58 protein-coding genes (2 of these 58 cut by a window edge) are annotated in these 53681 nt (G+C 74.1%); 26 read left to right on the top strand and 32 right to left on the bottom strand.

Annotated features, from left to right (window positions below; all coding sequences use genetic code 11):
- On the bottom strand, window positions 1-235 hold the beginning of the coding sequence (locus ACSDG8_RS06580; RefSeq protein ID WP_210942908.1) for a sensor histidine kinase. Its footprint begins 509 nt before the window's first position; the window shows 235 of its 744 coding nt (coding positions 1-235); the start codon lies at window positions 233-235; its stop codon lies beyond the left edge, outside the window.
- Between the two features lie 65 nt (window positions 236-300).
- Between ACSDG8_RS06580 and ACSDG8_RS06575 the strand changes: the two genes are divergently transcribed.
- Window positions 301-951 (top strand): response regulator, encoded by a 651-nt coding sequence (locus ACSDG8_RS06575; RefSeq protein WP_210942909.1) that lies wholly within the window; start codon window positions 301-303, stop codon window positions 949-951.
- 106 nt (window positions 952-1057) lie between these two features.
- Here the strand turns inward: ACSDG8_RS06575 and ACSDG8_RS06570 are convergent, their stop codons facing one another.
- Window positions 1058-1705, bottom strand: coding sequence for a hypothetical protein (locus ACSDG8_RS06570; protein ID WP_210942910.1), 648 nt, complete (start codon window positions 1703-1705; stop codon window positions 1058-1060).
- A 130-nt stretch (window positions 1706-1835) separates the two neighbouring features.
- Here ACSDG8_RS06570 and ACSDG8_RS06565 point away from each other — a divergent pair, with 130 nt between their 5' ends.
- On the top strand, window positions 1836-2564 hold the full coding sequence (locus ACSDG8_RS06565; protein ID WP_210942911.1) for a nucleotidyltransferase domain-containing protein: 729 nt from the start codon (window positions 1836-1838) through the stop codon (window positions 2562-2564).
- Between the two features lie 17 nt (window positions 2565-2581).
- On the opposite strand, the gene ACSDG8_RS06560 is transcribed toward ACSDG8_RS06565, so the two are convergent.
- Together ACSDG8_RS06560 and trmB are read right to left on the bottom strand one after the other, a co-directional pair.
- Complete coding sequence (locus ACSDG8_RS06560; protein WP_210942912.1) at window positions 2582-5086, bottom strand: DEAD/DEAH box helicase; 2505 nt, start codon at window positions 5084-5086, stop codon at window positions 2582-2584.
- Between the two features lie 47 nt (window positions 5087-5133).
- Complete coding sequence (gene trmB / locus ACSDG8_RS06555) at window positions 5134-5820, bottom strand: tRNA (guanosine(46)-N7)-methyltransferase TrmB (RefSeq protein WP_210894917.1); 687 nt, start codon at window positions 5818-5820, stop codon at window positions 5134-5136.
- A gap of 83 nt (window positions 5821-5903) precedes the next feature.
- Here trmB and ACSDG8_RS06550 point away from each other — a divergent pair, with 83 nt between their 5' ends.
- The gene (locus ACSDG8_RS06550) at window positions 5904-6485 is read left to right on the top strand and encodes a hypothetical protein (RefSeq protein ID WP_210894916.1); all 582 of its coding nucleotides are present in this window, start codon (window positions 5904-5906) and stop codon (window positions 6483-6485) included.
- A gap of 290 nt (window positions 6486-6775) precedes the next feature.
- Window positions 6776-7483: a class F sortase gene (locus ACSDG8_RS06545; protein WP_374223531.1), complete on the top strand. Its 708-nt coding sequence runs from the start codon at window positions 6776-6778 to the stop codon at window positions 7481-7483.
- Between the two features lie 100 nt (window positions 7484-7583).
- On the opposite strand, the gene ACSDG8_RS06540 is transcribed toward ACSDG8_RS06545, so the two are convergent.
- From ACSDG8_RS06540 to ACSDG8_RS06530, 3 genes are all read right to left on the bottom strand, one after another.
- Entirely contained in the window at window positions 7584-7898 is a 315-nt protein-coding gene (locus ACSDG8_RS06540; RefSeq protein WP_043325067.1) for an antibiotic biosynthesis monooxygenase family protein, read from the bottom strand.
- Window positions 7899-7938: 40 nt separating this feature from the next.
- Window positions 7939-8736: an exodeoxyribonuclease III gene (locus ACSDG8_RS06535; RefSeq protein WP_030499821.1), complete on the bottom strand. Its 798-nt coding sequence runs from the start codon at window positions 8734-8736 to the stop codon at window positions 7939-7941.
- A 103-nt stretch (window positions 8737-8839) separates the two neighbouring features.
- Window positions 8840-9760 carry a proteasome assembly chaperone family protein gene (locus ACSDG8_RS06530; protein WP_210894915.1) on the bottom strand — a complete coding sequence of 307 codons (921 nt, stop codon included), beginning with the start codon at window positions 9758-9760 and terminating at the stop codon, window positions 8840-8842.
- 393 nt (window positions 9761-10153) lie between these two features.
- Here ACSDG8_RS06530 and ACSDG8_RS06525 point away from each other — a divergent pair, with 393 nt between their 5' ends.
- From ACSDG8_RS06525 to ACSDG8_RS06515, 3 genes are all read left to right on the top strand, one after another.
- Entirely contained in the window at window positions 10154-10999 is an 846-nt protein-coding gene (locus ACSDG8_RS06525; protein WP_210894914.1) for a peptidase M23, read from the top strand.
- Between the two features lie 93 nt (window positions 11000-11092).
- Entirely contained in the window at window positions 11093-11239 is a 147-nt protein-coding gene (locus ACSDG8_RS06520) for a hypothetical protein (RefSeq protein ID WP_166456378.1), read from the top strand.
- 39 nt (window positions 11240-11278) lie between these two features.
- Window positions 11279-12022 (top strand): EcsC family protein, encoded by a 744-nt coding sequence (locus ACSDG8_RS06515; protein WP_210894913.1) that lies wholly within the window; start codon window positions 11279-11281, stop codon window positions 12020-12022.
- Between the two features lie 44 nt (window positions 12023-12066).
- On the opposite strand, the gene ACSDG8_RS06510 is transcribed toward ACSDG8_RS06515, so the two are convergent.
- The gene (locus tag ACSDG8_RS06510) at window positions 12067-12909 is read right to left on the bottom strand and encodes a GDSL-type esterase/lipase family protein (protein WP_210894912.1); all 843 of its coding nucleotides are present in this window, start codon (window positions 12907-12909) and stop codon (window positions 12067-12069) included.
- Window positions 12910-13009: 100 nt separating this feature from the next.
- Window positions 13010-13603 (bottom strand): antibiotic biosynthesis monooxygenase, encoded by a 594-nt coding sequence (locus ACSDG8_RS06505; RefSeq protein ID WP_210894911.1) that lies wholly within the window; start codon window positions 13601-13603, stop codon window positions 13010-13012.
- 175 nt (window positions 13604-13778) lie between these two features.
- Here ACSDG8_RS06505 and ACSDG8_RS06500 point away from each other — a divergent pair, with 175 nt between their 5' ends.
- From ACSDG8_RS06500 to ACSDG8_RS06480, 5 genes are all read left to right on the top strand, one after another.
- A complete protein-coding gene (locus ACSDG8_RS06500) occupies window positions 13779-14042 on the top strand; it encodes a DUF6343 family protein (RefSeq protein ID WP_043325060.1) in 264 nt (87 codons plus the stop codon).
- 12 nt (window positions 14043-14054) lie between these two features.
- Window positions 14055-15467: an NADP-dependent succinic semialdehyde dehydrogenase gene (locus tag ACSDG8_RS06495; RefSeq protein WP_210894910.1), complete on the top strand. Its 1413-nt coding sequence runs from the start codon at window positions 14055-14057 to the stop codon at window positions 15465-15467.
- 88 nt (window positions 15468-15555) lie between these two features.
- A complete protein-coding gene (locus ACSDG8_RS06490; protein WP_210894909.1) occupies window positions 15556-16521 on the top strand; it encodes a TIGR03885 family FMN-dependent LLM class oxidoreductase in 966 nt (321 codons plus the stop codon).
- 37 nt (window positions 16522-16558) lie between these two features.
- On the top strand, window positions 16559-18139 hold the full coding sequence (locus ACSDG8_RS06485; RefSeq protein WP_210894908.1) for a Na+/H+ antiporter: 1581 nt from the start codon (window positions 16559-16561) through the stop codon (window positions 18137-18139).
- Entirely contained in the window at window positions 18136-18393 is a 258-nt protein-coding gene (locus tag ACSDG8_RS06480; RefSeq protein WP_210894907.1) for a UBP-type zinc finger domain-containing protein, read from the top strand. Before ACSDG8_RS06485 ends, ACSDG8_RS06480 begins: the two co-directional genes overlap by 4 nt.
- A gap of 1 nt (window position 18394) precedes the next feature.
- On the opposite strand, the gene ACSDG8_RS06475 is transcribed toward ACSDG8_RS06480, so the two are convergent.
- On the bottom strand, window positions 18395-18928 hold the full coding sequence (locus ACSDG8_RS06475; RefSeq protein ID WP_210894906.1) for a GNAT family N-acetyltransferase: 534 nt from the start codon (window positions 18926-18928) through the stop codon (window positions 18395-18397).
- Window positions 18929-18951: 23 nt separating this feature from the next.
- Entirely contained in the window at window positions 18952-20220 is a 1269-nt protein-coding gene (locus tag ACSDG8_RS06470) for an MFS transporter (RefSeq protein ID WP_210894905.1), read from the bottom strand.
- 160 nt (window positions 20221-20380) lie between these two features.
- Here ACSDG8_RS06470 and ACSDG8_RS06465 point away from each other — a divergent pair, with 160 nt between their 5' ends.
- Together ACSDG8_RS06465 and ACSDG8_RS06460 are read left to right on the top strand one after the other, a co-directional pair.
- On the top strand, window positions 20381-20905 hold the full coding sequence (locus ACSDG8_RS06465) for a GNAT family N-acetyltransferase (protein ID WP_374223529.1): 525 nt from the start codon (window positions 20381-20383) through the stop codon (window positions 20903-20905).
- A gap of 76 nt (window positions 20906-20981) precedes the next feature.
- On the top strand, window positions 20982-21503 hold the full coding sequence (locus tag ACSDG8_RS06460) for a DinB family protein (protein WP_210894903.1): 522 nt from the start codon (window positions 20982-20984) through the stop codon (window positions 21501-21503).
- A gap of 12 nt (window positions 21504-21515) precedes the next feature.
- Here the strand turns inward: ACSDG8_RS06460 and ACSDG8_RS06455 are convergent, their stop codons facing one another.
- Window positions 21516-21836, bottom strand: a complete 321-nt coding sequence (locus ACSDG8_RS06455) for a DMT family transporter (RefSeq protein ID WP_069089914.1) — start codon at window positions 21834-21836, stop codon at window positions 21516-21518.
- A 44-nt stretch (window positions 21837-21880) separates the two neighbouring features.
- A complete protein-coding gene (locus ACSDG8_RS06450) occupies window positions 21881-24487 on the bottom strand; it encodes a glycoside hydrolase family 9 protein (protein WP_210894902.1) in 2607 nt (868 codons plus the stop codon).
- 216 nt (window positions 24488-24703) lie between these two features.
- On the opposite strand from ACSDG8_RS06450, the gene ACSDG8_RS06445 reads away from it, so the two are divergent.
- A complete protein-coding gene (locus tag ACSDG8_RS06445; RefSeq protein WP_210894901.1) occupies window positions 24704-25429 on the top strand; it encodes a PP2C family protein-serine/threonine phosphatase in 726 nt (241 codons plus the stop codon).
- 3 nt (window positions 25430-25432) lie between these two features.
- Here ACSDG8_RS06445 and hrpB read toward each other — a convergent pair whose 3' ends face one another.
- On the bottom strand, window positions 25433-28057 hold the full coding sequence (gene hrpB, locus ACSDG8_RS06440; RefSeq protein ID WP_210894900.1) for an ATP-dependent helicase HrpB: 2625 nt from the start codon (window positions 28055-28057) through the stop codon (window positions 25433-25435).
- Between the two features lie 134 nt (window positions 28058-28191).
- Window positions 28192-29013, bottom strand: a complete 822-nt coding sequence (locus ACSDG8_RS06435; protein WP_210894899.1) for a SigB/SigF/SigG family RNA polymerase sigma factor — start codon at window positions 29011-29013, stop codon at window positions 28192-28194.
- A gap of 333 nt (window positions 29014-29346) precedes the next feature.
- Here ACSDG8_RS06435 and ACSDG8_RS06430 point away from each other — a divergent pair, with 333 nt between their 5' ends.
- Window positions 29347-30084 carry a hypothetical protein gene (locus ACSDG8_RS06430; RefSeq protein ID WP_210894898.1) on the top strand — a complete coding sequence of 246 codons (738 nt, stop codon included), beginning with the start codon at window positions 29347-29349 and terminating at the stop codon, window positions 30082-30084.
- Here ACSDG8_RS06430 and ACSDG8_RS06425 read toward each other — a convergent pair.
- The gene (locus ACSDG8_RS06425) at window positions 30033-31622 is read right to left on the bottom strand and encodes a phospholipase D family protein (protein ID WP_210894897.1); all 1590 of its coding nucleotides are present in this window, start codon (window positions 31620-31622) and stop codon (window positions 30033-30035) included. The two genes, ACSDG8_RS06430 and ACSDG8_RS06425, sit on opposite strands and share 52 nt — an antisense overlap.
- 138 nt (window positions 31623-31760) lie before the next feature.
- Here ACSDG8_RS06425 and ACSDG8_RS06420 point away from each other — a divergent pair, with 138 nt between their 5' ends.
- A complete protein-coding gene (locus ACSDG8_RS06420) occupies window positions 31761-31889 on the top strand; it encodes a hypothetical protein (RefSeq protein ID WP_256440847.1) in 129 nt (42 codons plus the stop codon).
- Between the two features lie 44 nt (window positions 31890-31933).
- Here ACSDG8_RS06420 and ACSDG8_RS06415 read toward each other — a convergent pair whose 3' ends face one another.
- Window positions 31934-32920 carry a pirin family protein gene (locus ACSDG8_RS06415; RefSeq protein ID WP_210894896.1) on the bottom strand — a complete coding sequence of 329 codons (987 nt, stop codon included), beginning with the start codon at window positions 32918-32920 and terminating at the stop codon, window positions 31934-31936.
- Between the two features lie 11 nt (window positions 32921-32931).
- Window positions 32932-33414: a MarR family winged helix-turn-helix transcriptional regulator gene (locus ACSDG8_RS06410; RefSeq protein WP_210894895.1), complete on the bottom strand. Its 483-nt coding sequence runs from the start codon at window positions 33412-33414 to the stop codon at window positions 32932-32934.
- A 101-nt stretch (window positions 33415-33515) separates the two neighbouring features.
- Here ACSDG8_RS06410 and ACSDG8_RS06405 point away from each other — a divergent pair, with 101 nt between their 5' ends.
- Window positions 33516-34100 (top strand): DUF1684 domain-containing protein, encoded by a 585-nt coding sequence (locus ACSDG8_RS06405; protein WP_210894894.1) that lies wholly within the window; start codon window positions 33516-33518, stop codon window positions 34098-34100.
- Between the two features lie 53 nt (window positions 34101-34153).
- Here ACSDG8_RS06405 and ACSDG8_RS06400 read toward each other — a convergent pair whose 3' ends face one another.
- Window positions 34154-34741, bottom strand: coding sequence for a general stress protein (locus tag ACSDG8_RS06400; RefSeq protein WP_073827797.1), 588 nt, complete (start codon window positions 34739-34741; stop codon window positions 34154-34156).
- 111 nt (window positions 34742-34852) lie between these two features.
- Here ACSDG8_RS06400 and ACSDG8_RS06395 point away from each other — a divergent pair, with 111 nt between their 5' ends.
- Together ACSDG8_RS06395 and ACSDG8_RS06390 are read left to right on the top strand one after the other, a co-directional pair.
- A complete protein-coding gene (locus ACSDG8_RS06395) occupies window positions 34853-36685 on the top strand; it encodes a glycoside hydrolase family 15 protein (RefSeq protein ID WP_210894893.1) in 1833 nt (610 codons plus the stop codon).
- Window positions 36686-36768: 83 nt separating this feature from the next.
- Complete coding sequence (locus tag ACSDG8_RS06390) at window positions 36769-37269, top strand: metallophosphoesterase family protein (RefSeq protein WP_210894892.1); 501 nt, start codon at window positions 36769-36771, stop codon at window positions 37267-37269.
- Between the two features lie 5 nt (window positions 37270-37274).
- Here ACSDG8_RS06390 and ACSDG8_RS06385 read toward each other — a convergent pair whose 3' ends face one another.
- A complete protein-coding gene (locus tag ACSDG8_RS06385; protein ID WP_210894891.1) occupies window positions 37275-37499 on the bottom strand; it encodes a DUF3072 domain-containing protein in 225 nt (74 codons plus the stop codon).
- A 53-nt stretch (window positions 37500-37552) separates the two neighbouring features.
- Between ACSDG8_RS06385 and ACSDG8_RS06380 the strand changes: the two genes are divergently transcribed.
- Window positions 37553-38539 (top strand): NAD(P)/FAD-dependent oxidoreductase, encoded by a 987-nt coding sequence (locus ACSDG8_RS06380; protein WP_210895006.1) that lies wholly within the window; start codon window positions 37553-37555, stop codon window positions 38537-38539.
- 11 nt (window positions 38540-38550) lie between these two features.
- Here ACSDG8_RS06380 and ACSDG8_RS06375 read toward each other — a convergent pair whose 3' ends face one another.
- The 3 genes from ACSDG8_RS06375 to ACSDG8_RS06365 all read right to left on the bottom strand — a co-directional run bounded on the left by ACSDG8_RS06375 (window position 38551) and on the right by ACSDG8_RS06365 (window position 42784).
- Window positions 38551-39840 carry a cation:proton antiporter domain-containing protein gene (locus ACSDG8_RS06375; protein WP_210894890.1) on the bottom strand — a complete coding sequence of 430 codons (1290 nt, stop codon included), beginning with the start codon at window positions 39838-39840 and terminating at the stop codon, window positions 38551-38553.
- Between the two features lie 100 nt (window positions 39841-39940).
- Entirely contained in the window at window positions 39941-40618 is a 678-nt protein-coding gene (locus tag ACSDG8_RS06370) for an HAD family hydrolase (RefSeq protein ID WP_210894889.1), read from the bottom strand.
- Window positions 40619-40627: 9 nt separating this feature from the next.
- Window positions 40628-42784 carry an ATP-binding SpoIIE family protein phosphatase gene (locus ACSDG8_RS06365; protein WP_210894888.1) on the bottom strand — a complete coding sequence of 719 codons (2157 nt, stop codon included), beginning with the start codon at window positions 42782-42784 and terminating at the stop codon, window positions 40628-40630.
- 200 nt (window positions 42785-42984) lie between these two features.
- Here ACSDG8_RS06365 and ACSDG8_RS06360 point away from each other — a divergent pair, with 200 nt between their 5' ends.
- On the top strand, window positions 42985-43845 hold the full coding sequence (locus ACSDG8_RS06360; RefSeq protein ID WP_210894887.1) for a mechanosensitive ion channel family protein: 861 nt from the start codon (window positions 42985-42987) through the stop codon (window positions 43843-43845).
- Window positions 43846-43924: 79 nt separating this feature from the next.
- Here the strand turns inward: ACSDG8_RS06360 and ACSDG8_RS06355 are convergent, their stop codons facing one another.
- Window positions 43925-44287 (bottom strand): DUF6401 family natural product biosynthesis protein, encoded by a 363-nt coding sequence (locus ACSDG8_RS06355; RefSeq protein ID WP_030499854.1) that lies wholly within the window; start codon window positions 44285-44287, stop codon window positions 43925-43927.
- 162 nt (window positions 44288-44449) lie between these two features.
- On the opposite strand from ACSDG8_RS06355, the gene ACSDG8_RS06350 reads away from it, so the two are divergent.
- Entirely contained in the window at window positions 44450-44896 is a 447-nt protein-coding gene (locus ACSDG8_RS06350) for a hypothetical protein (RefSeq protein WP_210894886.1), read from the top strand.
- A gap of 1 nt (window position 44897) precedes the next feature.
- Here the strand turns inward: ACSDG8_RS06350 and ACSDG8_RS06345 are convergent, their stop codons facing one another.
- The 5 genes from ACSDG8_RS06345 to ACSDG8_RS06325 form a co-directional block, all read right to left on the bottom strand.
- Window positions 44898-45110, bottom strand: a complete 213-nt coding sequence (locus ACSDG8_RS06345; protein WP_073827580.1) for a hypothetical protein — start codon at window positions 45108-45110, stop codon at window positions 44898-44900.
- A 164-nt stretch (window positions 45111-45274) separates the two neighbouring features.
- Window positions 45275-45535, bottom strand: a complete 261-nt coding sequence (locus tag ACSDG8_RS06340; RefSeq protein ID WP_174535784.1) for a hypothetical protein — start codon at window positions 45533-45535, stop codon at window positions 45275-45277.
- 103 nt (window positions 45536-45638) lie between these two features.
- Window positions 45639-46100, bottom strand: coding sequence for an SRPBCC family protein (locus ACSDG8_RS06335; protein ID WP_210894885.1), 462 nt, complete (start codon window positions 46098-46100; stop codon window positions 45639-45641).
- Window positions 46101-46156: 56 nt separating this feature from the next.
- Window positions 46157-46573: a DUF2795 domain-containing protein gene (locus ACSDG8_RS06330; RefSeq protein WP_210894884.1), complete on the bottom strand. Its 417-nt coding sequence runs from the start codon at window positions 46571-46573 to the stop codon at window positions 46157-46159.
- Between the two features lie 57 nt (window positions 46574-46630).
- Entirely contained in the window at window positions 46631-47683 is a 1053-nt protein-coding gene (locus tag ACSDG8_RS06325) for a YihY/virulence factor BrkB family protein (RefSeq protein WP_210894883.1), read from the bottom strand.
- Between the two features lie 140 nt (window positions 47684-47823).
- On the opposite strand from ACSDG8_RS06325, the gene ACSDG8_RS06320 reads away from it, so the two are divergent.
- Window positions 47824-48228: a ChaB family protein gene (locus ACSDG8_RS06320; RefSeq protein WP_439427731.1), complete on the top strand. Its 405-nt coding sequence runs from the start codon at window positions 47824-47826 to the stop codon at window positions 48226-48228.
- A 60-nt stretch (window positions 48229-48288) separates the two neighbouring features.
- On the opposite strand, the gene ACSDG8_RS06315 is transcribed toward ACSDG8_RS06320, so the two are convergent.
- Window positions 48289-49722 carry an aldehyde dehydrogenase family protein gene (locus ACSDG8_RS06315; protein WP_210894882.1) on the bottom strand — a complete coding sequence of 478 codons (1434 nt, stop codon included), beginning with the start codon at window positions 49720-49722 and terminating at the stop codon, window positions 48289-48291.
- Window positions 49723-49794: 72 nt separating this feature from the next.
- Here ACSDG8_RS06315 and ACSDG8_RS06310 point away from each other — a divergent pair, with 72 nt between their 5' ends.
- Window positions 49795-51387: a phytoene desaturase family protein gene (locus ACSDG8_RS06310; protein WP_210894881.1), complete on the top strand. Its 1593-nt coding sequence runs from the start codon at window positions 49795-49797 to the stop codon at window positions 51385-51387.
- Window positions 51388-52120: 733 nt separating this feature from the next.
- On the opposite strand, the gene ACSDG8_RS06305 is transcribed toward ACSDG8_RS06310, so the two are convergent.
- Together ACSDG8_RS06305 and ACSDG8_RS06300 are read right to left on the bottom strand one after the other, a co-directional pair.
- The gene (locus ACSDG8_RS06305) at window positions 52121-52888 is read right to left on the bottom strand and encodes a polyprenol monophosphomannose synthase (protein WP_073827799.1); all 768 of its coding nucleotides are present in this window, start codon (window positions 52886-52888) and stop codon (window positions 52121-52123) included.
- Window positions 52889-52979: 91 nt separating this feature from the next.
- Complete coding sequence (locus tag ACSDG8_RS06300; RefSeq protein WP_210894880.1) at window positions 52980-53426, bottom strand: SRPBCC family protein; 447 nt, start codon at window positions 53424-53426, stop codon at window positions 52980-52982.
- A 171-nt stretch (window positions 53427-53597) separates the two neighbouring features.
- On the opposite strand from ACSDG8_RS06300, the gene ACSDG8_RS06295 reads away from it, so the two are divergent.
- Window positions 53598-53681: the beginning of an HAD-IIIA family hydrolase gene (locus ACSDG8_RS06295; protein ID WP_374223530.1), read on the top strand. It continues 1581 nt past the right edge of the window; the window shows 84 of its 1665 coding nt (coding positions 1-84); the start codon lies at window positions 53598-53600; its stop codon lies beyond the right edge, outside the window.

The following is a 53681-nucleotide window of genomic DNA, read 5'->3' as shown; positions in this document are numbered from 1 at the left end:
CGCCGGGCTCGCCCAGGTCGTCCAGCAGCGCACCCAGGTGTACGGCGTGCTCGTGCGCCAGCGCGGCGATGGCCCGGCGGTCCGGAGTGGTCAGCGCCGTCTGCTCGGCGAGTGCCCGGGTGAGGGCCGCCAGCGCCTGTACCGGGGTCCGCAGCTCGTGGCAGAGCACCCGGATCGACAGCGACTCGTCCCGGTCGTCCAGGCGTCCCCACGGGGACACGGAGTCCACAGCCATGCCGGGTTGTTCCCGATGCTTACTCACATATGCCACTAACCTGAGCCGGGAGGAGGAAAGCAGACATGAGGGACGGCACCGTCCGGCTCGCGGTGGTGGACGACCACGCGCTGTTCGTACGAGGGCTGGAACTGCTGCTGTCCGCCACCACCGACGGCCGGACCCGGGTCGTCGGCTCGACCACCGACGCCGCCGGGGCCGCCGCGCTCGTAACCCGGTCCGCACCGGATCTCGTGCTGGTGGACCTGCACATGCCGCCACCTGGTGGCCTGCGGGCGATCGCCGCCATCCGCCGCACCAGCCCACACGTGCGCGTCCTCGCGATGTCCGGCTCGGACGACCCGGCGCCGGCGGTGGAGGCGCTGCGCTGCGGCGCCGAGGGCTACCTGCCCAAGACCAGCGAGCCGGAGGACCTGCTGCCCCCGCTGCTGGCCGTGCTGGACGGCTGGGCGGTGGTGCCCGGCGCGCTGCTGCGGCGGCTCGTCGGGCCCGTCCGGTCGCCCGGACTCAACCTCGACGACGAGGAACGCCGGCTGCTGCGGGCGATCGCGACCGGCGAGGGCGCGGTGACGATCGCCGAGCGGATGCACACCTCCGAGCGGACGGTGAAGCGGATGACCGCCGCCCTGCTGCGCAAGCTGCGGGTGACCAACCGGGTGGAGGCCGCCGCGCTGGCCGGACGGGCCGGCCTGCTGGACGAGCGCCCGGAGCGCTGAACCGGGCACGCCGCCACCGGCACGGCGAACGGCCGCCCCGGGGGAGCGGGGCGGCCGTTCGGTCGGGCGGTGCTCGGTTCGGCGTGCGGCGGGTCGTGGCGGCCGGTCAGGCGGCGGTGGACCAGATGGCCCGGAACGCGGCGGCCTCACCGGCCAGCCACTGCTCGATCTGCTGGGGCTTGACGTCGGTGGGCATCCGGTGCGCCTCGCCGCGTCGCACGTCGACCAGGACCGGCTCGGCGTGCGGCAGCACCGCGTCCATGTGCCGGGCCATCAGGTGCAGCGTGGCGAGCGTGGCCTCCTCGCTCGGCGGCGCCTCGTCGAAGTGCAGCCGGATCGCCTCGGCCCGGCCGTCGGCGTACCGGACGCCGAACTGCGGGTTGATCTTCACGGGCAGGTCACCCAGCATGGCCAGCGCGTCGCGGGTCTGCGCCAGGTCGACGCCGGCCGGCTCGCCGAGCGAGTGCAGCCAGCGGGTCGCGCCCGGCACGAGCGCCTCGTAGAGCGGTCGCCAGCGCGGTTTGACCAGGTCGGCGACCTGCGCGAGGTGGGTGCCGCCGGTATGGAACGCGACGTCGGCCTTGAGCGCCTTGACGAACTGGCCGTGCGGGTTGAAGCCGTGCCGGCTGGCCCGCTGCCGGCGCAGCCCGCCGACAAAGGTGGCCTTGGTGGGCCCGGTGCGGTCGACGTACCGGGTGAAGCCGAGGAGGGTGGCGTAGGGGGTGACAGGGGCGGCGGAGGTGGGCGCGGTCACTGGCGTCCTCCCAGGTCAACAACTGGATTAGTACATACATTCTAATCGACAGGTCTGACATCGCCCAGGGCTTCGGCGGACGTTCTCGGCATCGACGTCGACCACTGCGGACGCTCCCTATACTCGCCCCATGGCGGCAACACCGGCTGTCGTCCGGGACCTCGGCGACGAGCTGAGGAAGCTGGGATGGGTCAGCGACCTGATGGTGGCGGGGTCACTGGCCACCGGCGACTACGTGCCCGGCGTCAGCGACCTCGACCTGGTCGCACTCGTCGACGGGCCGGCCGACGCCGGTCGACGGGACGCGCTCGTCGCGATTCATCGCCGCCTCGACGGCGGCAGCGGCGCGGGACTCAAGCTCGGCTGCGTGTACGTCGACGCCGCCACCCTGCCCGACCTCGAACTGCGGCATCCGACCTGGACCCACGGCCGGCTCGTCCACCGCGTCCTCTCCCGGGTCACCAGAGCGGAGCTGGTCCGGCACGGATACGAGGTCTTCGGACGCTCACCGGGCGACGTCCTCCCCGAGGTCTCCGCCGACGACATTCGAGCGGCGGCCCGCGCCGAGCTGACCGGCTACTGGGCCTGGGCCGCTCGACGTCCATGGTTGTGGCTGGACCCCACCGTCGCCGAGCTCGGTCTCACCTCGATGGCCCGGGGCCGGCATGCGCTCCGCGAGGGCATGCTGCTCACCAAGACGCAGGCGATCAGCCAGGCGCACGCTCCCGCCTGGCTGACCGACCGACTCGTCGCCCGGCGGCGGGGCGAGGACGTCACCTCCCCGCCCCGGATCCGGACGGCCTTCGTCGCCTGGCGCGACGCCCGCCGAACGGTCGCCCACGCACGGCGCGCCCGCTGAGCGGCGGCCCGCCTCCGCTACAACTGACCCACGTCGGTCACCCGGACCACCGCCGCGCCGGTCTCGTCGGAGGCGGCGAGGTCGATCTCGGCGCTGATGCCCCAGTCGTGGTCGTCGTCCGGGTCGTCCAGGATCTGCCGTACGGTCCACGTCTCGCGGCCCTGCTCGATCATCAGCAGCGACGGCCCGCGCGCGTCCGGGCCCACCCCGATCGCGTCGTACGTCTCGAAGTACGGCTCCAGCGCGTCGGCCCAGGCGTCGGCATTCCAGCCGTTGCCGGCGTCCAGCTCGCCGAGCAGGTCCCAGCGGCGCAGCGCGGCCAGCTCGACGCGGCGGAACATCGCGTTGCGCACCAGCACCCGGAACGCCCGCGCGTTGCGGGTCACGGCCGGCGGCCGGTCGTCCAGCGAGGCGGCGACCTCGGCCACGTCCGAGGGGTTGCGCAGCCGCTCCCACTCGTCGATCAGGCTGGAGTCGACCTGGCGGACCAGCTCGCCCAGCCACTCGATGAGGTCGACCAGCTCCTCGGTCTTCGCGTCCTCGGGGACGGTCTGGCGCAGCGTCTTGTACGCGTCGGCGAGGTAGCGCAGCACCAGCCCCTCGGACCGGGACAGCCCGTAGAACTGGACGTACTCGGTGAACGTCATGGCCCGCTCGTACATGTCGCGTACCACGGACTTGGGGGAGAGCTGGTGGTCGGCGACCCACGGGTGGCCCTGCCGGTACATCTCGTACGCGGACTCCAGCAGCTCGGCCAGCGGCTTGGGCCAGGTCACCTCGTCGAGCAGTTCCAGGCGTGCCTCGTACTCGATGCCCTCGGCCTTCATCGCGGCGACCGCCTCGCCGCGGGCCTTGAACTGCTGCGCGGAGAGCACCTGGCGCGGGTCGTCCAGGATCGATTCGATCACGCTGAGCACGTCGAGCGCGTACGACGGGGACTCCCGGTCGAGCAGCTCGACGGTGGCCAGCGCCAGCGGCGACAGCGGCTGGTTGAGCGCGAAGTCGAGCTGGAGGTCGACGGTGAGGCGTACCCGGCGGCCGGTCTCGTCCGGCTCGGGCAGCTCCTCGACCACGCCGCCGGCCCGCAACGCGCGGTAGATGGCGATGGCCCGGCGGATGTGCCGGCGCTGCGCGGCCGGGTCCTCGTGGTTGTCGGTGAGCAGGTGCCGCATCGAGGCGAACGCGTCGCCGGGGCGGCCGATCACGTTCAGCAGCATCGAGTGGCTCACCTGGAAGCTGGAGGTGAGCGGCTCCGGCTCGGCCTCGACCAGGCGCTGGAACGTCGGCTCGCCCCAGCCGATCGAGCCCTCCGGCGGCTTCTTCTTCACCACCTTGCGGCGCTTCTTCGGGTCGTCACCGGCCTTCGCCAGGGCCTTCTCGTTCTCGATCACGTGCTCGGGGGCCTGCACCACGACCCGGCCCAGCGTGTCGAATCCGGCCCGCCCGGCCCGGCCGGCGATCTGGTGGAACTCGCGGGCCTTGAGCAGCCGGGTGCGGGTGCCGTCGTACTTGCTCAGGCCGGTGAACAGCACCGTACGGATCGGCACGTTGATGCCGACGCCGAGCGTGTCCGTCCCGCAGATGACCTTGAGCAGGCCGGCCTGGGCGAGCGTCTCGACCAGGCGGCGGTACTTCGGGAGCATGCCGGCGTGGTGCACGCCGATGCCGTGGCGGACCAGCCGGGACAGCGTCTTGCCGAAGCCCGAGGTGAACCGGAAGTTCCCGATCGCCTGGGCGATCATGTCCTTCTCGGCGCGGCTGCAGACGTTCACGCTCATCAGCGCCTGGGCGCGTTCCAGCGCGGCGGCCTGGGTGAAGTGCACGACGTACACCGGGGCCTGCTTGGTCTGGAGCAGCTCCTCCAGCGTCTCGTGCAGCGGCGTGGTCGCGTACGAGAAGAGGAGCGGGACCGGCCGCTCGGCCGAGCGGACGACGGCGGTCGGCCGCCCGGTACGCCGGGCCAGGTCGTCGACGAAGCGGGTGGTGTCGCCGAGCGTGGCGGACATCAGTACGAACTGGGCCTGCGGCAGCTCGATCAGCGGCACCTGCCAGGCCCAGCCCCGGTCCGGCTCGGCGTAGAAGTGGAACTCGTCCATGACCACCTGGCCGACGTCGGCGCGGGTGCCCTCGCGCAGCGCCAGGTTGGCCAGGATCTCCGCCGTGCAGCAGATGATCGGCGCGTCCGCGTTGACGCTGGCGTCGCCGGTGAGCATGCCGACGTTCTCGGCGCCGAAGACCTCGCAGAGCGCGAAGAACTTCTCCGAGACCAGCGCCTTGATCGGCGCGGTGTAGAAGGTCGTGCGGTCGTCGGCGAGCGCCGCGAAGTGCGCCGCGATCGCCACCAGGCTCTTGCCCGAGCCGGTCGGCGTATTCATGATCACGTTCGCGCCGGAGACGATCTCGATGACCGCCTCCTCCTGATGGGGATAGAGGCTCAGGCCGCGCTCGGACGCCCAGGAGGCGAACGCGTCGTAGAGGGTGTCGGGGTCGGCGGTCTTCGGCAGCGCGGCGGTGAGAGTCATGGCGGCTCCCATCGTGCCTGGATCGCACCACGCCGCGCCAACCGGGTTCAGCGCCGCCGGTGGATCAGGTCGAAGACCTCCCGGCCGGCGGTCAGCGCGCGGCGTTCGAACTTCGTCACCGGCCGGTGCTCGGGCCGGGGCGCGTAGCCGCCGTACACGTCGACCAGCTCCGGGTCGGCGGTGAGCGTCTCGCGCATCGACTCGGCGTACTCGGCCCAGTCCGTCGCGCAGTGCAACGTGCCGCCGGGCGCCAGCCGGGAGCGCAGCAGCGCCACGTGCGCCGGCGCGATGATCCGCCGCTTGTGGTGGCGGGTCTTCGGCCACGGGTCGGGGAAGTAGACGTGCACCGCGTCCAGGCAGCCCTCCGGCATGGCCCGGACCAGGTCGAGCGCGTCCCCCTCGGCCACCCGCACGTTGTCCAGACCGTGCCGTTCGACCAGGTCGAGCAGGTTGGCGATTCCCGGCGTGTGGACCTCGACCGCCAGATAGTGTCGGTCCCGGTCGGCCGCCGCCATGGCGGCGGTGGCGTCGCCCATGCCGGAGCCGATCTCCAGCACCAGCGGCGCCCGCCGTCCGAACAGCGCCGCCGGATCGCACGGCCCGTCGAGGGCGGCGATCCTGAGGCCGTACGCGGGCCAGAGCCGGTCCAGCGCGTCGCGCTGCCGGTCGCTCATCCGCCCGCGACGCGGATGGAAGGTGCGGATGCGGGCGGCGGGAAGGTCGGTGAGGGTCACAACGACCCGAGCCTACGCGACCCGGATCGGATGTGATGTGCGGCCGGGGGTGAGAGGATTCATCCCGTACGCCGGGAGGGGTCATGGGGTCGTTCAGGGTACGTGAGGCGCTGCTGGTCGCGGTCGCCGCGTGCGCCGCCCCGCTGGTCGGCGCGCTGCCCGCCCAGGCCGCGCCGCGCGCCGCCGAGCCGGTGCCGGAACAGCCCCCGCCCGACGTGATCTTCGTGGAGGTCACCCCGGGCACCGTGTCGCCCGGCTACCTGGTCGGCATCCGCGCGAGCTGCCGGAACAACACCGTGCCGGCGATCGCCACCTCGGACGCGTTCGGCAAGATCCAGGTGCAGCCGCAGCGCGGCCTGCTCACCGCCTCGCCGATGGTGCACGAGCGCACCCGGCCCGGTAACTACCGGGTCAAGCTGGAGTGCCCCGGCGGGGAGACCGCCTCCACCATGCTCCAGGTGGTCAAGCAGGGGCAGCCCACCCGGCAGCCGACCCACCCGCCCAGCCATCTGCCCAGCCGTGGCCCGGCGACCGGTTTCGGCGGCACCGCGGGTCCCGGCCTCGGTGGCCTGCTGGTGCCGGTCGGACTGGCGGTGACCATGGTCGGCGCCGGGCTCGGTGTGGCCGCGTCCCGCCGCCACGCCCGCGGCGCCGCCGGACGCTGAGGTCCGCCATGGCCGAGCACTTCGTCCCGCCGCCTGCCGGGTCCCGGCGTTCCGGCTGGCCGTTCCTGGCCCTGCCGCCGCCGGCCGCGCCGCCCACCGCAGAGGGCCGCCCGTCCCGGACCGGCCCTCCCGCCGCGCCGTCCACCGATGCGGCCCGGCTGTCCCGGGCTGATCCGGCCGCCGCTTCCCGGACCGGCTCGTCGGCCGTGCCGGTCTCCGGGTCGCGGCCGTGGTTGCCGCCGCCCGCCGCGTCGCGACCGTGGGATCCGCCCTCGGCCGACGCGCGGGCCCTGCGCCCGAGGCCCGCCGGGCCGCCGCCGGTCGAGCCGCCACCGGCGTCGCCGGGCGGGCGGGGCCGGGGACGGGGTTCCTGGACGAAGCCGCTGGCAGTGGTGCTGGTGCTGATCGGTGTGTTCGCCACCGGGGCCGGGCTCGGGCGCACGGCGGGGCCGTTCGACTTCGCCGACGCGTCGACCGAGTCGAGCGGATCGGGCGGTTCGGGCGCGGCGGCGACCACCCCGGCCAGTGCCGCCCCGGCCCGGAAACCGGCCAGCCGACCGGTACGCCTGTCGGTGCCGGCCATCAAGGTCAGCGCCCCGGTCACCCCGGTGGGCCAGGCGAAGGACGGGTCGGTGGACGTGCCGCCGCTGACCGAGCACGACCAGACCGGCTGGTACGACAGGGGAGCGGTGCCCGGCGACCCCGGCAGGGCGATCATCGTGGGTCACGTCGACACCAAGAGCGGACCGGCCGTGTTCTACCGGCTGCGCTCGCTGAAGCCGGGCGCCCGGATCACGGTGACCCGCGCCGACCGCAGCGTGGTGACGTTCAAGGTGGACAGCGTCGAGTACTTCGACAAGGACAACCTGCCCGCCGCGCGGGTCTACGGCGACTCGGGTCCGGCCGAGCTGCGGCTGATCACCTGCGGCGGCGAGTGGGTCGGCGGCCGCACCGGCTACCAGGACAACGTGATCGTCTTCGCGTCCCTGGCTCGCTGACCCCGCCCACCGCCCCCGCCTCGTTGATCATGAGGTTGGCGGCGACAAATCGGACCGCGAACGCCGTCAACTTCATGATCAACGGGGATGGGAGGGTGGGTCAGGGCTTGGCGGGGACCTGCTGGACGACCTCGAACTCCAGCAGGTTCGCGCCGGTGGCGACCGGCTTGCGCGGCTCGCCGCCCTCGGCGTGCGCGGCCCGGGACGGGCCCTGCGCCCACGCCTGGTACGCCTCCTCGCTCTCCCAGCGGGTGTAGACGAAGTAGCGGCTCTCCCCGGCGACCGGGCGCAGCAGCTCGAAGCCGAGGAAACCGGGGGAGTTCTCCACCGCGCCGGCCCGGGCCGCGAACCGCTTCTCCAGCTCCTCGCCGGCGCCGGGCGGGACGTCGATCGCGTTGATCTTCACGACTGCCATGTGTCCACCCTAGCGAGCGCCGCCGCGCGGCAGCGGGCGGTCAGAACGTCTCGACGGCCGGCGTCAGGTCGGCGTCGACCACGACCGGGGCGTGGTCGGAGGGGCCCTTGCCCTTGCGGGCCTCCCGGTCCACGTACGCGGAGCGGACCGCGCGGGCGAACGGCGCGCTCGCGTACACCAGGTCGATCCGCATGCCCTTGTTCTGGTGGAACATCCCGGCCCGGTAGTCCCAGTACGTGAACGGGTGCGGCCCCTTCATCGGCGTCGGCACCACGTCCTCCAGCCCCAGGTCACGCAGCGCGGCCAGGGCGGCCCGTTCGGCCGGGGTGACGTGGGTGGAGGTGACGAACAGCGCGGGGTCCCAGACGTCGGCGTCGGTGGGCGCGACGTTGAAGTCACCGCAGACGGCCACCGGCAGGGGCCCGGCCACCTCCGGTTCCAGAGCGTCGCGCAGCGCCGCGAACCAGGCCAGCTTGTACGCGTAGTGCGGGTCGTCCGGCGTGCGGCCGTTCGGCACGTACACCGACCAGACCCGCAGCCCGTCGCAGGTGGCCGAGATGGCGCGGGCCTCGGGCTCGGGGAAGCCGGGCTCACCCGGGAAACCGACCGCGACGTCGGCGAGCCCGACCCGGGACAGGACGGCGACGCCGTTCCACCGGCCGTCGCTGTGACTGGCCACCTCGTAGCCCAGCTCGCCGACCTCGGCGACCGGGAACGCCCCGTCCGGGCACTTGGTCTCCTGCAGGCACACGACGTCGGGCTTCGTGGTGGCCAGCCAGTCGAGCAGCCGGGGCAGGCGGGCCTTCACCGAGTTGACGTTCCAGGTCGCCAGGCGCATGTGCCCAGCCTGCCGCATCCCCGGCCGCCTTGCCCGCCCGGCCCGCCGGTCAGGTCCGCCCGGTGCCGGGCGGCGCCGCCGAGCGGGTCGAGCAGCGCCGGGCCTAGCGCTCCGGGGTGTCGCCGGGTCGGGTCTGCTCGGCCAGGAAGCGCTCCAGCTCGGCGCCGAGCTCGTCGGCGGTGGGCAGCGGCCCGGTCTCCCCGGCGAGCAGGCTCTTCTCGCCGCGGCCGCGGGCGAACGCGTCGTACTGCTCCTCCAGCGCCTGCACCAGCGTGGCCGCCTCCTCGGTCTGGGCGACCTGGCGGTCGATCTCGACCCGGACCGCTTCGGCGGCGGTGCGCAGGTCCTCGACCGGTAGCAGCAGGCCCGTGCTGCGGGACACGGCCGACAGCAGCGCCTCGGCGGCGGCCGGGTACTCGGTCTGGGCCACGTAGTGCGGCACGTGCGCGGCGAACCCGAGGGCGTCGCGGCCCTGCTCGCCGAGGCGGTACTCCAGGAGGTGACCGACGCTGGCCGGCACCTGCACCTTCTGCAGCCACGGCTCGTGGCCGGCGATCAGCTCCTTGCGGGTGGCGTGCGCGGTGACGCCGCTGGGCCGGGTGTGCGGCACCGCCATCGGGATCGAGTTGAGGCCGACGGTGAGCCGGACGTCGAGGCGGGCGCTGATCCCGGCGACGGCGGCCACGAAACGCTCCCACTGAAGGTCCGGCTCGGGACCGGTGAGCAGCAGGAACGGCGTCTCGTCGTCGTCGCGCAGGACGTGCAGCTCCAGGGCGGGGGCGTCGTAGTCGGCCCAGTGGTCCTCGACGAACGTCATCACCGGGCGACGGGAGCGGTAGTCGAAGATCTGGTCGATGTCGAAGCGGGCGATCGTTCGCGCGTCGAGCGAGGTGAGCAGCTGCTCGCGGGCGAGCCGGGTGGCGTTGCCGGCGTCGACGAAGCCGGTGAGCGCCTGGATCAGCACCGGCTGGCCGAGCTCGGGCAGCTCGTCGGTGAGTTCGTAGAGCTCGTGTGGATCGAGCACCGGTGGGGTCCTCCCTGTCGACGCGTACGGGGGAGCGCCGAACGTGCGGTCTCCCCGGTTCGGCCAACGTACCGGGGGGTGTGGTCCATTCCGTTACGGACACCTCCGATGCCCGGATGGTGATCACGATTCGGCTACGCCCCGGTCCGGCGGCGGACATCCGGATCGTCCGAACGGACGAGTTAGTCGATCATCGGGCGGGACCTGAACATCTGCGAGGTTCGTGCCGGGGGAGTTTCGGCCCATGGCGGGCGGGCGATTTGCCCGGTTCCCGAGGTCCGTGGCCGGCTGGGGTCGGCAGGCGACGAGTGTCCGGCCCGGGTTGCGCAAAGTGTGGCGAGGGCCACCTTTTGGGCATGGCTAGTCCCGGTTTGTGCTGCCTAGCCTCGTCGGATGCGTAGCGACGGCACCCTCGACGACCCGTTCGGCCCCGGCCGCCCGGCTGACCGTTCGGACGATACCCCCTCCACCAGCAGGTCGGCAGTGCTTCGGGGTCTGATCCGGCGTACCCGCTTCTGGGCGCCGATGAACCCCCGGCCCGGCCGCACGAAGCTCGCGGTCGCCACCGGCGCGGCCTGCTGCCTCGGCCTGGTCGGCGTCAGCCAGGCCGGCTTCGGCGCGCCGGAGCGCGCGGCCGCCCCGGCGCCCTCGGCGGAGGTCGCCGAGCGCGCGGAGGCCGACGTCGCCTCCCGGGCGAGCGACCGCCCGAGCGCCGCGCCCTCCACCGCCGCCCCGTCCGCGACGGCGAGCCCGAAGGCGACCGCCAAGCCCAAGCCGAAGCCCACGAAGACCGTCCGGCAGATCGTTCCGGTCGCCGGCCTGGACCGCACCCAGATGAACAACGCCAAGAAGATCGTGCAGGCCGGCAAGGAGATGGGCATGCCGCGCCGGGCCCTGGTCATCGCGGTGGCGACCGCGATGCAGGAGAGCACGCTGCTCAACTACGCCAGCGGCGTGCTGCCCGAGTCGCAGAGCTACCCGCACCAGGCCATCGGCTGGGACCACGACTCGGTAGGGCTGTTCCAGCAGCGGCCGAGCAGCGGCTGGGGCACCGTCGAGCAGCTCATGGACCCCGAGTACGCGACGAAGGCGTTCCTGTCCGCGCTGGAGGAGATCCCCGGCTGGCAGGACCTGCCGCTGTCGGTGGCCGCCCAGGCGGTGCAGATCTCGGCGTTCCCGGACGCGTACGCCCAGCACGAGTGGCGGGCCGGCGAGGTGGTGGCCGAGATCCTGGGCTGACCCGCGAGGGGTGGTTGCCGAAGCGGCGATTCGGGTATCAAGGGCTTGCCGGTCCCAGGTACACATGAAGGGGACCGCGGGACGGAGGACACCATGTCGCTGATGCAACGGATCACCGCCTTCCTGCGGTCGCCGCGAGGCCAGCAGTTGGTCGACCGCGGCCGGCGTGAGATGTCCAAGCCGGAGAACCAGGCCCGGCTGCGGCAGATCGCGACCCGGCTGCAGTCGCGCCGGCGCTGACCCGCGTCACCCCCGCCGCACGAGCCTCCGGAGCCCTTCGTGACCGACCCCGCCCCCGTCGACGGGGAGCCCGACGCCGTTCCCGCCGCCCCCGTTCCGCCGGTGGACGCGCCCGAGGCGCCACCGGCCAAGCTCTGGGACCGGATGCGGGAGGACCCGCAGTACGCGCCGGAGCACCTGGCCCTGGAGGCGGTACGCCGGCTCGGGCCGGAGGCCGCGCAGTGGGTGGCCCGGGAGCGTGCCCTGCGGCCCGACGCGCCGCCCGAGCAGCTGGCCGACCAGGCGGTCCGCAAGTTCGTCAACCACGCCCGGCTCTCCGGCGCGGTCTCCGGCGCCGCCGGGCTGCCCGGCGCGGTGATCGACGTGGGCGTGCTGGCCTGGACCCAGGCCCGGCTGGTGCTGCACGTGGCGGCTGCGTACGGCGCCGACCCGACGCACGTCGACCGGGCCACCGATCTGCTGGTGCTCCAGCGGGTGCACAAGGCCGCCCAGACCGCCCGCCTGGCGCTCGGGGTGGCCGCCGGCCGTGAGCGGGCCGGCGCGTTGTTCGGCTCCGCCGCCGACCGGGCGCTCGGCCGGGTGATGCTCCAGCTCGGCGTCCGGCTGGCCCGGATGGCCGGCGTGCGCGCCGCCAAGCGGATGTTCGCCAAGGTCGTGCCGGGCGCCGCGATCGTGCTCGGCACCTGGGCCAACTCGTCGGCCACGAAGGAGCTGGCCGACCGCACGCGCGCCCTCTACCGGACCGGTGGTCCCCGGCCGCTTCCCGGCCCGCGTCAGCCCTGACCGTCCTTCGCCCCGGGCCGCCCGTCGAGGCGGCCCGGCGTCGGTCAGCTCGCCCAGCCGGAGGCGTTCCAGGCCACCTCGGCCAGCCGGCCCTGCCCGGCCGCGTTCGGGTGGAACCAGTCCAGCGCGTTCACCTGGTCCAGCGTGAAGCGGTGGCGGTGCACCGCGCCGCCGTCCCAGCGGCAGCGTGACCCGTACGCCCGGCAGGCGGCGCGCAGTTGCCCGTCGTACGCCTCGATGCGGTCCTTGACGCGGGCCCGGCGGGCCACCGCGGCGGGCGCGCTCGACGTGGCGTCGGCCAGCAGCGCCGGGCAGACGCCACGCGACCAGGCCCGCACGGCGCGGGGCTCGGTGTGCCCGATCTGCCAGAGCCGGTGCAGGTCCGGGATGCTGACCACCAGCACCCGGGCCTTCGGCCGGCCCTCGCGCAGCACGCCCAGGGCCGCGTCGACCTGTTCCCGGAAGGTCGCGACGGCCGTCATGTCGTCGACGTCGCCCCGGCAGGCGTCGTTCGCCCCGATCAGCACCGTGACCAGGTCGGCCTTGTCGCGTACCGCCGACCGGGCCTGACCGGCCAGCCCGGCCGCGCGGGCCCCGGGAACCGCCCGGTTGTACGCCCGCAGCCCCGGCGTGTCGGCGCGCAGCCGCCGGTAGAGGCTCTCCACCCGCAGTCCGTCCCCGGTCGACCAGGAGTTGCGTTCGCAGCTCACCAGCACCAGGCAGGAGCCGTAGCCGGTGCTCACCGAGTCGCCGAGCGCGACCAGCACCCGGGGCTCGCCGGGGCGGGGCGTGCCGGACGGCCGGGGCGACGCCTCGCCGGAGCCGTCGCAGGCCAGCGCGACGAGCGCCGCCAGGCAGGCCAGCGCGGCGATCCAGCGTCGAGGCATCGGTTCCCCCGTCCGGCGGCGGCAACGGGCGCGTCGACCCTATGCCCCGGCGGGGCCCCGCAAGCGGTTCTGTCGGCTATCAGGCATCGACCACTGTCGTTCACATCGATCGTGTCGGCGCAGGTCGAGCGTGCAGCCACCGGTGCAGCAGGCGGGTGATCCGGGGCAGCACCAGGTACGTCATCAGCGGGGTGAGGACCAGCGTCATCAGCAGCGTCCGACCGGCCAGCGGCACGTCGGCGAGGAACCGGGCGGTCAGCAGCGTGGCGGCCAGGCTCAGCGGGAAGAACGCCAGCCAGATCGTGACCGCCTGCTTCCAGCGCGGCGGCGCGGCCGGCTCCGGCTCGCCGAACGTCTCGACCACGTGGTCCACCGGCGGATCGAACCAGCCCTCGATGCCGGTGCGCCGCTCCACCCGGGTGTGCTCGACGATGCCCTGCGCCGAGCTGAGCCACCAGCGCCGCTGCGGCGAGTCCTCCCAGCCGCGCAGCGTGTCCGCGTCGGCGAAGCGGTACATCACGTGCCACTCGCCGGAACCGGGGGCGCTGCGGACGAAACCGGCGCCGAGGAAGCCCGGGAAGCTCTCCGCGAGCGTCGTACCGGCCCGCATCCACGCCACCACCTCGTCGGTGCGCGCGGGGTCGGCGCGCCGGGACACGGCGACGGTCACGGGTACGGCCTGCGTCGTGGTCATGCCATCCTCTCCACCGGCCCGCGGGATCTCCGCCGGAAACCGGCCCCCGAAGTAACGCACCCGCCCGCCGGCCGCATCCGGCGACCGCCCGCCGGGTGTCCCGGATCACCGGTACGGCCCGGGCCGTCCCGGTAGCGGCCGGTTAGCCCCGCCCGTGCCGGGGTAGGCCCCAGGAATGACCCGATCACAACCCCGGCGCGCCCGTGGCACGGTCGGCCACGCGAACAGCGCCCTGAACCTGCGGCTCGTGCTGGCGACCTTCGGTCTGGTCGTGATGACCGTCTTCGCGGTGCTCGCATTCGCCGCCGGCATTGCCTGGCTGGGCGTGGTCTGCGCGCTTCTCGCCGTCGTGGCGGTGGTCGACCTGGTCGTGATCCAGCGCCGCCGCGCCGCGCGCCGCCGGGAGGAGCCGGGCGTACGGCACTCGCTGTTCGAGTGACAGGAGGACGACATGCCCATCGCCACCACCAATCCCGCCACCGGACAGGTGCTCAAGACGTACGACGCGATGTCGGACGAGCAGATCGACGCCGCCATCGAGCGGGCCGACCTGGCCTTCCGGCAGTTGCGGGACACCACCGTCGCGCAGCGGGCCCGCTGGCTCACCGCCGCCGCCGACCGGCTCGACGCCGAGCGCGACGAGACGGCCCGGCTGATGACCACCGAGATGGGCAAGACGTACGCGGCCGCGAAGGCGGAGGTCACCAAGTGCGCCACCGCCTGCCGCTTCTACGCCGACAACGCGCCACGGATGCTCGCCGACGAGCCGGCCGACGCCGCCGCGGTCAAGGCCAAGCGAGCGTACGTGCGCTACCAGCCGATCGGCCCGGTGCTCGCGGTGATGCCCTGGAACTTCCCGCTGTGGCAGGTGATGCGCTTCGCCGCGCCCGCCCTGATGGCCGGCAACACCGGCCTGCTCAAGCACGCCTCGAACGTGCCGCAGACCGCGCTGTACCTGGAGGACCTGTTCCGCCGGGCCGGGTTCCCCGAGGGCGCGTTCACCACGCTGCTGGTCGGCTCCGACGCGGTCGACCGGATCCTCAGCGACCCGCGCGTACGCGCCGCCACGCTCACCGGCAGCGAACCGGCCGGCCGGTCCATCGCGCAGATCGCCGGCCGGGAGATCAAGAAGACGGTGCTGGAGCTGGGCGGCAGCGACCCGTTCGTGGTGATGCCCTCGGCCGACCTGGACACCGCCGCCGAGGTCGCCACCACCGCCCGCTGCCAGAACAACGGCCAGTCCTGCATCGCCGCGAAGCGGTTCATCGTGCACACCGACGTCTTCGACACGTTCGCCGAGAAGTTCGCCGCCCGGATGGCGGCGCTGCGCGTCGGCGACCCGATGGACGACGGCACCGACGTCGGCCCGCTGGCCAGCGAACGCGGCCGCGACGAAGTGCACGCCCAGGTCACCGACGCGGTGAACCAGGGCGCGACGGTGCTCTGCGGCGGCGAGAAGCCGGCCGGGGACGGCTGGTACTACCCGCCGACGGTGGTCACCGACCTGCGCCCGGAGATGCGCATGTGGAGCGAGGAGGTGTTCGGGCCGGTCGCCGGGCTCTACCGGGTCGGCTCGTACGACGAGGCGATCGAGGTCGCCAACGGCACCAGCTTCGGCCTCGGCTCCAACGCCTGGACCAACGACCCGGCCGAGCAGGAGCGCTTCGCCGTGGACCTGGACGCCGGCAACGTGTTCATCAACGGGATGACCACCTCCTACCCGGAGCTGCCGTTCGGCGGCGTGAAGAACTCCGGGTACGGCCGCGAGCTGTCCGCCGCCGGCATGCGCGAGTTCTGCAACACCAAGACCGTGTGGATCGGCGAGGGCCAGGCCGGCGCGGGCGCGGGCGCGCACTCCGAGTGAGGTGTTAAGCGGGGGCCCTTCCTCTACCTGAGGCGTTAAGAAGGGGCCCCTGCTTACATCCGGACCGGGGTGGGTAGGAGTGGCCACCATGACGGCGTTCGGCTTCCACGCATCCCACGAGCAGATCCATCCGGCCCGGCTGCTGGAGGCGGTGATCCACGCCGAGCGCGCCGGCTTCGACGCGGCCATGTGCTCCGACCACTTCTCGCCGTGGAGCGAGCGGCAGGGCCACTCCGGGTTCGCCTGGTCCTGGCTCGGGTCCGCGCTCCAGGCCACGAACCTGTCCTTCGGCGTGGTGAACGCGCCCGGCCAGCGCTACCACCCGGCGATCATCGCGCAGGCCATCGGCACGCTGGGCGCCATGTACCCGGGACGGTTCTGGGCCGCGCTGGGCAGCGGCGAGGCGGCCAACGAGCACATCACCGGCGAGGTCTGGCCGCGCAAGGACGTCCGCAACGCCCGCCTGCGTGAGTGCGTCGACGTGATCCGGGCGCTGCTGGCCGGCGAGGAGGTCAGCCACGACGGCCTCGTCACGGTGGACCGGGCGAAGCTGTGGACCCGGCCGGAGGAGCCGCCCGCGCTGGTCGGCGCGGCGGTCAGCGTCGCCACCGCGCGGTGGTGCGCCGAGTGGGCGGACGGGCTGATCACCGTCAACGCGCCGGTCGAGCACCTGCGCCGGATGATCGACGCCTACCGGGACGCCGGCGGGCGCGGCCCGCTGCACCTGCAGGTGCACGTCAGCTGGGCGCCCGAGCAGGAACAGGCCGAGGCGATCGCGTACGACCAGTGGCGCAGCAACGTCTTCGCCCCGCCGGTCTGCTGGGACCTGACCACCCCCGAGCACTTCGACGTGGTCAGCGCCGACGTGCCGATGTCCAAGGTCGCCGAGACCGTGAACGTCTCCGCCGACCTGGGCCGGCACATCGGCTGGCTGGAGGAGTACGTGGCGCTGGGCTTCGACCAGATCGCGCTGCACCACGTCGGGCAGGAGCAGCGCGCGTTCATCGACACGTTCGGCGCGGAGGTGCTGCCGAAGCTGCGCTCCGCCGCCTGATCACACATCGGCGTCGCGGCGCTTAGGCTCGACGCTCGTGGATGCTCTGTTCGAGGTAGTGGTCTTCCTGGCCATCGCCACCTTCGGCGCGGCGCTGGCCCGCAAGCTCGGCCTGCTCGCGCCGATCCTGCTGGTGGTGCTCGGTCTCGCGCTGTCCTTCCTGCCGTTCTTCCCGCACGTGCGGCTGGACCCGGACCTGGTGCTGGTGGGCATCCTGCCGCCGCTGCTGTACGTGGCGGCGGTGGAGACGTCGGTGCCGGCGTTCCGCCTCAACCTGCGGCCGATCCTGCTGCTCGCGGTCGGGCTGGTCATCTTCACCGCGTTCGTGGTGGGCACCGTCGTGCACTGGTTCCTGCCCCATCTGCCGTACGCGATCTGCCTGGCCCTCGGCGCGGTGGTGGCGCCGCCGGACGCGGTCGCCGCCACCGCGGTGGCCCGCCGGGTCGGCCTGCCCCGGCGGATCGTCACCATCCTGGAGGGCGAGAGCCTCGTCAACGACGCCACCGCGCTGGTGCTGCTGCGGGTGGCGATCGTCGCGGCGACCGCCACCACCGGCGGCGTCGGGTTCGGCGACGTGGCCCGGGAGGTGGTGGTCGCGGCCGGTGGCGGCATCCTGGTCGGCCTGCTCGGCGTGGTGGTCTTCGGCTACCTGCACAAGCGCGCCACCGACCCGGTGCTGGACAACGCGCTGTCGCTGATCGTGCCGTTCGCCGTGGTCTTCGCCGCCGAGGAGATCCACGCCTCCGGGGTGGTCGCGGTGGTGGTGACCGGCCTCGGCATCGGGCACAAGCTGCCCACGCTCATGTCGGCCGCCTCCCGGCTCCAGGTGACAGCGTTCTGGCGGCTGATCCGGTTCCTCCTGGAAGGGATCGTGTTCCTGCTGGTCGGCCTGCAACTGCCGGAGGTGGTACGCGACCTGGAGGAGCCGTTCGGCTCGCTCGTCGCGATCACCGCAGGGGTGCTTGCCGCCGTCTTCCTGGCCCGGTTCGTCTGGGTGTTCCCGGCCACCTACCTGGCCCGGCTGGTGCCGCGGGTACGCCGGCGTGACCCCGCCCCGCCGGTGCAGTTCCCCGTCGTCATCGGCTGGGCCGGCATGCGCGGCGTGGTGACGCTGGCCGCCGCGCTGGGCCTGCCGCTCACGCTCGCCGACGACGCGCCGTACCCGCGCGCGCTGCTGATCTGGCTGGCCTTCGCGGTGATCGTGGCGACGCTGGTCGGGCAGGGCGCGACGCTGCCCTGGCTGGCCCGGCGGCTGCGGCTGCCCCCGGACGACCCGGTGCAGGACGCGCTGTCCGCCGCCGGGGTGCAGCAACGGGCCAGCCGGGCGGCCCGGGAACGCCTCGACGAGCTGGCCGAGGGCGCGCCGGAGGCCGTCGTGGAACGCCTGCGCGGGCTGGTCACCTCCCGCGCGAACCTGGCCTGGGAACGGCTCGGCGGCACCGAACGGGAAACCCCCTCCCAGGCGTACGCGCGCCTGCGGCAGGAGATGATCGACGCCGAGCGGGAGGTGTTCCGGGCCGCCCGTGACTCCGGCCAGATCCCGGAGGAGGTGCTCACCCGCGCCTATCGTGATCTGGACCTGGAGGAGTCACTGCTGCGACAGGAGGTCGTCGAATGAGTTGCCAGCACCTGGCCGAGGCGGGCACGGCCGAGCCCGGCACCACCACCGAGTGCCCGGACTGCGTGGCCATCGGCAACCCGGACTGGGTGCACCTGCGCGCCTGCCTGACCTGCGGGCACGTGGGCTGCTGCGACTCCTCGCCGTACCAGCACGCCACGAAGCACTTCGAGTCGACCGGCCACCCCGTGATGCGGTCGGTCCAGCCGGGGGAGTCGTGGCGCTGGTGCTTCGTGGACGAGGAGATCGGCTGACTCAGCCGACCCGGCGCTCCAGCACCTGCCCGGTCCACGTCGGGCGGCCCGGCCGCTCCACGGTGAACGGCTCAGTGGCGGTGAACCCGCAGCTCTCGTAGAACCGCACGAGCGCCCGGTCGGGGCTGCGGAAGCAGTCCACCCGCAGCAGGCCGACGCCGCGTTCGCGGGCCAGCTCCGCCGCGTACTCCAGCAGCGCCGCACCGACCCCGCGCCCCGCGTACGCCCGGTCGGTGACCAGCAGGTTCACGTACAGCTCCGGTTCGGTGGCCGGCGGCACGTAGTCCGTCGCCGCGCCCACCACCAGCGCGCCCGCCACCGTCGCGTCGATCTCGGCGAGGTACAGGCCGTTCCCGGCCGCCCACGCGTCGGCCTGGGCGATGCGGCGCGGGTCGATCGACGCCGGCTCGGCGCCCCACTGGTCGGTGCGCCCGCGCTCGGCCAGCCAGGCGGTGGCGCTGTCGAGCAGCCGCAGCAACGTGGGCGCGTCGCCGGGTCCACCCGGGCGGATGGTGAGGGAGGACTGGTCGGTCATCCCGCCATGCTGCTACATCGCGCTCAGCCGGGCACGCCGGCGGGTCGCGACGCCGGCGCCGGCCGGGTGGACAACGCCCGGCGGGTCAGCGCCGGGGCGGTCAGCCCGACGGCGGCGAAGATCCCGCCGAGCACCAGCCAGCCGACCGGACCGCCGCCGAGCACCAGCAGCGTGAGCAGGCCCCGGCCGAGCGCCTGGGCCAGTCCGGCGAGCAGGCCGTCCGCACCCTGGTACGCCCCGATCGCGCCGGGCGGGGCCAGGTCGTAGGCGAGCCCGGCGCCGGCCGCGCCGTGCCACAGGTCGCCCACCGTCCACACCGCAGTGGCGACGAGCAGCAGCACGACCGCCGGGCGCACCGGCAGGACACCGGTCAGGGCGTACAGGGGTGTCGCCGCCGCGAGCACCAGCCCGGCCCGGCGCAGCTTCCGGGCGGCCGGCGCGGCCCGCTCCGCGCCCCGGCTCAGCCGCACCGCCAGCAGCACGGTGAGCACCGTGTTTGCGAGCAGCACCGCCGACACCACAGGCGGTGGCGCGCCGGCCCGGTCCACCGTCCACAGCGGCACGACGAGCACGAGCACCGTCACGTGCGTGCTGAGCACCGCCGACGCGCCGCCCACCGCGAGGAACCAGCCGTCCCGCAGCGGCCCGCCCCGCGGCCGTCGTGTCCGGGTGGTCGTCAGCGGTCCGTGCGCGGCGGCGGCCGGCTGCGCGGCGGCGATCAGCGGCAGGCGCAGCAGCAGCGCCGCCGAGAGCAGGTAGGTGGCCGCGTTGCCGACGACGAGCACCTGGTACGCCCGGTGCGTGTCCACCGCGAGCGCGATCCCGGCCAGCGCGGTGCCGACGCTGATGCCCAGGTTCGCCACCGCGCGCAGCGTGGCGAAGGCGTGCACCCGGCCGTCCGGACCGCCCACCGCGGCCACCAGCGCCGCCCGCACCGCCAGGTTGCCGGCGGCGAGCAGCGCCTCCGGCACGGCCACCGCCAGGAACGCCGGAAACGAGCCGACCAGCAGGTACGCCAGCGCGGCGACCGCCTGCCCCACCTGGAGGACGGCCCGGAGCGTACGCGGGTCCCACCTGTCGGCCAGCGCGCCCAGCGGCACGCTCGCGGTCAGCCCGACCAGCCCGGCCACTGTGAGCCCGGCGCCCACCGAGGTGGCGGAGAGGCCCACGTCCCGGGTCAGATAGAGCGCCCCGCCGGCCAGCCACAGCCCCGCGCCGACGGTGTTGACCAGCGTGGCGTACGCGAGCGTGCGCAGCGGACCCGGCGGCGGGAGCGGCGAGACGCGCCCCATCAGCGGGGTCCGGCGAGGGCCATGCGATCGACGCTAGGGCTGCTCGGGTGTTCCCGGAGCCCCGCGGGGCGACGCCTGTCACATCGCGAGCCGGTCGGAGCGTCGCGCGGTACGGGAAATCCGCTCGCCTGCCGATCACCGCTCTGCCAGGGTCGGCGCCGTGGAGCACAGCAGGATCGCCCAGGCCGATGAGCTGGCCGAGGTGCAACGGATCGAGGTGTCCTCCGGCGCCCCGTTCCGGGAGATCGGCATGGCCCTGGTGGCCGACATGCCGCCGTTGCCGGTGGAGGTGCTGGCCGCCGGGCAGCGCGCCGGCCGGCTGTGGGTGGCGACCGACGCGGCCGACCGCCCGATCGCGTTCGTGCTGGTCGACCTCGTCGACGGTGCGGCGCACGTGCAGCAGCTCAGCGTCGACCCGGCGTACGCCCGGCGTGGCATCGGGCGGCGTCTGCTCGACCGGGTGGCCGAGTGGGCGTCGTCGCAGGGGTTGCCGGCGCTGACGCTGACCACGTTCCGCTCGGTGCCCTGGAACGGGCCCTACTACGCGCGGTGCGGCTTCCGGGAGCTGAGCGGCACGGAGGTGACGCCGGGCCTGGCGGGACTACTGACCGCCGAGGTAGCGCTCGGCCTCGACCCGGCCGAGCGGATCGCGATGCGCCGCGCCGTCCCCCGCGCCCGCACCTGACTCCGACCTCGCCGCGGTGCGTGCCGGGCAGGGTTAACCGGTCGACCGGGGGCGCGGGCCGTGCCACGATCGCGCGATGCCCGCCTCCGTGACCGGCCTGCTGCGCTGGCAGTTCGACCTGACCTGGGCGCTCGCCGAATACCACCTCGACCGGCTGGAGCCGGCGGACTTCCTCTGGGAACCGGCCGCGCTCTGCTGGACCATGCGTCCCGGCCCGGGCGGCGGGTGGCGTCCCGACTGGGCGGACAGCGAGCCGGACCCGGTCCCGGCGCCCACCGTCGCGTGGCTGACCTGGCACATCGGCTGGTGGTGGTCGGTCGCCACGGACCACGTGCGGCAGCGCCCGGCGCGGGAACGCGACGACATCCGCTGGCCCGGGCCGGGCGCGGAGACGGTCGCCTGGCTGCGGGAGCTGCGGACGGAATGGACGGACACGCTCGACGGGCTGACCGCGACCGACCTGGAGCGGCCGTCCGCGTACCCGTGGCCGGCCGACGCGGGGCTCACCGTCGCGCACCTGACCGCGTGGGTCAACGCCGAGCTGATGAAGAACGTGGCCGAGATCGGGCAGCTGCGGCTGCTGCGCGCGGCGGCCTGAGCCGGGCGGCGCTCAGTGGGCGCCGCCGAGGTTGAGCACCACCACACCGGCGATGACCAGCCCCGCGCCGACCACCTTCGCCACGCTCAGCGGCTCACCCAGGAACGCCGCGCCGATCGCCATGATGGCGGCGGTGCCGAGGCCGGACCAGACCGCGTACGCGACCCCGACCGGGATGTCCTTCACGGCGAGCGAGAGCAGCCCGAACGCGGACAGGTACGCCACCGCCAGGCCGAGCGTCGGCCAGAGCCGGGTGAACCCGTCGGTCGCCTTGAGCAGGCTGGTGCCGATCACCTCGGCGGTGATCGCGCCGAGCAGGAAAAGGTACGCCATCGCAGGACCGTACCCGGTCCTGCGATGGCGTCCGGTCAGCTCGGTCAGGAGACCGTGCAGGCCTTTCCGTTCAGGGTGACCAGCCCCGGATCCGGGTTCGGGAACCGGGTGGCGGTGCCGTTGAAGCCGAACGTGGTGGACGCGCCCGGCGCCAGCTTCGCGTTCCAGGGCAGGTTCTTCGCGGTGACCGTGGCGCCGCTCTGGCCGACCTGCGCCGACCACGCCTGGCTCACCTTCTGGTCGCCGAGGAACGCCCACCGCAGGCTCCACCCGTTCACCGCCGACGTGCCGGTGTTGCGCACCGTCACCTGGGTGGTGAAGCCGGACGGCCAGCTCCCGTGGGTGGTGTAGGTGACCGCGCAGGACGGCGCCGGCACCGCGCCGGCGTCACCCTGGTCGGCCAGGAACGACGCGAGCCACGCCAGCGCCGAGTTCCAGTTGATCGCCACCTCGTTCGTCGCGTACGAGTTGATGTCGTCGACGTAGCAGAACATCGGCGCGCACCCGGCGAGCAGGTTCGCCGCGAACGGGTCCTGCAGCGCGGCGTTCGGGCCACCCGCGAGCGAACCGGCCGGCGGGTTCGGCAGGTCCGGGTTCAACTGGTGGGCGAAGATGCGGCTGTGCTGGTTGCGGGCGTGCTGCTCGCCCCAGCCGGTCACGTAGGACATGTTCAGCGCGTTGCGGCCGAACAGGTAGTCGGCGGCCTGCACCGCGCCGTCGCGGTACTTCGCGTCCCGGCTCAGGTCGAACGCGGTGGCCAGCACGATCGCGTTGTTCACCAGGTTGCTGTTGCTGCCCCAGACGTACGCGTCGGCGCTGCCCGGGAACGGCAGCCCGTACGCCTGGCCGGCGATCGTGGCCAGGTAGCTGTCGGCGGCGGCGGTGATGGACTCGCGGATGCGGGTCTTCTCCGCCGCGGGCAGCGTGTTCGGCACGGTGGCCAGGTCCAGGCGACCCAGCGCGGCGACGCTCTGCCAGCCGAACGCGCCGTTCGGGGCGAACACGTCGGCGGTGTGCAGCGGCGAGCCGGTGACGTCGGCCAGGTACGCCTTGTCGCCGGTGGTCAGCCACAGCTCGACAGCGGCCCAGTAGAACTCGTCGCTGACGTTGGAGTCGTCGTACGCGCCGCCGCCGGTGCCGTCGGTGGCCGAGGCGTAGATCGCCGGGTTCGCCTTGGCCGCCGCGTACGCGGTCTTCGCGGCCGTGCCGCAGCGCGCGGCGAAGGCGGCGTCGTACGGGGCGTACAGCCGCTGGCACTGCGCCGCGACGGCGGCCAGGTTCAGCGTGGCGGCGGTGGACGGCGCGTGCAGCTCACGCGGCTGCGGGTCGTCCTGGGGCTGCAGCGGCAGGCCGGTCCAGTTCCGGTCGTGGATCTTGTGGTGGACCATCCCGGCCAGCGGCTTGCCCGCCGGCACCTGCATGCGCAGCAGGAACTCCAGCTCCCAGCGGGCCTCGTCGAGCACGTCCGGCACGTCGTTGCCGCGCTCGGGCAGCCGCAGCGTGGAGTCGCCCAGGGCGGCGCCGCCGTCGGCGGTCTCGGCCGTCTTGGTCCGCTCGAAGGTGCTCAGGAGCTGGTAGGTGGCGATGCCGCCGTTGACGACGTACTTGCCGTGGTCGCCCGCGTCGTACCAGCCGCCGCGCACGTCCAGCGAGTAGTCGCAGACGCCGGCCTGGCACGGCACGTCGGTGTCGCCCTGGTTCGGCGCGACGCCGAGGTGGCCCGCCGGACGGGCGTACTCCTCGCCGATCAGGTCGCCGTCGATCTCGATGCCGCTGCGCTGGGCGTAGAAGAACTGCAGCGAGTCGGCGCGCAGCCGGTCGTAGAGCGCGCCGGAGATGTCGAACGGGTGGCTGGTCTCGCCGTCGACGGTCAGCGTGTAGCCGGTGCCCGGCGTGCGGTACGCGGAGAAGTCGACGGTCTGCACGTTCTGCGCCGAGGCGGCGTCGGTGCCACGCGGCGTGGTCTGCCCGCTGGCGACCACCGCGCCGCTGCCCGACTTCAGCTGCCACGGCAGCGCTTCGGTGGCCTCGGTGACCACGGTGGCGTGCTTCGGCCCGCCCGGCAGGTAGCCGACCTGGTTGACCCGGACCCGGGGCCCGGTGTCCGGCTCGTACGGCGGCGCCGGCTCCCCGCCGCGCAGCGACACGTTGTCCAGGCAGAACGTCTGCGCCTCGGCGCTGCCGCCGACCTGGAAGATCAGCTGGGCGGTGGGGTTGTCGGCCGGGGAGGTGAACGTGGTGGTGACGTGCTTCGCGGTGCCGGTGGCGGTCGCGTCGACGCTGGCGTACGTGGTGTAGGGGGCGCTGCCGAGCTGGAGCACCGCCTTGACGGCCGCGCCGGGGGTGGCGGAGACGTCGAAGGACAGCTCGTACTCGGCGCCCTGCGTCAGCGGCACCGCGTCCTGGCCGATGCCGGCGTCCCAGGGGTTGGCGGTGCCGGCCGCGACGGTGGTGCAGAGCCGGCCGTCGACGACCGCGAGGTCGCCCGTGCCGTAGGAGAACCAGGGGGAGACACCGGCGCTGAAGTCGCCGTTTCGGAGTTGTTCGGGGGCGTCCGGCGGCACCTCGGCAAGGGCCGGGCCGGCGGAGAGGCCGGTGAGCGCCAGCGTGGTTGCCGCGAGCGCGGCGAGCCGACGACGGGATCGGGTCACGGAGGTTCCTTCCGTGCTCGGGGGGTGGTGGGGGAACACGGGGAGCTGGGAGCGCTCCCAATATCAGGCCGATGTTTCCACCGCGTTCCGTCGCTGTCAATCGATCCGGCCCGATGCTCGGCCGAGCGCCCGCTCGCGGAGGGGTCCGGCGCGCCACGTACGATGTCAGTGATCTCCTACAGACAACCGAGCCCTCGACCTGGCAGGCTGCGACCCATGACCCTGAAGCTTCGTTCCGTCGGAGCGAGCGACCGTGGGCTGATTCGTAGCGGCAACCAGGACGCGCAGCACGCGGGCCCCTGGCTGGTCGCGGTGGCCGACGGCATGGGCGGCATGGCGGCCGGCGACCTGGCCAGCCGCATCGCGATCGACGCGATCGCCCCGCTGGACGTGGAGACGCCGGAGGACGCGCTCGTCGCCGCGCTCCAGGGCGCGATCGAGCTGGCCACCGCGCAGATCCGCCAGGCGGTGGAGGAGGACCCGGAGCGTCAGGGCATGGGGACCACGCTCACCGCGCTGCTGTTCGCCCGTACCGGCAGCTGCCTGGCGCTGGCGCACGTCGGTGACTCCCGCGCCTACCTGTTCCGTGAGGGCGTGCTCAAGCAGGTCACCCGCGACGACACGTTCGTGCAGATGCTCGTGGACCAGGGCGTGATCACCGCCGAGCAGGCCAGCAGCCACCCGCGGCGGGCGGTGGTGACCCAGGCGTTGCAGGGCGACCAGGTCTCCCCGTCGTACGCGACGATGGTGCCCCGCGCCGGCGACCGCTGGCTGCTGTGCAGCGACGGCCTCTCCAACGTGGTCCGCGCGGACACGCTCACCGAGGTGCTCAACGAACAGCTGGAGCGGGACGCCTGCGCGGCCCGGCTGATCGACCTGGCGCTGCGGGCCGGTGGCCCGGACAACATCACCGTCGTGATCGCCGACGTCGTCGAGGAGTAGCCCTCACCGTCGGCGCGGAGCGGCCCGACGGGTCGGCTCGGCAGTGGTCGGGTCCTCCGGCCACGGGTGACGCGGATAGCGGCCGCGCAGCTCCGCCCGTACCTGCGGATAGCCGGTGCGCCAGAACGACGCCAGGTCGGCGGTGACCGCCACCGGCCGCCCGGCGGGGGAGAGCAGGTGCAGCAGCACCGGCACCCGCCCGTCGGCGATGCGCGGCACGCCCCGCCAGCCGAACGTCTCCTGGAGCTTCACCGCCAGCACCGGCGCGGCCGGATCGGCGTAGTCGACACGTACCCGGGATCCGCTCGGCACCGCGAGTCGCTCCGGGGCCAGCTCGTCCAGCCGGGCGGCCTGCCGCCAGTCCAGCAGCCGCCGCAGCGCCGTCGCGACGTCCACCCGGCCCAGGTCGGCCCGGCGGCGGGCGCGGATCAGCTCCGGCGCGAGCCAGTCGGGCGCGCGGTCGAGCAGCGCCGCGTCGGAGACGTCCGGCCAGTCCTCGCCGAGCGCCTGGCGGCAGAACGCCATCCGGCGGCGCAGCCCGGTCGCCTCCGGCGTCCAGCGCAGCAGTCCCGGCCCTTCCTGCCGCAGCCCGTCCAGCAGCGCCGCCGCGACCAGCTCCGGCGGCGGCGCGGTCAGTTGCCGCTCGCGCAGCTCGATCGCGCCGAGCCGGTCCACCTCCCGGGCCACCACGTCCCCGCCGGCCCAGGCCACCTCGCGTCCGGAGCGCAGCAGCGCCGCCCCGGCCTCCCGGGCGGTCGCCTCGTCGATCGGCGCGGCCAGGCGTACCCGGGCGGCCGGCGCGCCGGGGGAGCGGTCGGCCACCGCGACGGCCAGCCACGCGGACCCGGCCAGCCCGGACCCGGGCGTCAGCTCCGCGGCGGTCCCGCCGGCCATCAGGTACGCGGACCCGCCGGCCCGCCGCACCCGGGCCAGCCGTTCCGGGTACGCCAACCCGGCGAGCAGCCCCGCGGCCAGATCGTCGGGCAGGCGCTCCCGTTCGTCTCCCGCCGACCGTCCGCCGCCACCGCGGTGCGCCGCCGAGCCGGCGGGGCGCCGGTCGGCCCGGCCGGTGCGCGAGCCGGTCGGGCGCTGATCCGTGCGGTCACCGGGTGCGCCGGCGGGACGCTCGGCGGGCAGGGCGGCGCGCAGGCGGCGTACCTCGGCGCGCCAGCGTGCGGTGGCTGCCGCGTCGGTGCCGCCGCGCAGTCGGCGCCAGCGGGCCGGCAGGTCGTCGCCGGCCCCGCCCAGCGTGTCCTCGGCGAGCACCGCCACCACCTCGGCGGCCCGGTCCGCACCGACCCGTGGTGCGCCGTCCAGCAGGGCCCGCGCCAGCCGGGGATGGGTGCCCGCCGCCGCGACCGACCGGCCGCGCGCGCTGATCCGGCCGTCGTCGTCGACCGCGCCGAGCGTGCGCAGGGTCTCCCGTGCCACGGTCAGCGCGGCCGGTGGCGGCGGGTCGGGCAGCGCCAGGCCGGCGCCGTCCGGCGTGCCCCACGCCGCCAGCTCCAGCGCGAACCCGGTCAGGTCGGCGGTGGCGATCTCCGGCTCGGGTTGCGGGGCGAGCCGCTCGTGCGCCGCCTCGGACCAGCAGCGGTAGACAGCGCCCGGCGCCTCCCGTCCGGCCCGGCCCGCCCGCTGCGTCGCCGCCGCCCGGGACACCGGCACCGTGACCAGCGCCCCCAGCCCTCGGGCCAGGTCGGTGCGGGGTACCCGGCTCAGGCCGGCGTCCACCACCACCCGCACGCCCGGCACGGTCAGGCTGCTCTCCGCCACGGCGGTCGCCAGCACCACGCGCCGTCCGGCGGCCGGGGTCAGGGCCGCGTCCTGGGCGGCGGCGGGCAGCCGGCCGTGCAGCGGCAGGACGGCGACGTGCCCACGCAGGTCGGCCAGCCGGCCGGTAACGGCGGCGATCTCGCCCGCCCCGGGCAGGAAGACCAGCACGTCGCCGTCGCGTTCGCGCAGCGCCCGGCGGACCGTGGCGGCCACGTGGTCCAGCAGCGCGGGGTCGACCCGGCCGCCGCCGGGCGGCGTCACCGGGCGCGGCGGCGCCCACATCCGCTCGACCGGGTGCAGGGCGGCCTCGGCGCGTACCACTGGCGCGGGTTCGCCACCGCCGAGCAGCGCGGCGAACCGGTCCGCCTGCGGGGTGGCGGACATGGCCAGCAGCCAGAGGTCCGGGCGTAGCGTGCCGCGCGCCTCGACGCTGAACGCCAGCGCCAGGTCGGCGTCGAGCTGCCGCTCGTGACACTCGTCGAGCAGCACCGCGTCCACACCGGGCAGCTCCGGGTCGTGGTGCAGCCGCCGCACCAGCAGGCCGGTGGTGACCACCTCGACCCGGGTACGCGGCCCGGTCCGGCGCTCGCCGCGCACCGCGTAGCCGATCCGGTCGCCGACCCGCTCGCCGAGCAGCGCGGCCATCCGGTGCGCGGCGGCGCGGGCGGCGACCCGCCGGGGCTGGGCGATCACCACCCGTCCGGCGACGGCGTCGGCGACCGCGAGCGGCGCTGTAGTGGTCTTGCCGGTCCCCGGCGGCGCCACCAGCACGGCGGCGCCCCGGGCGCGCAGCGCCTCGACGAGCGCCGGCAGCACCGGCCGGACCGGCAGGTCGAGGGCGACGTCGGCGAGCACGGACCCACTCTCGCACCGCGCCGCCGGACGGTCCGCGCTGCCCCCGGAACACGGAACGGCCCGGCCGGCGCACCGCCGACCGGGCCGGGTGGGCCGCCGTGCCGGGTCCGCCGACCCGGCCGCAGCCCTCCTTGCTAGTACGTTCCGTCGAGCTGACCGCGCAGCTTGGTCAGGGCCCGGGCCAGCAGCCGGGACACGTGCATCTGCGAGACGCCGATCTGCTCGGCGATCTGCGACTGGGTCAGGTTGCCGTAGAAGCGCAGCGTGAGGATCTTCTGCTCGCGCTGGTCGAGCGTGGCCAGCGCCGGACCGAGGGCGACACGCATCTCGGCCAGCTCGAACTCGCCGTCCTCGCCGCCGATCAGGTCGCCGAGCTCGGTGGCGCGCTCGCCGTCGCCGGTCGGGGTGGACAGCGACACCGCGTTGTACGCGCGGGCGCCTTCCAGGCCTTCGAGGACCTCTTCCTCGGTGAGCTTGAGGTGGGCGGCGATGTCGGCGACCGTCGGCGAGCGGCCGAGCGTCTGCAGCAGCGTGCTGTTGGCGTCGGAGATGGCCAGGCGCAGCTCCTGCAGCCGGCGGGGGACGCGGATGTCCCAGGTGCGGTCGCGGAAGTGGCGCTTCAGCTCGCCGATGATGGTGGGGATCGCGTAGCCGGCGAAGTCGACGCCGCGCGACGGGTCGAACTTGTCGATCGCCTTGATCAGGCCGATCGCGGCGGTCTGCGCCAGGTCGTCGTTCGGCTCGCCGCGGCCGCTGTAGCGGTGGGCCAGGTGGTTCGCCAGCGGCAGCCAGGCCTCGATGGCGCGGTCGCGCAGCGCGGGCCGCGACGGGTGGTCGGCCGGCAGCGCGGCCATCGCGTCGAGCAGGTCGGCGGCGCTGTCGGTGAGCGAGCGGGGGTCGAGCTTCGCGGAGCCGGCCGGCTTGGTCGCCGGGGCGCTGATCGTGGGAGCGGTCATGGGTGGTCCTCCCTGCACCTCGTCCACGGAAGAAAAAAGACGTGACGCTTAGGTTTAGGTGACGGTAGTACGTTCGGAAGCCACCATAGCCCGATCGTGCTGCGGAAATCTAGCCGAAAGTACGATGTACTTAAGGTGTAAGCAGCCATGAAAGGCATGAGCCGGTTGATATCGCGCTCGGCAGGGTGGTGCGGCGCGGTGACCGGTCGGCCCCGGTCGTACCCCGACCGGTCAAGGCGGAATCCGACAGGTGGGCGAAGTGTCGCCTTTCTGTCGTTGTCCCGCCGACGGGACCGCCCGTACCGTCCGTAGCGACACGTCAACGGAGGCACCGTGCTGGATCCCGCCGCGCCGCAACTCGTCATCAACGCCCGGACGCTGCTGTTCAGCTGGCTCCCGGCGGATCCCGGCGCGGTCGAGACGCTGGTTCCGGCCGGTCTGCGCCCGCACCCGCAACGTCAGGTCTTCGTCAACCAGTACGTGGTCGACGACGAGACGCAGACCTCCGGCTTCGGCGCGTACTCACTCACCTACCTCGGTGTCTCGCTCGCGGACATGGACCCGCCCGACGGCGGGACGCCCGGCGGCTGGTGGACGCACTACATCGCCTCCAGCGAGCGGGTCCGGCGGTACGCGAGCGCGCGGGGCGCGCCGGCCGTCGCCGGGGAGACCCGCCTCGACCTGCGGGGCGACCGGCTCACCTCCGAAACCCGGGCCGCCGACGGCACGCCGCTGATGCGGGTCACCGCCCGGGTCGGGCACACCGGCACCGAGGCGCACAACGGCCACCACCGCTACCTCACCGGCCGCGACGGCGAGCTGATCGTCACCGACTACCCGTACGTGGCCGAGCCGGTGTCACCGTTCGAGGTCGAGTCGGTGGAGTTCCCGGCGCCCGAGCACCCGGTCCACGCGCTGCGGCCGGCCAACCCGCTGCAGGTGTGCTGGGGCTTCTACTCGCCGCGCGTGTCGTTCGCGTACCCGGCCCGCCCGAACGTGCCCGACGAGGTGAGCGGCCTTCACCAGGTGCCGGCCCGCCGGGCGCGCAGCGGCCTGCCGTCCGGGTCGTAGACCAGCCGGTACGCCGGCAGCGCCCAGAGCCGCGTACGCCAGGGCAGCCGCTCCGGGCGGTGCGGCCGCAACCGACCCGGCGGACGGGGACCGGCCCGGCCCTCGGCGTGCCAGCGGTCCAGTTCCTCCGCCGCCGCGGTGATCGCGGCCACCGCGTCGGCCGGGTCCAGCAGGTCGTCGTCCTGCGCGCCGCCGGGATCGCGGTCCAGGTGCTCGCGCCACAGCCGCAGCCGCAGGTCGCGGGCGAACAGCCGGGCGCCGTCGCCCAGCCCGGCCGGGTCTTCCGGCGCCCGGGTGTCGCGGGTGTCGTCGAGCACCGCGCAGGACAGCTCGCTGTCGTGCGTCCAGGAGCGGCGGTTGAAGTTGTCGCTGCCCACGCTGGCCCACACGTCGTCCACCACGCAGACCTTGGCGTGCACGTAGACCGGCGTGCCGTCGTGGTTCTCGACGTCGAACACGTGCACCCGCTCCGGCGCGGCCCGGTGGCACAGCGACAGCGCCTGCTCCCGGCCCACCATGTTCGGCGGCAGCGCGAGCCGGCCGTCCACGTCCGGGTGCCGGGGCACGACCGCCACCAGGTGCAGGTCCGGGTGCTCGTGCAGCGCCTGCGCGAACAGCTCGGCCACCTCGGTCGACCAGAGGTACTGGTCCTCCAGGTAGATCAGCCGCCGCGCCCGGCGTACCGCCTTGGTGTAGCCGCGGGCCACCGTGCGCTCGCCGTCCGGGGCGAACGAGTAGCGGGGCCGCACCGCCGGGTAGGTGCGCAGCACCTGCACGTGGTGCGGCCCGCACGGCGGCGGGTCGGCGGGCTGCTCGGGCAGCGGGTCCGGGCGCAGGTCCGAGCCGCGCAGCCGGTCCCGCAGGTACGCCATCGGGTTCTCCGAGTCCAGCGGCATCGGATCGGTCCACCGCTCCCGGAACGTGGTGTCGAGCGCGCCGACCACCGGCCCGCGCACCGCGAGCTGCACGTCGTGCCAGGGCGGCGTCGGGCCGTACCGGGGGGACATGCCGACCGGCTGCGGGTCCCCGGCGTGGCCGGCGTCGTCGCGGCGGCTGTGGCACAGGTCGATGCCGCCGGCGAACGCGATGTCGCGGCTCGGGTCTCCGGGCCTTCGCAGCACCACGAGCTTCTGGTGGTGCGAGCCGCCGCGCCGGACCCGCTGGTCGAGCAGCACCTCGCCGCCGGCCGCGCGGATCGCCTCGCTGAGGTCGCGGTTCTCCGCCTCGCTGTAGGAGAGCGCGTCGAGGTGGGAACGCCAGATCAGGCCCTTGACGATCACTCCGCGCTGGGCCGCCTGCGCGAACAGCTGCGCCACTGTGGGACCGTCCGGGCGCATCCGCTCGTCCGGGTCGCCGCGCCAGTCGGTGAAGAACAGATGGTCGCCCGCGGTGAGCGATTCCACCTCGCTGACCAGGCGGTCAAAGTACGCGGCTCCGTGAATCAGGGGCTCGGCGAGGTTTCCATCGGTCCAGACGGGTAACTCAGACCCCGGGTTGGCGCGTTCCTGTGCGGTGAGGAACCAGTCCCGCAGAGTCACGTTCCACCCCCGAGGTCGACGACGTCCTCACACGGTAGGACCCCCGGCAGGACCCCGCACGGCGAGCAACACGTCGAGCGGTGCCGCGCGCCAGGGGTACGCCGGACCCCTGGATCGCGACACCGAGGAGGCACCGACATGCCCGCCGAGACGACGAACACCGTGACCGACAACCGCGAGCAGGCGGTGGAGGGGGAGCGGGGTGCGCTGGTGGCGGTCCTGTTGATGGTGATCCTCGGGGTGGCCGGGATCTTCGCCGTCTCCTGAGACCGCGGCCGGGCGCCCCGGCGATCCGGGGCGCCCGTGGCAGGTCAGGGCCGGTCGCCCTGGCCGTCGCTGTGCGGCATCCGCCCGGTCGGGATCACCCCGAGCCGGCCGGCCTGGAAGTCCTCGACCGCCTGAATCAGCTCGGCGCGGGTGTTCATCACGAACGGGCCGTAGTGCGCCACCGGCTCGCGGATCGGCTGGCCGCCCATCAGGTACAGCTCCAGCGCCGGGGCGTTGGAGTCCTGCGTCGGGTCGGCGGTGATCCGCAACGCCTCGCCGGGCCCGTGCACGGCGAGCTGGCCGAGGTGGATCGGCCGCCGGTCGGTGCCGACAGTGCCGCGGCCGGCCAGCACATACACCAGGGCGTTGAAGTCCGACCGCCACGGCAGGCTCAGCTCGGCGCCGGGCTGCAACGTGACGTGCGCGATGGTGATCGGCGTGTGCGTCGAGCCCGGGCCCCGGTGCCCGGCGACCTCCCCGGCGATGACCCGGATCAGGCCACCGCCGTCGGGCGTGGTCAGCAGCGCCGACTCCCGGCCGCGGATGTCCTGGTAGCGGGGCGCGCTCATCTTGGCCACCCGGGGCAGGTTGACCCAGAGCTGCAGGCCGTGGAAGAGCCCGCCGCTCATCACCAGGTGCTCCGGCGGCGCCTCGATGTGCAACAGCCCACTTCCGGCTGTCATCCACTGGGTGTCGCCGTCGGTGATGGTGCCGCCGCCACCGGTCGAGTCCTGGTGGTCCATGATCCCGTCGATCATGTAGGTCACCGTCTCGAAGCCGCGGTGCGGGTGCCAGGAGGTGCCCTTCGGCTCGCCCGGCGCGTAGTCGACCTCGCCCATCTGGTCGAGGTGGATGAACGGGTCCAGCTCGGTCATCGGCACGCCGGCGAAGGCCCGGCGGACCGGGAAGCCCTCGCCCTCGTAACCGCTGGGGGCGGTGGTGACCCGGGAGACCGAGCGGTATTCGGTCGCCTCGCCGAGCTTCGGCAGGCGGGGCAGGACGAGGACGTCGTCAACGGTGATCGCGGGCATCGCGGGGCTCCTTACTTGTCGGCCGGGGTGGACGACGCGGTGCGGTCGGCGCGCAGGCGCCGGCCGAGCCGCTCGAAGACCCGGGTGAGGCAGGCGACCTCGGCGTCGTCGAGGTCGTCGATCAGGTGGGCGCGCACGGAGCGCAGGTGGTGCGGCGCGGCCTCGCGCAGGGCGAGCAGGCCGGCCGCGGTGAGCACGGCTTCGCTGCCGCGCCGGTCCGCCGGACATGCCTCCTTCGCCACCAGCCCGCGCTTCTGCATCGTGGTGACCTGGTAGGTCAGCCGGCTCGGCGAGAACACCAGCCGGTCGGCCAGCTCACCCATGCGCAGCCGCTGCCCGGGCGCCTCGGAGAGCAGCACCAGCACGTGGTAGTCGGCGAAGCTCAGGTCGCTGTCGGCGCGGAGGTCGTCCTCGAGCCGGGTGAACAGCCGCTGGCTCGACTCGATGTACGCGCGCCAGCAGGCCATCCGCTCCGCGTCCAGGTTCTCCGTCATGCCCCGAGAGTAGCACTATTTAAAATTTAAACAAGTGTCCTTGCCGTGTGCGGCGTGCGTCTCACGCTGCTCTTCTTGAAAACTGAAGATAGGGTCGGGGGATGGACGATCTCGACCTGCTCGACTGGCGGGAGCGGATGGCCCGGCTCTACCTGTCCGACCTCGACCTGACCGGGTTCCGGGCCGCCCGCGACGAGCTGTTCCGCACCCACCCCAGCAGCCCGGTGCCGCCCGCCGACCGGCCCGGCTTCACCGGGCTGCGGTGGTACCCGCCCGACCCGGCGGCCGTGGTCGAGGCGCCGCTGCGGCCCGCCTCCGGTGAGCTGCGCATCGACACCGGCGGCCCGGACGGCGTGGTCGCGTACCGGCGGGTGGCCGTCGCCGAGACGCCCTGGGGACCGCTGACGCTCTGGTGGATCGAGGCGTACGGGGGCGGGCTGTTCCTGCCCCTGCGCGACGGCACCTGCGGCGACGGCTCGTACGGCGGGGGCCGGTACCTCACCGACACGGTCAAGGGCACATTCGGCCGCGGCCTGACCGTGCTGCCCGGTGACCGGGTCCGGCTGGACGCCAACTACCTCTACAACCCCAGCTGCGCCTACGACGACAGGTGGGCCTGCTCGCTGGCCCCGCCGGAGAACCGGGTGGACGTGCCGCTGCGCGCCGGTGAGCGGGCGTACCACTGACGAGGTGAGGGAGGACCCCGGCGGGGCCCTCCCTCCTCGCGTACCGCCGCCGGTCAGCGGGCGGTGGCGCCGGTCGGTGTCAGGTGCATCCGGCTGAGCAGCTGCTGGGCCTGGCCGGCCAGCTCCGCGTCCACCGTGACCGCGTACTGGGCGGCCCGCAGCGAACTGGCGGACGTGAAGTCACGCTGCCCGCCGCTCATGGCGTGTGCCACAGCGCCGAACACGGCGCCCCAGATCGCACCGATCACCAGGCCGACAAGGATCACCGCCAGCCAGTTGCCAGCGGTGAAGATGCCGAAGAGCAACCCGATGAACAAGCCGAACCAGGCGCCGGTGCCGGCCCCGAGCAGGGCCGCCCGGCCCGTCGTGAGCCGTCCCATCACGGTCTCCACGAGCGTGAGGTCCGTACCGACGATCGAGGTACGTTCCACCGGGAACCGGTTGTCGGCCAGGTAGTCCACCACGCGCTGGGCGGACGGATAGTCCGGGTACGAGCCGATTGTGACGGTCGCCGAACCGGCCTGCGGTCCGTGCCCGTCCCCGCTCGGCGGCGTCGGGCGACCGCCCGGGCCGGACGGGAGGTTGTCGCTGCCCGGCATACCGGGTTGCCAGGCCGCGGTCGGAGTCGAGGGTCTGGTCATGAGCATCCTCCTTCGTCAGCCCGCCGCGTTCCCGCCCGCGGCGAGCGGTAACGCGCCGACCGGGACCGATGCGGCCAGGCATGGCGGCACCCGGGCCGGGTAGCCACAGTCGTGCGGAGCGGACGGATCAGCGAGCACGGCTTCCTCGCCGACGGGCGCAGCGCGGCCCTCGTCGACCGCGACGGCTCGGTCAACTGGTGGTGCCCGCCCCGGTTCGACGCGCCGTCGGTGTTCGGCCGGCTGCTGGACGACGACGCCGGGCACTGGAGCATCCGCCCGGCGGGGGAGTCGACGAGCACACGCTCCTACCTGGACGACACGCTCGTGCTGCGTACCGTCTTCACCACCGCGACCGGCACGGTGGCCGTCACCGACGCGCTGGCGCTCGAGCCCGGCGCGCGGGGGCACGACATCGGCATGCGTTCGCCGCGGGTGCTGGCCCGGCTGGTGGAAGGGCTCACCGGCGAGGTGCCGATGCGCGTCGACTACGCGCCCCGCTTCGAGTACGGCCGCGTCGGCGCCTACCTCACCGAAGGCGACGGCGTAGTCCGCGCCACCGCCGGCGCCTGCCGCCTGGAGCTGCGCGCCGACGTCCCGCTGACCATCGCCGGGGGCGCCGCCACCGGGCGGTTCACCGCCCGTGCCGGCAGCACGCACCGCTTCACCCTCGGGTACGCCCCGACGTACGCCGGCGGTGAGCCCGCGCTGCCCGACGCCGCCGAGGTGGTGGCCGAGACGGTCACCGGCTGGCGGTCCTGGTCGGCGCTGCACGACTACCAGGGCGAGTACCGCGACGAGGTGCGGCGCAGCGCGCTCGCGGTGCAGGGCATGACGTACGCGCCCAGCGGCGCGGTCGTCGCGGCGGCCACCACCTCGGTGCCGGAGCGGCTCGGCGGCGACCGCAACTACGACTACCGCTACGTGTGGCTGCGCGACTTCAGCCTCACCCTCCAGGCGCTGTGGCGGGCCGCCTGCCCGGACGAGGCGGACCGGCAGTTCACCTGGGTGGCGCGGGCGATGGGCCGGATCGGTGACGAGCCGGTGCCGGTCATGTACGGCGTCGAGGGGGAGCGGGACCTGACCGAGCACGACCTCGACCACCTCGCCGGGTACGCCGGCAGCCGGCCGGTGCTCGTCGGCAACGACGCCTGGCGGCAGCGGCAGAACGACGTGCTGGGCGAGGTGCTCGACGCGGCCTGGGTGATGCGGTACTACCTCGACCCCATGTCACCGGAGGTGCGTGACCTGCTGCGGACGCTCGCCGACCAGGCCGAGCGCGGCTGGCACCGGCCCGACGCGGGCATGTGGGAGGGGCGCGGCCCGGAACGGCACTACGTGTCGTCGAAGGTGGAGTGCTGGACCGCGCTGGACCGGGCGGTGCGGTTCGGCTCCCGCATCGGCGAGCCCGCCGACGTGGCCCGCTGGGCGGCCGCGCGCGACGAGGTGCGGGCGGCGGTGCTCACCCGCGGCTGGAACGAGCGCGTCGGCGCGTACACCGGGGCGTTCGGCTCCGACGACCTGGACGCCTCGGTGCTGGTCATGCCGCTCGTGGGCTTCCTGCCGGCGGACGATCCACGGATGCGCGCCACGATGGACCTGCTGGAGCGGCGGCTGTCCCGCGACGGGCTGCTGCGCCGGTGGGACGGCGACCCGGCGGGGTTCGTGATCTGCTCGTTCTGGCTGGCCGCCGGCCTGGCCGAGGCGGGCGAGCTGGACCGGGCAAGGCGGCTGTTCGAACGCCTGGCCGCCCGCACCAACGACCTCGGCCTGTACGCCGAGCAGATCGACCAGGACACCGGCGAGCAGATGGGCAACTTCCCGCAGGCGTACTCGCACATCGGCCTGATCACCGCCGCCGGCCGCATAACCGACGCCGCCGCCCGAGCCAAGGCTTCCCGCGCCGCCGCCCCCGCCGCCCCCGCCGCCTCTACGCGTCGATCATGAGGTTGACGGTGTAGTCGATCTCCCTGAGTGCCGCCAACTTCATGATCGCCGCGGGAAGGGGCGGGGTGGGGGAGGATGAGGGGGTGGATCTCGTGATCATGGCGGACACGCACGTGCCGAAACGGGCGCGGGATCTTCCGGCGCCGCTGTGGGCGGCGGTGGAGGCCGCCGACGTGGTGGTGCACGCCGGGGACTGGGTGGACGTGGCGCTGCTGGACGCGCTGGAGGAGCGGTCGCGCCGCCTGATCGGCGTGTACGGCAACAACGACGGGCCGGAGCTGCGCGCCCGGCTGCCCGAGGTGGCCCGGGTGGAACTGGACGGCCTGCGGGTCGCCGTGGTGCACGAGACCGGCCCGAAGACCCGCCGCGAGGAGCGCTGCGGCGCCGCGTACGGCGACTGCGACCTGCTCGTCTTCGGACACTCGCACATCCCGTGGGACAGCGTCGCGCCGGGCGGCCTGCGGCTGCTCAACCCCGGCTCACCCACCGACCGGCGGGCGCAGCCGTACGCCACGTACCTGACCGCGCGGGTGGCGGCGGGGCGGCTCGACCGGGTCGAGCTGCACCGCCTGCCCCCGCGCTGACCGGCTCAGCGGCCCCGGCCGGTCTCCGCCTGCAACTCGTCGATCCGCCGGGACGCCTCGGCCTTGGTCAGGCCCTCCGGCACCGGCTCGCCCGCCTCCTGGGCCAGGGTGTGCAGGTACGACTCCTGGGCGGCGGTGGGCGGCTCGTCGCCGGTGACCCAGTCGTCCGGGTCCTTGACGGCGGCGTCCGGATTCACGTTCCTGTTGCTGCCGTTGATGCGGTCGGCCATGGCGATCCCCTCTCTTCGAACACGTGTACCACTACCCCCGACCCGCCGGGTTCATGCCGGCCGCCGCATACGATCACCTGGTGACGGCGGACCGGGCGGGCGTGGTGGTGGTCGGCGCGGGCATCGCCGGGGTGGCGTGCGCGACCGAGCTGGCGCGGGCCGGCATCCCGGTGCGGGTACGCGAACGGGCCCGGGTCACCGGCGGGCGGATGGCCAGTAAACGCTTCGACGGCCGCCCGGCCGACCTGGGCGCCGCGTACTTCACGGTCGACGACCCGGACTTCGCCGCCGTGGTGGACCGGTGGCGGGACGCCGGGCTGGCGCGGGAGTGGACCGACACGCTCGTCGCGTACGGGCCACGTGGCCGCGAGCAGGTCAGCGGCCCGATGCGCTGGGCCGCCCCGCGCGGGCTGCGCTCGCTCGTCGAACACCTGGCCGGCGACCTGCCGGTCACCCACGACCGGCTGGTGATGACGGTCGAGCCGGGCCCTCGGGTGGACGGCACCGAGGCCGAGGCGGTCGTGCTCGCCATGCCCGGCCCGCAGGCCGCGCTGCTGCTGGACCCGGCGCTGGCCGAGGCGACCCGGGCGGTGGCCGCGCAGCGGTGGTCGTCCGCGCTGACCGGCGTGCTGCGCTTCCCGGCCCGCCGCTGGGCGGACTTCCGGGGCGCGTTCGTCAACGAGCACCCCGTGCTCAGCCTGGTCTGCGACGACGGCGACCGGCGCGGAGACGGCGCGCCGGTGCTCGTCGCGCACACCACCGCCGGGTTCGCCGCCGGGCACCTGCTCCAGCCCACCGGCGCCCGCGAGGCCGTCGAGCAGGCGGTCCGCGACCTGCTCGGGCTGCCCGACCCGGCGGTGTCGACCCACGTGCACCGCTGGACGTACGCCACGCCGGCCGCCCGCGCCGACGGCCCCGGCTTCCACCTGGACGACGACGGGATCGGCCTGGCCGGCGACGCGTTCGGCCGCCCGCGCGTGCAGACCGCCTGGCGCTCCGGCCGGGACCTCGGCCGCGCGCTCGCCGCCCGGCTGGGCTGATCCGGGCGCGCTCAGCCGGTGGCGCCAACCGGTTGTGCCGCCGACCCGGCCCGGGTCTCCTCGCCGGTGCGCTGGCCCGCCCGGTCCAGCAACTGCATGACCGGGGTCGCGGCGATGCCGTGCGCCACCACCGACACCACCACCACGAGACCGACAGTGGCCCAGACCAGATCCGCCTGCGGGAAGTCGGTCTTGCTGGTGGCGTACGCCAGGTAGTAGAACGAGCCGACGCCGCGGATGCCGAACAGCGCGATCACCCAGTGCTCGGCCGGCTTGCCGCGCGCCCCGCGCAGCGACAGCCACCCGGCCAACGGCCGGATCACCAGCACCAGGGCCAGTCCGGCCAGCGCCGCCGGCCAGGTGAGCGGGGCGAGCAGCCCACCGATCACCGCGCCGCCGAACAGCAGCAGCAATAGCACGGTGAGCAGCCGCTCCACCTGCTCGGCGAAGTCGTGCAGCACGGAGTGGAACTCGTGGGTGCGCTCCGCGGCCCGGATCGCGCGGGCGGCCACGAACACGGCCAGGAAGCCGTACCCGCCGATCACCTCGACCAGCCCGTACGCGAGGAACGTCGCGGCCAGCGCAAGGAACCCCTCGGAGTGCCGGGCCAGCCGCAGCTTGCTCGGGGCGCGGAAGAACAGCTTGCCGAGCAGCCAGCCGACGAGCAGCCCGCCGCCCACCCCGGCCGCCAGCTTGTAGAGCACGTCCACCGCGAACCACTCGCCGAGCCAGCCGGACGGCGCGAGGCCGGTGGTGGCGATCGCGATGGCCGCGTACACGAACGGGAAGGCCAGTCCGTCGTTGAGGCCCGCCTCGGAGGTGAGCGCGAAGCGCACCTCGTCCTCCGAGTCCTCCACATCGGTCGGTTCGCCCACCTGCACGTCGGAGGCGAGCACCGGGTCGGTGGGGGCGAGCGCCGCCCCGAGCAGCAGCGCCGCGGCCGGCACCAGGCCGGCCCACCACCAGCCGAGCAGCGCCACCGCGGCGATGCACAGCGGCATGGCGATGGCCAGCAGCCGCCAGGTCGTCGACCAGCGGGCCCAGCTCAACGGGCGGTCGATCTTCAGGCCGGCGCCCATGAGGGCGACGATCACCCCGACCTCGGTGAGGTGGGTGGTCAGCTCCGGCCAGCGCAGCGGGTCCGGTGTGGGCAGACCGGTGGGCAGCACGAAGACGAGCATGCCGAGCCCGAGGAACGCGATGGGCATCGACAGCGGCCGTCTCTCCAGCACCCTGGGGAGCACCCCGGCCAGCAGCGCACCGACGCCCAGCAGAGCGAACGCGACATCGACCGGTTCCACGGCACCACCCTTCCGTCGCCCGTCGGCCGGGCGGTGGAGTCCAGCAGTGCCCCGAAGGAGGCCCGGCTAAGCCTGCGCGCGCCCGCCGGTTGACCGCCGCTCAGCCGAGCGACGCGATGGCGCTGTCCGACAGGGCGTCCAGCAGCGCGGCCGGGTCGTCGTACACCGCCACCGCGCCCGCGCCGGCCAGCTCCGCGCGGCCGGTGCCGCCGCAGGTCAGCCCGATGCAGGGGATGTCCAGCTTGCCGGCGGCGGCGACGTCCCAGACCGAGTCGCCGACGAACACCACCCGCTCGGCGGTCAGCCCCGACTGCTCCAGCGCGGCGACCAGGATGTCCGGCGCCGGCTTGCTCTCCTGCGCGTCGGCCGACGAGGTGACCGAGTCGATCACGTCGTCGGCGTCCAGCGCGGCCCGCAGCGCGGTCACCTCGTGCTCGGCGGCCGAGGTCGCGAGCACCACCCGCAGCCCGCGCTCCGCGCAGGCGCGCAGCAACTCCCGCGCCCCGGGCAGCGGCGTGAGCCGCTCCCAGTACTCGCCGTAGAGCGCGTCGTGCGCGTCGCGCAGCCGGCCGTCGGCGTCCCGGTCGCGCTCCGCGCCGAGCAGGTGGTCGAGGAGCTTGTCCGAACCCATGCCGATGGACCTGTGGATGCGCGCCATCGGCACCCGGTGGTCGGCCTGGCGCAGCGCCTCCCACCAGCTCACCGTGTGCAGGTACGTCGTGTCGACCAGGGTGCCGTCCACATCGAAGAGGACACCGCGGCGCTTGTCGTCGGTCATGGTCGGCTCCTACCCGGCCGGGGCGTCGCCGACGCGCGCCTCACCCGCCGGAATGAGGATCTCGAACCAGACCGTCGAGCCGCGTACGGTCGGGTCGGTGCCCCACGCGTCGCTCAGCTCCTCGATCAGGCCGAGCCCGCGGCCCCGGCTGCTCAGCGTGTCGGTCTGGGCGCGGGTGACCTGACCCCGGGTGCCCGAGTCGGCCACGGACACCAGCAGCCGCTCGGCGGACAGGTCGACCTCGACCCGGGCGGCGGTGCCGGCGTGCAGCAGCGCGTTCGTGGTCAGCTCGCTGGTGCACAGCACCGCCGCGCCGATCACCGCCTCGGGCACCTGCCACTCGGTGAGCTGCGCGGTCATCCAGTGCCGGACCCGGCTCGGCGCGGTCGGCTCGGCCGGCACCTCCATGCTCGCCGACCGGCTCGGCCGGACCGCGTACTCCACCGCGAGCACCGCCACGTCGTCCTCGGTGGCGCCCGGCACCGCGGCGGTCGCCACCCCGCACAACGCGCGCGGGTCCCCGCCGGCCGCCCCGGTGACCGCCGCGCCCAGCCCGGCCAGCCCGGCGGCCAGGTCCTGCCAGCGCCGCTCCACCACGCCGTCGCTGTAGAGCAGCAGGGTGTCGCCGGGGTGGAACGGCACGCTCGCGGTACGCGCGCGCCCGCCGAGACCCAGCGGCGGCGCGGGCGGCACCTGGACGAACTCGGCGACCGCCGGCGCGCCGGGCCGCGCGCGCCGGATCAGTGGCGCGGGATGCCCGGCGCTGGCGAGCGTGACCCGCTCCCGGTCCGCCTCGACCACGCCGAACACCACGGTGACGAACAGCTCCTGCGTGCCGCCCTCCACGCCGAGGCTGGCCACCAGCCGGTCCAGGCCGTCGAGCACGGCGTCCGGGCGGGGGTCGACCAGGGCGAGCGCGCGCAGCGCGGCGCGCACCTGACCCATCCGGGCGGCGGCCTGCACGTCGTGCCCGGCCACGTCGCCGAGCACCACCCCGAGCGCGCCGGTGGGCAGCAGGAACGCGTCGTAGAAGTCGCCGCCGGCGGCGTTGCCGTCCACGCCCGGGTCGTACCGGGCGGCGATGCGCAGCCGGGGCAGGTCCGGCAGCCGCTCCGGCAGCATGCTGCGCTGCAGCATCTGGGCGGTGCCGTGCTGGGTCTCGAAGCGGCGGGCCCGCTCGGCGGCCTGGCCGACCAGCTCCGCCGACGCGGCGAGCAGCGCGCGTTCCGCCGGGGACCAGGGGCGCGGCTCCCGGTAACCGACGGTGAGCGAGCCACGGACCACCGTCGAGCGCAGCGGCAGCGCCGCCAGGGCGCGGATCTTCTCGTCGTGCCGGTCCGCCGCGACGCCGCGCAGCGGCTGGCCGTCGGCGGTGAACGAGGCCACGCCGCTGCGCGCGGACACCACCGCCGGCAGCGCCGACTCGGCGGTCATCCGCCGCCACAGCGGGGGCAGCCGCTCGTCGGCCTCGTCGAGCAGCTCGCCGCGGATGCGGCGGACCAGCCGCCAGGCGCTGCCCTCGTCCACCGCGAACGACACCCGGTCCGCGTCGAACGAGTGCAGGCAGTAGCGCAGCGTCACCCGGGCCACGTCGTCCAGGGTGAGCGTGCCGGACAGCGCCGCCGCGAAGTCGCTCAGGCTCTGCAACTGCTGGGTCAGCTGGGTGGTCTGCGCCGAGACGGTCAGCACGCCGACGATGCGGCCGGCGGAGTCGCGTACCGCGCAGTGCCCGCGGGTGAAGACGGCCGGCTCGGCCGGGCCCTGCCGGTCGGCGGGCAGCACCGCCTCCCGTTGCAGGAACGGTTCGCCGTGCCGGTAGACGCGCTCCAGCGCCTCGCCGGCGCCGGGATCGCGCCACACCTCGGCGAACGCCTCGGCTGCCGGCCGTCCCAGCGCGTGCGGGTGCCGGTCGCCGATCAGCTCGGCGTACCCGTCGTTGTAGAAGACGACGAGGTCGTCGCCGAGGAGCAGCGCCATCGGCACCGGGGAGGCGAGCACCACGTCCATCACGGCGCGTACGGCCGGGTCCCAGCTCTGCGGGGCGCCCAGCGGCGTGCCGGCCCACGGATGATCGGTCTGCGCGGACGGCCCGTGGACGACGGGATCGGCGGGCGCTCCCGGTGCGGGGGCGGGCGGTGTGGGAACCCGACCGACGGTGCCTGGCATGACCGCAGCCTAACCGGAGCGTGGCGGGCTGGTTCCGATCATGCGTCCGTGGCGGGTCCCGGCTTCCGGCGGCGTGGACGTTCGGGCAGGTCAGGACCGGTTCGATCACCCATGTCGGGAAATTGGCCCGGTCCGGCCCGGACTGCTGCCCAGGTCACCGGGTATGCGGGCGGCGCAGTTCACGCGACAGGAGGGACATCATGCCGAAAACCCTCGCGGTCGGGCAGGTCGACATCGGTGCGGCCTGGACCGACTTCTGGAGGTCGGTGCTGCTCTTCGTACCGCGGGCGATCGCGTTCATCGCGATTCTCGTCGTGGGTTGGCTCATCGCCCGAGCCGTACTCAAAATCGTGGACGCGGCACTGGAACGGGTCGGGTTCGACCGCGCTGTGGAGCGCGGCGGGATCAAACGGGCCCTGGAACGCACCAAGTACGACGCCAGCGACATCCTGGCCAAACTGGCCTACTACGCGGTCCTGCTGTTCACCCTGCAGTTCGCCTTCGGGGTATGGGGCCCGAACGCGATCAGCGACCTGATCCGCGGGGTGGTGTCCTGGCTTCCGCGAGCCTTCGTGGCGATCGTGATCGTGGTGATCGCCGCCGCCATCGCCAACGCTGTCCGGGACCTGGTCTCCGGCGCGCTCGGCGGGCTCTCGTACGGCCGGGTGCTGGCCGACGTGACGGCGATCTTCATCCTGGCGCTCGGTGTCATCGCCGCGCTGAACCAGGTGGGTATCGCCACCACGGTGACCACACCGGTGCTCGTGGCGTTCCTCGCCACCGTGGCCGGCATCCTGATCGTCGGTGTCGGTGGTGGTCTGATCAAGCCGATGCAGGACCGCTGGGACGGGTGGCTGCATCGGGCCGCGGAGGAGTCCCGGGCGTTCCGGGAGCAGCGGCAGGCGCAGCAGGCCGGCCGGGGCGACTACGAACGCAAGATGGCCGACCGGGGCGGGCAGCCGACGCCGGCCGCGCAGCAGTCGTCGATGTCGGGCGCGGGCACGTACCGCTCCGGCGAGATGGGCGACGAGACGCAGCAGTTCCGCCGGCCGGGAGGCTGACGGCAACGGGTGACGGGGTGTCCGCGGGGTGATCGCGGGCGCCCCGAAGCCGTGTCCGGAGGCGGCCGGGCGCCGGAGGTCAGGCCAGGTGACGCGGGTCGAGCGCGCGGGCCAGCAGGCAGACCGCCAGGAGGCGGGTGAGCACCCAGTCCGGCGCGGACCAGTCCACCGGCTCGGCCGGCGGCGTCCAGCCGTGCTCCGCCGCCGCGTCGCGCAGCCCTTCGGCGTATCCGGCGAGGGCCGCCACTGTGAGCGGGTGGCGGTCGCCGTCGAGGCTGTCGCGTACCCCCGCGGCGTGCTGGTCGACCTCGGCGAGCAGCCCGGGGTTCGCGTGGGCCGCGGCGAGGCCGGCGGTGCCGACGGCGGCGGTCAGCGTGGTGAGGGTCGACCGCGCGGCCACTGCCGCGGAGCGGGTCGCGACCCGGTTGTTCGGCACGCGCATGGTGTCCGAGGCTAACGCCGCCCGGCGCGGGCCGACCTCGGCCGACCGGCGGACTGCGGGGTCGTCCGGGGGACCGGCCAACCCGTCCGTGGGGATTGAGTCGCCCGTGCGGGGGCAGAAGTCCGGCACGAGGACCAGGCAGCAGGCCCACGGAGGGACATCATGGGACACCAGGCCGACGGACCGGACCGGGCGCACCGCCGCCCGGACGGGGTGAGCGACGCCACGGTCGAGGCGCTGGGCAAGCTCAGCGAGGCCCTGGAGTGCGTCGAACGGGCGCGTGGGCACCTCTACGAGCTGCACCAGCTGATCGGCCACGCCGACCTGATGCTCGACGACGCCGTGGAGATGTTCCGCTCCGCCGGGCACCCGGCCCTCGCCGAGCGCATCGACCGGGAGCTGCTCGGACGCAACGTCATCGCCGGGCGGTGGACGTTCCAGATCGTCGAGGACTTCGACGACGGGTACTACGCGCTCTTCCGGGAGCTGGACCGGCAGGCCCGCGACGAGCTGGTCGGGGGACGGCGGCACCTCTACGAGGCGGAGATGAAGGAACGCCGCCGCAGCCGTGGGATGCCGGGGCACGAGGCGCGTCCCGGCACGAGCTGACTCAGTCGGAGGGGCGGGCGTCGGCCGGGCGGCGGCGCGCGCCGTCGTCGGCGATGATCACGGTCGCGACCATCAGCGCCACCACCAGGCTGAACAGCCAGGAGCTGTCCTCGGTGAACCGGGCGGAGACCGGAGCCTGGATCGCGGCGAGCAGGAAGCCCAGCCAGGCGAGCTTGCGCTGACGGTTGGAGAGGAAACCGGAGCCCTGTTGCATCCCGAAAGTCTTGCGCGCGACAGGGGGAGTGCCGTCAGCCGTTCGGCCGATTCTGGATGGGCTGTCCGTTTTCCTGGCTGTCCGTACCGCACTTTTTGTCGTATCGGCCGAGCATGAATCCGGCGGCTACGGGCATCGGCACGGGTGCCCGCAGCCGCCCGGGATCACATGCTGTCCGGGCCGGTCCGCCCGATCGTCGACGGCCGGTACGCCCGGTCCGCATCGGTCATCTCGCGCCGCTCGGCCTCCGGGCCGGCGCCCCGGTCCACCGCCTCCGGACCGTGGCCGAACGCGGCCTCCTCGCCGGCGTCGTTGGCCGTGACGTCGTCGCCCTGGCCGTCCATCGCCGACCGGGCGACGGCCTGGTCCAACTCGTGCAGGGGAGTGCGGTCCTCGTCGCGCCACTGGCGGTCGTTGTCGGTCATTCCCCTGCGGTACCCGGACCGGATGATCGCAAACGGCCGGACACGGCGATGGCCGCCGGCAGCGCCGGCGGCCATCGAGGCTCGGGTACGGGGGAGAGGGCTGTCAGGGGATGGGCCGGTCGACCGAACCGCGCCAGGCGCCCGTCTCCTGGCCGCGCCGTTCGATGAACTGCTTGAACCGCTCCAGGTCGCCCTTGGCGCGCCGGTCGACCACGCCGAGCTTGTCGCCGGCCTTCTCGACCGCGCCGTGCGGCTCGAACTCCATCTGGAGCGTGACCCGGGTGTGCCCCTCGTCGAGGCGGTGGAAGGTCACCACGCCGGCCTGCTGGGTACCGCCGGTGGAGCGCCAGGCCACCCGCTCGTCCGGCAACTGCTCGGTGATCTCGGCGTCGAACTCGCGCTTCACGCCCGCGATCTCGACGGTCCAGTGGGTCATCGTGTCCGAGAGCTGCCGGACCTCCTGCACGCCCTCCATGAAGTGCGGGAACTCCTCGAACTGGGTCCACTGGTCGTACGCGGTCCGGATCGGGACGTCCACGTCCACGTGCTCGGTAACACCACTCATGTCGGGGTTCCTCCTGTTCCGCTGGTGCGTCTCGTGCGGGCCGTGGGCCGGCCCGCTCACCAGCGCGTCGTCTCGTTCTTGTGCCCGAGCGCGGCCCACACCTCGGAAATCGTGCGGTAACGGGTGCCCTCGGGCAGGGTCTCCAGGGCGGCGACGAGATCCGCCGGCGCCTCGTTCTCCCGCGCGTTGGCAAGCAGCGTCTCCCGGTCACCGGGCAGGGCGGTCATCGTGATGAACCGTCCCAGCCGGCTGCGCGCCTCGACGTCCTCGGAGCTCATGCCCTGCGGCGTGCCGCTGCGCTGCTCCCCGGCCGGGGCCGTGGTGGCCTCCGGCTGGTCCTCGCCGGCCGGCTCGGGGATCCGGAACTCCTCGGCCCGCGAACCGCCGGTCCCGGCGCTCTGGACGAGACCGCTGACCTCGCTGCTCATCTGGTCGTCGACCCTGGGCGAGTGCTTGCTGCTGCCACGTTCCATGCCTTGGGAGATGCCCCGGGGGACCGCCGGTAAACCGGCGCCGGCCGGGGGAGCCGGTCATCCGGGCGGCAACCGGTCGCCGGTCCTGTCCGCGCCGGTCTTGTCCGCTTCGGTCTTGTCCGCGCCGGTCTTGTCCTCGTCGGCCGGGGCGCGCGGCGGCAGCACCGGGTCGTCCGGCTCCTCGACCCCGGCCTGCATCACCCGCCCGCGCTGCAACTCGGCGTTCACCTGCACGCCGAGCATCAGCGCGCAGTTGGACAGGTAGAGCCAGACCAGGAACGCGATGACCGCGCCGAGACTGCCGTACGTGACGTCGTACGAGCCGAAGTTGGCCACGTACAGGCCGAAGCCGAAGGAGGCGAGCACCCAGGCCACGAGCGCCAGCGCGCCGCCCGGGGTGAGCCAGCGGAACCGCGGCTGGCGGACGTTCGGCGCGATCCAGAACAGCAGCGACAGCAACGTCATCGCGACCACCGCGAGCAGCGGCCACTTCGCCACCGACCACGTGGTGCGGGCCACCGCCCCGGCGTGCAGCAGGTCGCCCACCGCATCGGTGACCGGGCCGCTGACGATCAGCCCGGTGGCCACCACCGCGAGCAGCACGATCGTCACCGCGGCCATGCCGATCTGCAACGGGCGCAGCCGGTAGAACGGCCGGCCCTCCCGTACCCCGTAGATCGCGTTGGAGGCGCGGGTGAACGCGCCGATGAACCCGGACGCGGACCAGAGCGCGCCGAGCAGACCGAAGCTCAGCAGCACCTTCGCCGGGCCCTGCTGCTCGACGACGTTGCGTACCACGCCCACGAACGCGTCGTTGCCGACCACCGAGCCGGCGCCGATCTCCCGGGCCAGGTCGATCACCGTGTCGACGGTGCGGGGGCCGTCGGAGACCAAGCCGACCAGCGCCACCACCACGATCGTGGACGGGAACAGCGCCAGCACCCCGTAGTAGGTGAGCGCCGCCGCCCAGTCGGCGCAGTTGTCGGTGACGAAACCCTTGCCGCTGCGCACCAGCACGCCCCGCCAGGTACGCCAGTTCAGCTGGCGGATCCGGCGGGGGAGACGGGACCGCGTCCGGCCGCCGACCTCCTGTGGTGTCGTCACGGTCATGTCCGCCTCCTTCGCCGCCCCGCCGCCGGGCGTGGCCGGGCGGTACCCCCGGGGGGAAATCGACAAACCGGGGCGCCGGTTTGCCCGCCGGGCGGCAGGGAACCAGGCAAGACAGACGATCGAGACTCCAGGAGGACGAGATGCCCGGGCGCGAGGTACTGCCCAGCACGCTGCGGCGCTCGCCGGCGAAGGCGCAGCGGACCTGGGAGAAGACGCACGACTCGGCGGTCGAGACCTACGGCGAGGGGGAGCGGGCGCACCGCACCGCCTTCGCCGCGGTCAAGCACGAGTTCGAGAAGGTGGGCGACCACTGGGAGCCCAAGGGCCGCAATGGGCCCAGCGACAAACAGGCCGAAGGCGGCGGCCCGGCCCGGCGCGCGCCGACGGCCGGTGGGGTGGACGCCAACGCCACCAAGGACCACCTCATGGAGGTGGCGAAGAAACTGGACGTGCGCGGCCGGTCCCGGATGACCAAGCCGGAACTGGTCAAGGCGATCGAGAAGGCCAACAACAACGCGACCCGCAAGGCCCGCGGGGGTCGCTGACCCCAGCGGGTACGCGTCGAGCCCGGGACCGCCTCGGTCCCGGGCTCGCGTCGTGCCGTCTCACCAGTGGCCGCCGCCCGGCGCCTCCAGGTGCACCACCTTCACGGTGCTGAACTCGTCCAGCAGTTCCGGGCCGTACCCGAAGCCGTGGCCGCTGCCCCGGCGCGGCTGCGCGGCGCCGCCCGGCGCTCCGCCGAAGACCGCGTTGACCTTGACGGTGCCCACCGGCAGCTCCCGCCAGGCGCGCTGGGCGTGGCTCATCGAGCCGGTCAGCACGGTGGCGGCCAGGCCGTACGGCGAGTCGGCCGCGCAGCGCAGCCCTTCGCTGAACGAGTCGACCACCACCACCGGGGCGACCGGCCCGAACGTCTCCTCGCGGACCAGCGTCATGTCGTGGCGGCAGCCCTCGACCACGGTGGCCGGATAGAACGCGCCCGGCCCGTCCGGCAGCGTGCCCCCGGCGCGTACCCGGGCGCCGGCGGCCACCGCCGCGGTGACCTGCCCGTGCACGTGGTCCCGGTGCCGGCGGTCGACGAGCGGGCCGAGTTGCGTGCCCGGGTCGCGGCCGGGGCCCACGGCGAGCGCCTCGGCGCGCGCCACGAGCGCGTCGGTGAAGTCCTCGGCGACGTCCCGGTGCACGTAGATGCGTTCCACAGCGACGCAGATCTGACCGGCGTTGGCGAAGCAGCCGAGCGCCGCCTGCTCGGCCGCCCAGACCGGGTCGACGTCCGCGTCCACCACCAGCGGGTCGCTGCCGCCGTTCTCGAGCAGCACCTTCGCGCCGGTCCGCGCGCCCGCCGCGGCGATCGCCCGGCCGGTGGCCGTGGAACCGACGTGGGCGACGACGTCGACGTCCTGCCCGGACAGCGCGGCGCCCACCTCACCGCCGCCGGTGAGCAGCGACAGCACCCCGGCCGGCAACGCCGAGTCCAGCGCCCGGGCCAGCAGCCATCCGGTGGCGGGGGTCCGCTCGCTCGGCTTGTGCAGCACCACGTTGCCGGTGACCAGTGCCGCGCCGAGCAGGCCGCAGGACACCGCCACCGGATCGTTCCACGGGGTGATCGCGGCGACGACGCCGCGCGGCTCGGGGGCCATGAAGTCCAGCGCGTCGTGCCCGCCGTGCAGCGTCCGGCCGCCCCGAACCGGCGCCAGCTCGGCGTACTGTCGCAGCGTGCCGATGCCCGCCGCCACCCCGCCCCGCGCGTCGTCCAGGGGCTTGCCCATCTCCGCGGTGGTGGCCTGGGCCAGGTCCTCCGCCGCCGCCTCGACGGCGTCCGCCGCCCGGTGCAGCGCCGCGGCCCGGTCCGCCGGCGCGGTCGCCGCCCACTCCGCCGCGACGCCCCGGGCCGCCTCCACCGCCTTGGCCACCTCGTCGGCGGTCGCCACCGGCGCCCGGCTCACCGGCGACCCGTCCGCCGGATCGTGGACGACGAATTCGCCGCCCTCGCCGCCGGCGCCCCACACTCCACCTATGAGCTGCGCAACCGTGTACATGCGGCCATGCTTGCCCCGGCCTGGGCGGGACAAACGCGTTTCGCCCGGTGACCGGCCGGGTAGGCGGATCCGATGACCTCCACCGCCGACGCCGTCGTCATCGGAGCCGGGCACAACGGCCTGGTGGCCGCGAACCTGCTGGTGGACGCCGGCTGGGACGTCACAGTCCTGGAGGCCACCGAGGCGCCCGGCGGGGCCGTGCGGTCCGCGTACGTGACAGCGCCCGGCTACCTCAGCGACCTCTACAGCTCCTTCTACCCGCTCGGCTACGCGTCCCCGGTGCTGAACGACCTGGGCCTGGAACGGCACGGCCTGTCCTGGACGCACGCCCCGGACGTGCTGGCGCACCTGCTCCCGGACGGGCGGGCCGCGGTGATCAACCGCGACCTGGACACCACCGCCGCGTCGCTGGAGGCATTCGCGCCCGGCGACGGGGAGCGCTGGCGGCACGCGTACGCCGACTGGCGCCAGGTCGCCGAGCCGATGCTGCAGGCCATCACCACCCCGTTCCCGCCGGTACGCGGCGGGCTGGGCCTGCTACGGCAGCTCCGGATCGGCGGCGCGCTGCGGCTCGCCCGCCGCCTCGTGCTGCCGGTACGCAAGCTCGGCGCCGAGCTGTTCGAGGGCGAGGGCGGTCCCGTACTGCTGGCCGGCTGCGCCCTGCACACCGACCTGTCCCCGGAGGAAGCCGGCTCCGGGGTGTACGGCTGGCTGCTCGCCATGCTCGGCCAGCAGGTGGGCTGGCCGGTGCCGGTCGGCGGCGCCCAGCGGATCACCGACGCGCTGGTGTCCCGGCTGGTCGAGCGGGGCGGGCGGATCGAGTACAGCGCCCGGGTCGAGCGGGTGCTCACCGCCCGGGGCCGCGCGATGGGCGTACGCACCGCCGGCGGAACCGACTGGCGGGCGCGCCGCGCGGTGCTCGCCGACGTGCCCGCCCCGGCGCTCTTCCTCGACCTGGTCGGCGCGGCGGCGCTGCCGCCCCGGATGGTCGAGGACCTGGCGCACTTCAAGTGGGACGGCTCCACGCTCAAGGTCGACTGGGCGCTGTCCGCGCCGGTGCCGTGGAAGAACCGGGAACTGGCCGGCGCCGGCACCGTGCACCTGGGCGCCGACATGGACGGCCTGACCACGTACGCGGCCGAGCTGGCCCGCGGCGAGCTGCCCCGGGACCCGTTCCTGCTGGTGGGGCAGATGTCGGTGGCCGACCCGAGCCACTCCCCGCCGGGCACCGAATCGCTCTGGTCCTACACGCACCTGCCGTTCCGCCGGGACTGGCGGGCCGAGGACGTGGCGGGGCACGTGGAGCGGATGGAGGACGTGCTGGAGGCGGCCGCACCCGGGTTCCGGGCGTCGATCGTCGGGCGGCACGTGGCCGGCCCGGCCGACCTGGAAGCCGCCCAGCCGAGCCTGGTCGGCGGCGCGCTCGGTGGTGGCACCGCCGCCGCGTACCAGCAGTTGTTCCTGCGGCCGATCCCCGGCCTGGGCCGCGCCGACACGCCGGTGGACCGGCTCTTCCTGGCCAGCGCCTCCGCGCACCCCGGCGGCGGCGTGCACGGCGCGCCGGGGGCGAACGCGGCGCGGGCCGCGCTGGCCCGCGACCGGGCCGTCACCGGCGCGGTGTACGCCCGCACGATGGCCGCCGCCCACCGTGCCGTCTACCGCTGACCGCGACCGCACCAGTTGCGGCCAACCACCACCGCACCCGTGACGGCTGACCTGCGGTCGCACTCGTTGCGGGTTGAGGGCCGACCCGCACCCGTTGCAGCTCCACCGCCGACCACGCCAACTGAGGAAGACCCGGCAACCCGGTCATCGGAAGCTCGCCCACTGCCGGGAGATGTCGCCCTTCACCCAATCTCGGCACGCGAGATCGACAGCCCACATCCCGGGATGCGCCGTAGATCTTGGTAGGAAAGGGCCCTCATAGGGGCCATTTCCTACCAAGATCTACAAGTTGCACCGGACCGCGACGGGGGACACCTCGGATTCCTGCGACCGGGCCAGCGGGCAGGACCATCAGCGGCATCAACCGACCGCCGACTGCGTGGGATGAGCCTGATCGCCGGACCGCGCACGCAGTTCTGGATGCCGATCGGCGAACCCGAGCGCATTCTGCGGCCGACCGCCGTCGAGGTGCATCACGCCGAGTGCTCGGCACCGCCCCGGCGGCACACCGCACCACTGCCCTTGCTCTGCAGCCGCATAGGCGTCGGTAACGCACCGTGCCCGATGTGCGCGTGCGGTGAAACGGGGCGCCCGGAAAGCGTCCCAGCTCAGGGCGGTGCTGCGCCGATGGCGGCAGAGCAAAGTGCTCAGCGGGGAAAGTGGCCGAGCGAGCGCGCCCTCACGCGCGGTGACAATTGCGCGGCGTGAGGGCGCGTTGCGGCGTGCGAGCAGGTCAGGAGTCGAGGTTGCGGTGCCGGCTGCGCAGCTTGAACGGCATCAACGCGCTCTCGATCTTCGTGGCGGTGGTCATCTTCGAGTCGCCGTCACGGCGCTCCTCGAAGCGGATCGGCACCTCCAGGATGGTGTGCCCCAGCTTGGTGGCGAGGTAGTGCATCTCCACCTGGAAGCTGTAGCCGTTCGACTGGACCCGGTCCAGCCCGATCTCGCGCAGCGCCTCGGCCCGCCAGATCTTGAAACCGGCGGTCAGGTCACGGATGCGCACCCGCAGCAGCGTGTGCACGTACAGGTTGGCCCAGCCGCTGAGCGCGCGCCGGTACAGCGGCCAGTTCTCGTCCAGCTCGCCGCCGGGCACGTACCGCGAGCCGATGACCACCGAAGCCTGCGTGGACAGCAGCGCGCCGAGCATGCCGGGCAGCGCCTCCGGCGGGTGCGACAGGTCGGCGTCCATCTGGGCGACGAAGTCCGCGCCGTCGTCGAGCGCCCGGCCGATGCCGTCCACGTACGCCCGGCCGAGACCCTCCTTGCCCGGACGGTGCACCACCATCACCCGCTCCGGGTGCTCGATGGCCAGCTTGTCGGCGACCTCACCGGTGCCGTCCGGGGAGTTGTCGTCCGCGACCAGCACCTTCAACCCCGGCAGAGGCAGCGCGAGGAGGCGCTCGACCAGCACCGGGAGGTTGCCCGCCTCGTTGTAGGTCGGAACGACGACGGTCAGGCGCGCATCCCCCCACGGGGAGGGTAACTGCACGGGTTCGATCATCACGGACATCCTCGGTCAGCCGACAGGTTCACCTGAGAGGGTATCCAGTGGGTCGCGCGTCGGCCGCACAGACGCCCCGCCGAGGGATCGATCACCCCTCCGGCTTCTGCCGCGTCGCGATGTCGGACAGCCGGGCCAGCGTCTCCCGGTTGCGCAGATGCAGCACAAGGTCGTTGAGCTTGGTCCGGACCCACCGCAGCGGCCCGGCGGCGAAGTCCTCGCCGAGCGTCACCCGGGTCCGGCCGTCCTCCAGCGGTTCCAGGGCGAACGCCACGATCGCCTCGCCGGCCGGCCACAACCCGGCGCGCAGCACGAGCCGGTGCGGCGCCTGGCACTCCAGCACTGTCGACTTGTCCTGGAGCGAGAACGGCCAGGGCCCGGCCCGGTGGTGCAGGTTGCTGCCGACGCGCGGCCACGCGTCGTCCACGTCCCGCACGTGCGCGGTGCCCACCACCCAGTCGCTGTACGTCCACCCGTCCGCGAGCACCTCGAAGACCTGCTCCGGGGGCGCGTCGATCACCTTCTCCACAACCGCCATCACCAACCGGTACCCCGGCGCGGCCCGCCGCTAACGGCGATGCGGGTTAGCTTCTCGGGGCGGCGGGTATCGCCGGACGTGGCACGCGTGCGCCGGCCGTACGGCACCGGCGGGGCGCGCCTGGCGCCGACGTCGACGTTTACTCCTCGGGGGCTCGGGAACCCGCCGCCCGTGCGACGGGACCAGGAGCGGGATCAGTGCAGGTCAGCCCGGGTTGACCCGGGTGCTGACCGGTTCCCGTCCGGCCTGTACGAC

Source organism: Micromonospora sp. LA-10 (assembly GCF_051853095.1).
In the GTDB taxonomy this organism is placed as follows: Bacteria; Actinomycetota; Actinomycetes; order Mycobacteriales; family Micromonosporaceae; genus Micromonospora; species Micromonospora echinospora_A.
Note: the sequence above shows the minus strand (reverse complement) of the source record. Positions and strands in the feature narration are given on the sequence as shown.

Excerpts from the sequence above, each read along its gene's own strand:
- ACSDG8_RS06320 (WP_439427731.1), top strand. The coding sequence starts at position 47,824 with ATGCCCGGGCGCGAGGTACTGCCCAGCACGCTGCGGCGCTCGCCGGCG.
- ACSDG8_RS06385 (WP_210894891.1), bottom strand. The coding sequence starts at position 37,499 with ATGGCCGACCGCATCAACGGCAGCAACAGGAACGTGAATCCGGACGCC.
- ACSDG8_RS06480 (WP_210894907.1), top strand. The coding sequence starts at position 18,136 with ATGAGTTGCCAGCACCTGGCCGAGGCGGGCACGGCCGAGCCCGGCACC.
- ACSDG8_RS06400 (WP_073827797.1), bottom strand. The coding sequence starts at position 34,741 with ATGACCAGACCCTCGACTCCGACCGCGGCCTGGCAACCCGGTATGCCG.
- ACSDG8_RS06305 (WP_073827799.1), bottom strand. The coding sequence starts at position 52,888 with ATGATCGAACCCGTGCAGTTACCCTCCCCGTGGGGGGATGCGCGCCTG.
- ACSDG8_RS06380 (WP_210895006.1), top strand. The coding sequence starts at position 37,553 with ATGCCGGCCGCCGCATACGATCACCTGGTGACGGCGGACCGGGCGGGC.
- ACSDG8_RS06460 (WP_210894903.1), top strand. The coding sequence starts at position 20,982 with ATGCCCGCCTCCGTGACCGGCCTGCTGCGCTGGCAGTTCGACCTGACC.
- ACSDG8_RS06410 (WP_210894895.1), bottom strand. The coding sequence starts at position 33,414 with ATGACGGAGAACCTGGACGCGGAGCGGATGGCCTGCTGGCGCGCGTAC.
- ACSDG8_RS06520 (WP_166456378.1), top strand. The coding sequence starts at position 11,093 with ATGTCGCTGATGCAACGGATCACCGCCTTCCTGCGGTCGCCGCGAGGC.
- ACSDG8_RS06500 (WP_043325060.1), top strand. The coding sequence starts at position 13,779 with ATGACCCGATCACAACCCCGGCGCGCCCGTGGCACGGTCGGCCACGCG.
- ACSDG8_RS06350 (WP_210894886.1), top strand. The coding sequence starts at position 44,450 with ATGGGACACCAGGCCGACGGACCGGACCGGGCGCACCGCCGCCCGGAC.
- ACSDG8_RS06575 (WP_210942909.1), top strand. The coding sequence starts at position 301 with ATGAGGGACGGCACCGTCCGGCTCGCGGTGGTGGACGACCACGCGCTG.
- ACSDG8_RS06475 (WP_210894906.1), bottom strand. The coding sequence starts at position 18,928 with ATGACCGACCAGTCCTCCCTCACCATCCGCCCGGGTGGACCCGGCGAC.
- ACSDG8_RS06360 (WP_210894887.1), top strand. The coding sequence starts at position 42,985 with ATGCCGAAAACCCTCGCGGTCGGGCAGGTCGACATCGGTGCGGCCTGG.
- ACSDG8_RS06420 (WP_256440847.1), top strand. The coding sequence starts at position 31,761 with ATGCCCGCCGAGACGACGAACACCGTGACCGACAACCGCGAGCAGGCG.
- ACSDG8_RS06535 (WP_030499821.1), bottom strand. The coding sequence starts at position 8,736 with ATGCGCCTGGCGACCTGGAACGTCAACTCGGTGAAGGCCCGCCTGCCC.
- ACSDG8_RS06300 (WP_210894880.1), bottom strand. The coding sequence starts at position 53,426 with ATGGCGGTTGTGGAGAAGGTGATCGACGCGCCCCCGGAGCAGGTCTTC.
- ACSDG8_RS06525 (WP_210894914.1), top strand. The coding sequence starts at position 10,154 with ATGCGTAGCGACGGCACCCTCGACGACCCGTTCGGCCCCGGCCGCCCG.
- ACSDG8_RS06565 (WP_210942911.1), top strand. The coding sequence starts at position 1,836 with ATGGCGGCAACACCGGCTGTCGTCCGGGACCTCGGCGACGAGCTGAGG.
- ACSDG8_RS06540 (WP_043325067.1), bottom strand. The coding sequence starts at position 7,898 with ATGGCAGTCGTGAAGATCAACGCGATCGACGTCCCGCCCGGCGCCGGC.
- ACSDG8_RS06455 (WP_069089914.1), bottom strand. The coding sequence starts at position 21,836 with ATGGCGTACCTTTTCCTGCTCGGCGCGATCACCGCCGAGGTGATCGGC.
- ACSDG8_RS06325 (WP_210894883.1), bottom strand. The coding sequence starts at position 47,683 with ATGACCGTGACGACACCACAGGAGGTCGGCGGCCGGACGCGGTCCCGT.
- ACSDG8_RS06355 (WP_030499854.1), bottom strand. The coding sequence starts at position 44,287 with ATGCGCGTGCCGAACAACCGGGTCGCGACCCGCTCCGCGGCAGTGGCC.
- ACSDG8_RS06435 (WP_210894899.1), bottom strand. The coding sequence starts at position 29,013 with ATGACCGCTCCCACGATCAGCGCCCCGGCGACCAAGCCGGCCGGCTCC.
- ACSDG8_RS06505 (WP_210894911.1), bottom strand. The coding sequence starts at position 13,603 with ATGACCACGACGCAGGCCGTACCCGTGACCGTCGCCGTGTCCCGGCGC.
- ACSDG8_RS06335 (WP_210894885.1), bottom strand. The coding sequence starts at position 46,100 with ATGAGTGGTGTTACCGAGCACGTGGACGTGGACGTCCCGATCCGGACC.
- ACSDG8_RS06370 (WP_210894889.1), bottom strand. The coding sequence starts at position 40,618 with ATGACCGACGACAAGCGCCGCGGTGTCCTCTTCGATGTGGACGGCACC.
- ACSDG8_RS06365 (WP_210894888.1), bottom strand. The coding sequence starts at position 42,784 with ATGCCAGGCACCGTCGGTCGGGTTCCCACACCGCCCGCCCCCGCACCG.
- ACSDG8_RS06445 (WP_210894901.1), top strand. The coding sequence starts at position 24,704 with ATGACCCTGAAGCTTCGTTCCGTCGGAGCGAGCGACCGTGGGCTGATT.
- ACSDG8_RS06315 (WP_210894882.1), bottom strand. The coding sequence starts at position 49,722 with ATGTACACGGTTGCGCAGCTCATAGGTGGAGTGTGGGGCGCCGGCGGC.
- ACSDG8_RS06490 (WP_210894909.1), top strand. The coding sequence starts at position 15,556 with ATGACGGCGTTCGGCTTCCACGCATCCCACGAGCAGATCCATCCGGCC.
- ACSDG8_RS06330 (WP_210894884.1), bottom strand. The coding sequence starts at position 46,573 with ATGGAACGTGGCAGCAGCAAGCACTCGCCCAGGGTCGACGACCAGATG.
- ACSDG8_RS06405 (WP_210894894.1), top strand. The coding sequence starts at position 33,516 with ATGGACGATCTCGACCTGCTCGACTGGCGGGAGCGGATGGCCCGGCTC.
- ACSDG8_RS06340 (WP_174535784.1), bottom strand. The coding sequence starts at position 45,535 with ATGACCGACAACGACCGCCAGTGGCGCGACGAGGACCGCACTCCCCTG.
- ACSDG8_RS06310 (WP_210894881.1), top strand. The coding sequence starts at position 49,795 with ATGACCTCCACCGCCGACGCCGTCGTCATCGGAGCCGGGCACAACGGC.
- ACSDG8_RS06560 (WP_210942912.1), bottom strand. The coding sequence starts at position 5,086 with ATGACTCTCACCGCCGCGCTGCCGAAGACCGCCGACCCCGACACCCTC.
- ACSDG8_RS06345 (WP_073827580.1), bottom strand. The coding sequence starts at position 45,110 with ATGCAACAGGGCTCCGGTTTCCTCTCCAACCGTCAGCGCAAGCTCGCC.
- ACSDG8_RS06550 (WP_210894916.1), top strand. The coding sequence starts at position 5,904 with ATGGGGTCGTTCAGGGTACGTGAGGCGCTGCTGGTCGCGGTCGCCGCG.
- ACSDG8_RS06415 (WP_210894896.1), bottom strand. The coding sequence starts at position 32,920 with ATGCCCGCGATCACCGTTGACGACGTCCTCGTCCTGCCCCGCCTGCCG.
- ACSDG8_RS06510 (WP_210894912.1), bottom strand. The coding sequence starts at position 12,909 with ATGCCTCGACGCTGGATCGCCGCGCTGGCCTGCCTGGCGGCGCTCGTC.
- ACSDG8_RS06495 (WP_210894910.1), top strand. The coding sequence starts at position 14,055 with ATGCCCATCGCCACCACCAATCCCGCCACCGGACAGGTGCTCAAGACG.
- ACSDG8_RS06470 (WP_210894905.1), bottom strand. The coding sequence starts at position 20,220 with ATGGGGCGCGTCTCGCCGCTCCCGCCGCCGGGTCCGCTGCGCACGCTC.